This window comes from Enterobacter sp. Ap-867 (assembly GCF_011752855.1).
Taxonomy (GTDB): Bacteria; Pseudomonadota; Gammaproteobacteria; order Enterobacterales; family Enterobacteriaceae; genus Cedecea.
Map to the genome: position 1 here is coordinate 169629 of NZ_VWWS01000003.1, position 55937 is coordinate 225565.

Annotated in this window: 64 protein-coding genes (2 of these 64 cut by a window edge); 43 read left to right on the top strand and 21 right to left on the bottom strand. The window is 52.1% G+C overall.

Going from position 1 to position 55937, the window contains the following annotated elements; translation table 11 throughout:
• A protein-coding gene (locus F3J26_RS11230; RefSeq protein WP_008453376.1) for an Evf family palmitoylated virulence factor crosses the window boundary here: on the bottom strand, positions 1-718 show its 5' portion. 134 nt of this gene lie to the left of the window's left edge; 718 of the gene's 852 nt are visible here — the first part of the coding sequence; it begins with the start codon at positions 716-718; the stop codon falls past the left edge of the window.
• A gap of 504 nt (positions 719-1222) precedes the next feature.
• On the opposite strand from F3J26_RS11230, the gene F3J26_RS11235 reads away from it, so the two are divergent.
• From F3J26_RS11235 to F3J26_RS11245, 3 genes are read left to right on the top strand one after another with little or no spacing between them, the layout of a single operon-like run.
• A complete protein-coding gene (locus F3J26_RS11235; RefSeq protein ID WP_166993814.1) occupies positions 1223-2200 on the top strand; it encodes an ABC transporter substrate-binding protein in 978 nt (325 codons plus the stop codon).
• A gap of 3 nt (positions 2201-2203) precedes the next feature.
• Positions 2204-3916, top strand: a complete 1713-nt coding sequence (locus F3J26_RS11240) for an ABC transporter permease subunit (RefSeq protein ID WP_166993816.1) — start codon at positions 2204-2206, stop codon at positions 3914-3916.
• Positions 3904-4932 (top strand): ABC transporter ATP-binding protein, encoded by a 1029-nt coding sequence (locus tag F3J26_RS11245; RefSeq protein ID WP_166993818.1) that lies wholly within the window; start codon positions 3904-3906, stop codon positions 4930-4932. The genes F3J26_RS11240 and F3J26_RS11245 overlap by 13 nt, the downstream gene beginning before the upstream one ends.
• Positions 4933-4998: 66 nt before the next feature.
• Here F3J26_RS11245 and F3J26_RS11250 read toward each other — a convergent pair whose 3' ends face one another.
• The 9 genes from F3J26_RS11250 to rluE form a co-directional block, all read right to left on the bottom strand.
• Positions 4999-6120, bottom strand: a complete 1122-nt coding sequence (locus F3J26_RS11250) for a ribosomal protein uL16 3-hydroxylase (RefSeq protein WP_166993820.1) — start codon at positions 6118-6120, stop codon at positions 4999-5001.
• A gap of 73 nt (positions 6121-6193) precedes the next feature.
• A complete protein-coding gene (gene phoQ / locus F3J26_RS11255) occupies positions 6194-7663 on the bottom strand; it encodes a two-component system sensor histidine kinase PhoQ (RefSeq protein WP_166993822.1) in 1470 nt (489 codons plus the stop codon).
• Positions 7664-8335, bottom strand: a complete 672-nt coding sequence (gene phoP, locus F3J26_RS11260; protein ID WP_008453365.1) for a two-component system response regulator PhoP — start codon at positions 8333-8335, stop codon at positions 7664-7666.
• A gap of 272 nt (positions 8336-8607) precedes the next feature.
• Positions 8608-9978, bottom strand: coding sequence for an adenylosuccinate lyase (gene purB, locus F3J26_RS11265; protein WP_008453363.1), 1371 nt, complete (start codon positions 9976-9978; stop codon positions 8608-8610).
• A 16-nt stretch (positions 9979-9994) separates the two neighbouring features.
• Complete coding sequence (gene hflD / locus F3J26_RS11270) at positions 9995-10624, bottom strand: high frequency lysogenization protein HflD (RefSeq protein ID WP_008453361.1); 630 nt, start codon at positions 10622-10624, stop codon at positions 9995-9997.
• A 22-nt stretch (positions 10625-10646) separates the two neighbouring features.
• Entirely contained in the window at positions 10647-11756 is a 1110-nt protein-coding gene (gene mnmA, locus F3J26_RS11275; RefSeq protein ID WP_008453359.1) for a tRNA 2-thiouridine(34) synthase MnmA, read from the bottom strand.
• A 53-nt stretch (positions 11757-11809) separates the two neighbouring features.
• Positions 11810-12271: an NUDIX hydrolase gene (locus F3J26_RS11280; protein ID WP_166993824.1), complete on the bottom strand. Its 462-nt coding sequence runs from the start codon at positions 12269-12271 to the stop codon at positions 11810-11812.
• A 13-nt stretch (positions 12272-12284) separates the two neighbouring features.
• Positions 12285-12614 (bottom strand): lysozyme inhibitor LprI family protein, encoded by a 330-nt coding sequence (locus tag F3J26_RS11285; protein WP_166993826.1) that lies wholly within the window; start codon positions 12612-12614, stop codon positions 12285-12287.
• Entirely contained in the window at positions 12611-13276 is a 666-nt protein-coding gene (gene rluE / locus F3J26_RS11290) for a 23S rRNA pseudouridine(2457) synthase RluE (RefSeq protein WP_166993828.1), read from the bottom strand. The genes F3J26_RS11285 and rluE overlap by 4 nt, the downstream gene beginning before the upstream one ends.
• Before the next feature lie 107 nt (positions 13277-13383).
• Here rluE and icd point away from each other — a divergent pair, with 107 nt between their 5' ends.
• Together icd and F3J26_RS11300 are read left to right on the top strand one after the other, a co-directional pair.
• Positions 13384-14634: an NADP-dependent isocitrate dehydrogenase gene (gene icd / locus F3J26_RS11295; RefSeq protein WP_039292075.1), complete on the top strand. Its 1251-nt coding sequence runs from the start codon at positions 13384-13386 to the stop codon at positions 14632-14634.
• A 182-nt stretch (positions 14635-14816) separates the two neighbouring features.
• On the top strand, positions 14817-15833 hold the full coding sequence (locus tag F3J26_RS11300; RefSeq protein WP_166993830.1) for a hypothetical protein: 1017 nt from the start codon (positions 14817-14819) through the stop codon (positions 15831-15833).
• Between the two features lie 94 nt (positions 15834-15927).
• On the opposite strand, the gene F3J26_RS11305 is transcribed toward F3J26_RS11300, so the two are convergent.
• The 7 genes from F3J26_RS11305 to F3J26_RS11335 form a co-directional block, all read right to left on the bottom strand.
• The gene (locus F3J26_RS11305; protein WP_166993832.1) at positions 15928-17055 is read right to left on the bottom strand and encodes a site-specific integrase; all 1128 of its coding nucleotides are present in this window, start codon (positions 17053-17055) and stop codon (positions 15928-15930) included.
• Positions 17036-17281, bottom strand: coding sequence for an excisionase (locus F3J26_RS11310; protein WP_166993833.1), 246 nt, complete (start codon positions 17279-17281; stop codon positions 17036-17038). The genes F3J26_RS11305 and F3J26_RS11310 overlap by 20 nt, the downstream gene beginning before the upstream one ends.
• A gap of 54 nt (positions 17282-17335) precedes the next feature.
• Positions 17336-19366: a 3'-5' exonuclease gene (locus F3J26_RS11315; protein ID WP_166993835.1), complete on the bottom strand. Its 2031-nt coding sequence runs from the start codon at positions 19364-19366 to the stop codon at positions 17336-17338.
• A gap of 141 nt (positions 19367-19507) precedes the next feature.
• Positions 19508-19852, bottom strand: a complete 345-nt coding sequence (locus F3J26_RS11320; protein WP_353621174.1) for an RrF2 family transcriptional regulator — start codon at positions 19850-19852, stop codon at positions 19508-19510.
• Between the two features lie 45 nt (positions 19853-19897).
• Positions 19898-20035: a hypothetical protein gene (locus F3J26_RS11325; protein ID WP_164716872.1), complete on the bottom strand. Its 138-nt coding sequence runs from the start codon at positions 20033-20035 to the stop codon at positions 19898-19900.
• A gap of 10 nt (positions 20036-20045) precedes the next feature.
• Positions 20046-20234 (bottom strand): hypothetical protein, encoded by a 189-nt coding sequence (locus tag F3J26_RS11330; RefSeq protein WP_166993837.1) that lies wholly within the window; start codon positions 20232-20234, stop codon positions 20046-20048.
• A gap of 245 nt (positions 20235-20479) precedes the next feature.
• Positions 20480-20866: a helix-turn-helix domain-containing protein gene (locus tag F3J26_RS11335; protein WP_166993839.1), complete on the bottom strand. Its 387-nt coding sequence runs from the start codon at positions 20864-20866 to the stop codon at positions 20480-20482.
• A 107-nt stretch (positions 20867-20973) separates the two neighbouring features.
• Here F3J26_RS11335 and F3J26_RS11340 point away from each other — a divergent pair, with 107 nt between their 5' ends.
• The 5 genes from F3J26_RS11340 to F3J26_RS11360 are packed head-to-tail and all read left to right on the top strand — an operon-like array spanning position 20974 to position 23590.
• A complete protein-coding gene (locus F3J26_RS11340) occupies positions 20974-21198 on the top strand; it encodes a helix-turn-helix transcriptional regulator (RefSeq protein ID WP_166994056.1) in 225 nt (74 codons plus the stop codon).
• Between the two features lies 1 nt (position 21199).
• The gene (locus tag F3J26_RS11345; RefSeq protein ID WP_166993841.1) at positions 21200-21754 is read left to right on the top strand and encodes a toxin YdaT family protein; all 555 of its coding nucleotides are present in this window, start codon (positions 21200-21202) and stop codon (positions 21752-21754) included.
• A gap of 55 nt (positions 21755-21809) precedes the next feature.
• On the top strand, positions 21810-22778 hold the full coding sequence (locus F3J26_RS11350) for a YdaU family protein (protein ID WP_166993843.1): 969 nt from the start codon (positions 21810-21812) through the stop codon (positions 22776-22778).
• Entirely contained in the window at positions 22768-23229 is a 462-nt protein-coding gene (locus F3J26_RS11355) for a replication protein P (RefSeq protein ID WP_166993845.1), read from the top strand. Before F3J26_RS11350 ends, F3J26_RS11355 begins: the two co-directional genes overlap by 11 nt.
• Positions 23230-23266: 37 nt before the next feature.
• Positions 23267-23590 (top strand): winged helix-turn-helix domain-containing protein, encoded by a 324-nt coding sequence (locus F3J26_RS11360; protein WP_166993847.1) that lies wholly within the window; start codon positions 23267-23269, stop codon positions 23588-23590.
• Positions 23591-23700: 110 nt separating this feature from the next.
• Here F3J26_RS11360 and F3J26_RS11365 read toward each other — a convergent pair whose 3' ends face one another.
• Together F3J26_RS11365 and F3J26_RS11370 are read right to left on the bottom strand one after the other, a co-directional pair.
• The gene (locus F3J26_RS11365) at positions 23701-24510 is read right to left on the bottom strand and encodes a hypothetical protein (protein WP_166993849.1); all 810 of its coding nucleotides are present in this window, start codon (positions 24508-24510) and stop codon (positions 23701-23703) included.
• A gap of 11 nt (positions 24511-24521) precedes the next feature.
• Positions 24522-25070 (bottom strand): RNase A-like domain-containing protein, encoded by a 549-nt coding sequence (locus F3J26_RS11370; RefSeq protein WP_166993851.1) that lies wholly within the window; start codon positions 25068-25070, stop codon positions 24522-24524.
• 768 nt (positions 25071-25838) lie between these two features.
• Here F3J26_RS11370 and F3J26_RS11375 point away from each other — a divergent pair.
• From F3J26_RS11375 to F3J26_RS11410, 8 genes are all read left to right on the top strand, one after another.
• Entirely contained in the window at positions 25839-26246 is a 408-nt protein-coding gene (locus tag F3J26_RS11375) for a LexA family protein (RefSeq protein WP_166993853.1), read from the top strand.
• The gene (locus F3J26_RS11380; RefSeq protein WP_166993855.1) at positions 26243-26446 is read left to right on the top strand and encodes an SH2 domain-containing protein; all 204 of its coding nucleotides are present in this window, start codon (positions 26243-26245) and stop codon (positions 26444-26446) included. The genes F3J26_RS11375 and F3J26_RS11380 overlap by 4 nt, the downstream gene beginning before the upstream one ends.
• Positions 26446-26817, top strand: coding sequence for a RusA family crossover junction endodeoxyribonuclease (locus F3J26_RS11385; protein ID WP_166993857.1), 372 nt, complete (start codon positions 26446-26448; stop codon positions 26815-26817). The genes F3J26_RS11380 and F3J26_RS11385 overlap by 1 nt, the downstream gene beginning before the upstream one ends.
• Positions 26802-27836 carry a DUF968 domain-containing protein gene (locus F3J26_RS11390; protein ID WP_166993859.1) on the top strand — a complete coding sequence of 345 codons (1035 nt, stop codon included), beginning with the start codon at positions 26802-26804 and terminating at the stop codon, positions 27834-27836. Before F3J26_RS11385 ends, F3J26_RS11390 begins: the two co-directional genes overlap by 16 nt.
• A gap of 13 nt (positions 27837-27849) precedes the next feature.
• Positions 27850-28251, top strand: a complete 402-nt coding sequence (locus tag F3J26_RS11395) for an antiterminator Q family protein (RefSeq protein WP_166993861.1) — start codon at positions 27850-27852, stop codon at positions 28249-28251.
• Between the two features lie 126 nt (positions 28252-28377).
• Positions 28378-28959, top strand: coding sequence for a hypothetical protein (locus tag F3J26_RS11400; protein WP_166993863.1), 582 nt, complete (start codon positions 28378-28380; stop codon positions 28957-28959).
• Positions 28960-29152: 193 nt separating this feature from the next.
• The gene (locus F3J26_RS11405) at positions 29153-29467 is read left to right on the top strand and encodes a hypothetical protein (protein WP_166993866.1); all 315 of its coding nucleotides are present in this window, start codon (positions 29153-29155) and stop codon (positions 29465-29467) included.
• Complete coding sequence (locus tag F3J26_RS11410; RefSeq protein WP_166993868.1) at positions 29457-29972, top strand: lysozyme; 516 nt, start codon at positions 29457-29459, stop codon at positions 29970-29972. The genes F3J26_RS11405 and F3J26_RS11410 overlap by 11 nt, the downstream gene beginning before the upstream one ends.
• A gap of 160 nt (positions 29973-30132) precedes the next feature.
• Here the strand turns inward: F3J26_RS11410 and F3J26_RS11415 are convergent, their stop codons facing one another.
• Positions 30133-30741, bottom strand: coding sequence for a hypothetical protein (locus tag F3J26_RS11415; RefSeq protein WP_166993870.1), 609 nt, complete (start codon positions 30739-30741; stop codon positions 30133-30135).
• A 118-nt stretch (positions 30742-30859) separates the two neighbouring features.
• Between F3J26_RS11415 and F3J26_RS22860 the strand changes: the two genes are divergently transcribed.
• Positions 30860-31321 carry a lysis protein gene (locus F3J26_RS22860; protein WP_502706584.1) on the top strand — a complete coding sequence of 154 codons (462 nt, stop codon included), beginning with the start codon at positions 30860-30862 and terminating at the stop codon, positions 31319-31321.
• Positions 31322-31523: 202 nt separating this feature from the next.
• Positions 31524-31907, top strand: coding sequence for a hypothetical protein (locus tag F3J26_RS11425; RefSeq protein ID WP_286180181.1), 384 nt, complete (start codon positions 31524-31526; stop codon positions 31905-31907).
• Positions 31908-32819: 912 nt separating this feature from the next.
• Here the strand turns inward: F3J26_RS11425 and F3J26_RS11430 are convergent.
• The gene (locus F3J26_RS11430) at positions 32820-33065 is read right to left on the bottom strand and encodes a hypothetical protein (protein ID WP_166993874.1); all 246 of its coding nucleotides are present in this window, start codon (positions 33063-33065) and stop codon (positions 32820-32822) included.
• Positions 33066-33485: 420 nt separating this feature from the next.
• Between F3J26_RS11430 and F3J26_RS11435 the strand changes: the two genes are divergently transcribed.
• From F3J26_RS11435 to F3J26_RS11545, 23 genes are all read left to right on the top strand, one after another.
• Entirely contained in the window at positions 33486-33941 is a 456-nt protein-coding gene (locus F3J26_RS11435; RefSeq protein WP_166993876.1) for a hypothetical protein, read from the top strand.
• 270 nt (positions 33942-34211) lie between these two features.
• Complete coding sequence (locus F3J26_RS11440) at positions 34212-34700, top strand: DUF1441 family protein (RefSeq protein WP_166993878.1); 489 nt, start codon at positions 34212-34214, stop codon at positions 34698-34700.
• Positions 34700-36805 carry a phage terminase large subunit family protein gene (locus tag F3J26_RS11445; protein ID WP_166993880.1) on the top strand — a complete coding sequence of 702 codons (2106 nt, stop codon included), beginning with the start codon at positions 34700-34702 and terminating at the stop codon, positions 36803-36805. Before F3J26_RS11440 ends, F3J26_RS11445 begins: the two co-directional genes overlap by 1 nt.
• Entirely contained in the window at positions 36802-37017 is a 216-nt protein-coding gene (locus tag F3J26_RS11450; protein WP_166993882.1) for a DUF6148 family protein, read from the top strand. The genes F3J26_RS11445 and F3J26_RS11450 overlap by 4 nt, the downstream gene beginning before the upstream one ends.
• Positions 37014-38516, top strand: coding sequence for a phage portal protein (locus tag F3J26_RS11455; RefSeq protein WP_166993884.1), 1503 nt, complete (start codon positions 37014-37016; stop codon positions 38514-38516). Before F3J26_RS11450 ends, F3J26_RS11455 begins: the two co-directional genes overlap by 4 nt.
• Positions 38461-40470, top strand: coding sequence for a ClpP-like prohead protease/major capsid protein fusion protein (locus tag F3J26_RS11460; protein WP_166993886.1), 2010 nt, complete (start codon positions 38461-38463; stop codon positions 40468-40470). Before F3J26_RS11455 ends, F3J26_RS11460 begins: the two co-directional genes overlap by 56 nt.
• Before the next feature lie 82 nt (positions 40471-40552).
• Entirely contained in the window at positions 40553-40879 is a 327-nt protein-coding gene (locus F3J26_RS11465; protein ID WP_166993888.1) for a DUF2190 family protein, read from the top strand.
• Positions 40872-41147 carry a DNA breaking-rejoining protein gene (locus F3J26_RS11470; protein WP_166993890.1) on the top strand — a complete coding sequence of 92 codons (276 nt, stop codon included), beginning with the start codon at positions 40872-40874 and terminating at the stop codon, positions 41145-41147. Before F3J26_RS11465 ends, F3J26_RS11470 begins: the two co-directional genes overlap by 8 nt.
• Positions 41148-41156: 9 nt before the next feature.
• Entirely contained in the window at positions 41157-41735 is a 579-nt protein-coding gene (locus F3J26_RS11475; RefSeq protein WP_166993892.1) for a phage tail protein, read from the top strand.
• Complete coding sequence (locus F3J26_RS11480; RefSeq protein WP_166993894.1) at positions 41732-42133, top strand: phage minor tail U family protein; 402 nt, start codon at positions 41732-41734, stop codon at positions 42131-42133. The genes F3J26_RS11475 and F3J26_RS11480 overlap by 4 nt, the downstream gene beginning before the upstream one ends.
• A 10-nt stretch (positions 42134-42143) precedes the next feature.
• Positions 42144-42881 carry a phage tail protein gene (locus F3J26_RS11485; protein ID WP_166993897.1) on the top strand — a complete coding sequence of 246 codons (738 nt, stop codon included), beginning with the start codon at positions 42144-42146 and terminating at the stop codon, positions 42879-42881.
• Positions 42882-42930: 49 nt separating this feature from the next.
• On the top strand, positions 42931-43359 hold the full coding sequence (gene gpG, locus F3J26_RS11490; RefSeq protein ID WP_166993899.1) for a phage tail assembly chaperone G: 429 nt from the start codon (positions 42931-42933) through the stop codon (positions 43357-43359).
• Between the two features lie 65 nt (positions 43360-43424).
• Positions 43425-43694 (top strand): phage tail assembly protein T, encoded by a 270-nt coding sequence (locus F3J26_RS11495; RefSeq protein ID WP_255483440.1) that lies wholly within the window; start codon positions 43425-43427, stop codon positions 43692-43694.
• The gene (locus tag F3J26_RS11500) at positions 43678-46788 is read left to right on the top strand and encodes a phage tail tape measure protein (RefSeq protein WP_166993901.1); all 3111 of its coding nucleotides are present in this window, start codon (positions 43678-43680) and stop codon (positions 46786-46788) included. Before F3J26_RS11495 ends, F3J26_RS11500 begins: the two co-directional genes overlap by 17 nt.
• Positions 46789-46797: 9 nt before the next feature.
• Positions 46798-47154 (top strand): phage tail protein, encoded by a 357-nt coding sequence (locus F3J26_RS11505; protein WP_166993903.1) that lies wholly within the window; start codon positions 46798-46800, stop codon positions 47152-47154.
• Positions 47154-47909, top strand: coding sequence for a phage minor tail protein L (locus F3J26_RS11510; protein ID WP_166993905.1), 756 nt, complete (start codon positions 47154-47156; stop codon positions 47907-47909). The genes F3J26_RS11505 and F3J26_RS11510 overlap by 1 nt, the downstream gene beginning before the upstream one ends.
• A gap of 1 nt (position 47910) precedes the next feature.
• Complete coding sequence (locus F3J26_RS11515) at positions 47911-48621, top strand: C40 family peptidase (RefSeq protein ID WP_166993907.1); 711 nt, start codon at positions 47911-47913, stop codon at positions 48619-48621.
• 156 nt (positions 48622-48777) lie between these two features.
• On the top strand, positions 48778-49059 hold the full coding sequence (locus tag F3J26_RS11520; RefSeq protein WP_166993909.1) for a hypothetical protein: 282 nt from the start codon (positions 48778-48780) through the stop codon (positions 49057-49059).
• An 89-nt stretch (positions 49060-49148) separates the two neighbouring features.
• The gene (locus F3J26_RS11525; RefSeq protein ID WP_166993911.1) at positions 49149-49739 is read left to right on the top strand and encodes a tail assembly protein; all 591 of its coding nucleotides are present in this window, start codon (positions 49149-49151) and stop codon (positions 49737-49739) included.
• A gap of 54 nt (positions 49740-49793) precedes the next feature.
• Entirely contained in the window at positions 49794-53453 is a 3660-nt protein-coding gene (locus F3J26_RS11530; protein ID WP_166993913.1) for a TipJ family phage tail tip protein, read from the top strand.
• A gap of 43 nt (positions 53454-53496) precedes the next feature.
• On the top strand, positions 53497-54990 hold the full coding sequence (locus F3J26_RS11535; RefSeq protein WP_166993915.1) for a tail fiber domain-containing protein: 1494 nt from the start codon (positions 53497-53499) through the stop codon (positions 54988-54990).
• Positions 54991-55095: 105 nt separating this feature from the next.
• Positions 55096-55473: a HumD family translesion DNA polymerase gene (locus tag F3J26_RS11540; protein WP_166993917.1), complete on the top strand. Its 378-nt coding sequence runs from the start codon at positions 55096-55098 to the stop codon at positions 55471-55473.
• Between the two features lie 7 nt (positions 55474-55480).
• On the top strand, positions 55481-55937 hold the beginning of the coding sequence (locus F3J26_RS11545) for a Y-family DNA polymerase (RefSeq protein ID WP_166993919.1). 812 nt of this gene lie beyond the right edge of the window; only the first 457 of its 1269 coding nucleotides appear in the window; its start codon is at positions 55481-55483; the stop codon falls past the right edge of the window.

Sequence of the window (55937 nt, forward strand, 5' to 3'; positions counted from 1 at the left end):
TGAAGGTGGGGTTGCTAAAGTACTCTTCAATTTTGAAGGTACCGCCTACGGTATTGACCCCGAACTTGAGGTTCACCTCATTGTAAGAGCCGCATGAAGTGGCTATTTTCTTTTGCGCCTGGCTGAAATAAGTGCCGTAGACCAGGAAACTGGGCTTATAGAAAATATTGCCACTGTTGTCTTTGAATAAATCGTGAGTGGAATAAGCATACAGGTAATTGTAGTCGGCGGTGGTCTTATTCATTTCTGCGCTAAGCCCGTCGCCAAAGCCTTTAAGGAAGGCAGCAAAAGCAGAAACATTCCCCGCGATAACGCTGCAGGCAAACTCAATCACCGTTTTGGCTATTTCAATTCCTTTGACCGACGTGTCCAGGCTTTTATCGCCTGAGACCGGATCGGTAAAGAAGGCGTTGAGCAGCTGCTGGGTGACTTCTTTCCACTCTTTATAATTATATTTATCGGCACTGTTAGGGGCTTTTTTATTTACCGCTGCGCTGGCAACGCCGACGAAGCGTTCCATTAATACGCGGCCAGCCTCCACCTGTTTTTTTAAATTAGCGGGGGCATCATTGAATTGATACGTTTGATATTGAACGGCGCCATCCTGAGACAGGCCGGGAACGAGCGGGGGTTTGTCACTCAGGAGTTCAGCCCCTTTCAAACCGTGGATTTGACTAAAGTACGCTTCTGCCGCGTCGATCGCTTTTTCATTGAACATAACAATGTTCTCCACAATGGATATTTATGCTGTGTGTCAAATAAAAACGGAGTATGCCATATAATATATTTATTTGACGTTGGGTAAATAAACAAAATATATGCAATATTTTTCCTGCCGCGTTTAACTTTTGTTTCGCCAAACGTTCGATGATTATAGCAACCGAATAAACTCGCGCGATTTTTATATGTGCCTGGTGCAGTCTTTGGCTTATTTGTTATTTGGTTGATATAAAACATCATGCTTGCGCAATATATAATGTGTTGATTTTTTATTTTTTAAAATAACAAGGTTGATGCTGTTAATTTAATTTAAGGCAATATGTGACCAATCAAAAACAGTCCATTATTTACCGGGATTAATAATGTTTTCCTCCTGTTAGGGCTATTAAGCGCTACGCTTAACGTGCCTCAGGCCAGCCAGCTGCGGTGCCAGTCCGGCTTCGGTCATACTCTTGTCAGATTCGGCTGGTTTAATCGTCGCAACGGAAAAAAGGGACATAAAATGATGAAAAAACATGTGTTGTTGACGGTGATGCTGGCGGCAATGAGCGCTTCTGCTCTGGCAAAATCCACCTTAACGCTTTACACCAGCCAGCCCAATGAAGATGCGCAGACCACCGTCAGCGCCTTCGAAAAAGCGAACCCGGACATCGAAGTGAAATGGATCCGCGACGGCACCAGCAAGCTGACCGCCCGTTTACAGGCGGAAATGGCCGCCGGGGGCGCAGCGCCGGACGTGTTGCTGATTGCCGACAGCGTGACCATGGAATCCCTCAAGCAGCAAAACCTGCTGGCGGCCTACAAATCGCCGGAAGCGGCGCGCTTCGATGTCCAGCTCTATGACAAAGACGGCTATTACTACGGTACCAAGTTGATTACCACCGGCATTGCGTACCACAGCAAAGCCCCGGTCAAACCCACTTCGTGGCTCGATTTGCTCAAACCTGAGCTTAAGAACATGACTACGCTGCCAAGCCCGCTATACTCCGGTGCGGCGCAGATCCACCAGGCCGCGATTATGGGCGCGCCGACGCTGGGCTGGCAGTACTACGAAAAACTGAAGGCCAACGGGGCGATGCCGCAGAGCGGCAACGGCGCGGTGATGAACGCCATTGCTTCCGGCAGCAAGGCTTACGGCGTGCTGGTCGATTACATGGCGATCCGTGAGAAAGCCAAAGGCGCGCCGATTGAGTTTGCCTTCCCGACCGAGGGCGTGAGCATTGTCACCGAGCCGGTGGCGATGATGAAGGGCGCTAAAAATCCTGAAGCGGCAAAAGCGTTTATCGACTTTGTGCTCTCCAAAGCGGGGCAGGAGCTGGTGCTGAAACAGGGCTATCTGCCTGCCGATGCCAGCCTGCCGGTGCCGCAGGGTTTCCCGCCGCGCGACAGCATCAAAATCATGCCGTTTGATGCCGCCAAAGCGCTGGTGGACACCGACGCCAACAAAAAGCGCTTTGCCGACCTGTTCGGTAGCCGCTAATCGATGCTTAGCCCGGCATTGTCCCGCCCTAACGACGGCAGCCTGATGAAAGGGCTGCTGCGCCTGCTTGTCGTCGTCATTGCGCTCTTAAGCCTGCTCCCCAGCCTGCAGCTGCTGGTCTCCGCGTTGGTGGACTGGCGGCTGGGCGGCCAAAGTAGTCTGGGCCGCGTGCTCAGCAACCCGAATACCTGGGTCGCACTATGGAATAGTGTCTATACCAGCGGCCTGGGGGCGCTGCTTTCCCTCCTGCTGGGCAGCCTGTTTGCCTTTTGCCTCGGCCTGATGAACATCCGGGGCCGCCAGGCCTGGGCGTTTCTCTTTATGCTGCCGATGATGATCCCGCCGCAGGTCACGGCCCTGAGCTGGCTGCAGCTTTTCGGCCCCGGCAGCGTGCTGCTCAACAGCCTCGGCCTGGCGCCGGGGTTTGGCAGCCCCAATCCGCTTTATTCGGCGGAGGGGATCGCCTTCCTGCTCGGCATCCAGCACGCGCCGCTGGTGTTCCTGACGCTGCGCACGCAACTGCAAAGTTTGCCGCAGGAACAGATTGAGGCGGCGAGGCTGAACGGCGCTTCTCCTGGGCGCGTTTTCATCGACATTATTCTGCCGCTGTGTCGACCCGCGCTGTGGGCCGGGGCGGCGCTGGCCTTTGTGTCCGCCCTCGGCAACTTCGGCATCCCGGCGATGCTCGGTATCCCCATCTCTTATTTCGTGTTGCCCGTGTACATCTACCAGACGCTCTCCAGCTTTGGCCCGTCGATGCTGAACGAGGTGGCCTCGCTCTCGGTGCTGATGGGCGTGCTGGCCGTCGCTATTGTCACGCTTCAGGGCATCATGCAGCGGCGTTACGCTTTGCCGCTGATCGGCATGGCCGGGCGGGCGGCAAGTATTGCGACAGGGAAAGGGCGGCTGGCGGTGGAGATCCTGCTCGCGCTCGTGCTGGGCGGGATGCTGGTGGCCCCGCTGCTGGCGCTGATCGCCACCTCGCTGGTGCCAACCCTGGGCGTGCCGCTCAACGGCGATACGCTGACGTTTGCCGCCTGGGCTGGCATTTTTGATGAGCAAAGCGCCACCTGGCGGGCGCTGACCAACAGTCTGCTGCTCTCCGTCAGTGCCGCCGCGCTGCTGATGGCGCTGAGCCTGCCGCTGGCCTGGCTGCTGGTGCGTCGCCCCAGTCGGCCTTTGCGCTGGCTGCACAGCCTGATCGACATTCCCTATACGCTTCCCGGCGTGGTGCTGGCCATCGCCTGCATTCTGCTGTTTGCGCGCCCGCTGCCGCTGCTGAACGTCAGTCTCAGCGGCACGTTGACGATTATCTTCTTCGCCTACCTGGCCCGGTTTCTTACCGTCTGCCTGAAGCCGGTTCACACCAGCATGCTGCAGCTGGATCCGGCGATGGAAGAAGCCGCGAGCCTGGCAGGAGCGGACGCCTCCCAACGGTTACGCCACATCGTGCTGCCGCTGCTGGCCCCGGCGGCCTTTGCCGGTGCGCTGCTGGTATTTCTCACGGCAGTGAACGAGCTGACTGTCTCCGCACTGCTCTGGAGCGCCGGGAAAGAGACCCTCGGCGTGGTGGTGTTTAACCTCGACGAAAGCGGCGACAAGGTGATGGCCTCGGCGATTTCGGTGCTGGTGGTGGGGCTGGTTGCCGTGGTGATGCTGTTACTCGGCGCGCTGGGCCGTTATTTACCGAAAGGAGTTATTCCATGGCAGAGCTAAGGCTGGACAAGCTCAGCAAATTCTTTGGCGAGCAGGCCGTGGTGAAGGATCTCAGCCTGACGATCCCGTCCGGGGCGTTTACCGCCTTGCTGGGGCCGAGTGGCTGCGGCAAAACCACCACGCTGCGGATTGTGGCCGGGCTGGAGTCGCTGAGCGGCGGCCGCCTGTGGCTGGGCGAGAGGCTGCTGGCCGACAGCGGCACCCACGTTCCGCCGGAACAGCGTGACATGGGCATGGTGTTTCAGTCCTACGCCCTGTGGCCGCACATGACCGTGGGCGAGAACGTTGGCTATCCGCTGAAGCTGCGCCAGGTAAACGGCGCGGCAAGGCAGAAACGCGTGATGGAGGCGCTGGAAGTCGTGGAGCTTGGGGCCTATTTCGGGCGCTCACCCCAGGAACTCAGCGGCGGGCAGCGGCAGCGGGTGGCGCTGGCACGTTGCCTGGTCTCAGAGCCGCGAGTGGTTCTGCTCGATGAACCGCTGGCGAACCTCGACCGCCATCTTCGCGCCACCATGGAGCAGACTTTTCGCGAGTTTCACCGCCGCACGGGGGCAACGTTTGTCTACGTCACGCACGATCAGGCGGAGGCGATGGCGCTCGCCAGCCATATCGCGGTGATGCACCAGGGCGAACTGATGCAGTGGGGCACCCCGCAGCAGCTTTATCAGCAGCCGCAGAATAGCTGGGTGGCCGGGTTTATCGGCCAGGGCAGCGTGCTGTCCCTCGCCGTTTCGCCGGGCTTACAAAGTCTGGATCTCGCGGCATTGCATGGCGGCCTGGATCAGCCGGGGCGCGATAAAACCGTGCCGGTTCTGGTGCGCCCGGAGCATGTGCAGATCTCAGGCAGCGGGCCGGTGGCCAGCGTCGAAAGCTGTATTTATCAGGGAGAACGCTATCTGCTGGAGCTGCGTTTGCAGGACGGGCAGGCGCTGAGCGCGTTTCATTCTGCGCCGCTGGCGGTGCGGCAGAGCGTGAATGTGCAGCTGTTGCAGGGCTGGCGGCTGGATGCGGCGTGACAATTACGTTGTTGGCAGGAATATCCCGCCTTCACCAGGATAAAACGGCGAAGGCGGGGCAGGGTTTTAGTCTTCGAAGAACCAGTAGCCGCTGTTCACCAGGGCGGCTAACGTGGCGAGGAAGGAAGGATCTTCCAGCGCATCGCCAAACTTCTCCGCGTCCAGCTTAATGTGGCTGGCCAGCGCTTCCACCGCCGGGCGGTGCGGGCTGTCGAGCTTCTCGCCGTTCACATACACCTCTCCGGCCACGCGGAGCACGCGCAGGCCACCCAGGCGCACCAGCTTGTCACCCTGCTGCAGTGCGTCGTAGATCTCATCCGGCTGATAAGGTGGCTCCGGTGGCGTAACGTCCAGCTCGTGGCGGGACTGGGTAATAAACTCGCCAAACCAGCTGTGGAAGGTCTCCGGCTGGTTAACGATGTCCAGCATCATCTCGCGCAGCTTGTCGATTTCCTGCGGCAGAATATCTGCCGGGTGCTGGCGCTCAGGCACGTCCGGGTCGGTATAGCGTAACCCGCCCAGCTCGCGCTGCAGCACGTAGTCGGCAAAGCCGCTGATCAGCTCGCGGCCGCTTGGGGCGCGGAAGCCGACGGAGTAGTTCAGCGCGTTTTCCAGCGAGTAACCTTCGTGCGGGAAGCCCGGCGGAATATACAGAATGTCGCCCGGCTCCATCTCTTCGTCGATGATGGCGTCGAACGGCTCAACCTGGAGCAGGTCCGGGTGCGGGCAGTGCTGTTTCATGGCGACTTTTTCGCCCACGCGCCAGCGGCGGCGGCCCACGCCCTGAATAATAAACACGTCGTACTGATCCAGGTGCGGGCCTACGCCGCCGCCTGGCACAGAGAAGGAGATCATCAGGTCGTCAATGCGCCAGTCGGGCAGAGCGCGGAAGGGGCGCATCAGGGCGCTGGAAGGTTCATGCCAGTTGTTCACGGCCTGCACCAGCAGCGACCAGTTGTTCTCGCCGAGGTGATCGTAGCTCTGGAACGGGCCATGGCTGACCTGCCATTTGCCGCCCTGGTGGCTCACGAGGCGGCTGTCCACCTCGCTTTCCATGGCCAGACCGGCCAGCTCATCCGGTGAAATAGGGTCGATGAAGTTTTTAAAGCCGCACTTCAGCACCACAGGGCGTTTTTGCCAGTAGCGTGCAATAAAGTCGGGCCAGTTTAAATCCAGGTGATAATCCATATTATTGTCTTCCTGCAGATGGAGGAGCCTGACACGGATTATAACGGATGGCGAGCCGGGTTACGGGACTATTTCACCCTTCATTCTGTTCCGGCTGCTGGCGGGCAAAAATCACTTCCATGCGCGCGCCGCCCAGAATGCTGGCACTGGTCTGGATCTCGCCGTTGTACTGCTCGACAATTTCTCGGGCAACCGACAGCCCGACGCCCTGGCCAGGCCTCAGCGTATCGGCCCGCTGGCCGCGATCGAAGACCATTGCACGTTTGCTTTCCGGAATACCGGGACCGTCGTCTTCCACGATCAGGTGCAGCGCATCTTCGGTCTGGCGGGCGGTCACTTCCACAAACTCCAGGCAGTATTTGCAGGCGTTATCCAGCAGGTTGCCCATCACTTCCATAAAGTCATTTTGCTCGCCGATAAAGGTGATTTCCGGCGAAACGTCCAGCGTGATGTTCACCCCTTTGCGCTGGTAAACCTTGTTCAGCGCCGAGCACAGGTTGTCCAGCAGCGGGGCAACGGAATGCAGTTCCCGACTAAGCAGGGCGCTGTTGCCGCGCATGCTGGCGCGATGCAGGTAGTAGCCGATCTGCTGAGAGATGCGGCTGATCTGCTCCAGCATCACCGGTTCGGCCTGCTCGACGTTCATCTTGTCGGTGCGCAGCGACCGTAGGGTCGACTGCAGCACGGCGAGCGGCGTTTTCAGGCTGTGCGTTAAGTCCGTCAGCGTGGTGCGGTACTTGTCGTGGCGATCGCGCTCGGTGCGCAGCAGCTGGTTAAGGTTACGCACCAGGCTTGTCAGCTCGCGGGTTGTTTCCGGGTTGAGGCTGTCGCGGTCGTGTTTTTCCAGCTCGCGCACTTCCTGAGCGAGTTCCTGAATCGGGCGCAGGCTCCACCACGCGGCAAGCCACAGCAGCGGCACTACCAGCAGCAGGTTGGCCAGCAGGACGTAAATAAACCAGCTCCACACCATGTACGAACGCTTCAGCTCGATAGGAATGGTGTCCACCACGACCACGGTCAACGCCGGCATGCGCGCCGTCGCCGGGTAGAGGTTGACCGCCACCGAGTGGGTCATCTCGTAGCCGTCGTCGCTTTCGTCATCGTGCATGTCTTTCAACTGGGCCAGGCGATCTTTGTCGTTGTCCAGCAGGGCGCTACTCGTTGCGTAGTCGGCCTCCAGCTCGTGGAAGCCGTTGCCGGTCAGCCACTCTTTCTGGATCTGTTGCACCACGTCCGGGACGTTGCGCTGCATCCACAGCAGTTTGCCGTGCTCGTCGTAAATCAGCGCCATAGTCGGGCTTTGGATACTGATGTTGTCGGGCAAGTCCACCTGCAGCTTGCCGTCCTTCCAGCTGGACAGCGTATAGAACAGGTTACTTTCCCCGCGCAGCAGGCGGAAGGTGGTTTTATCAAAGCTAACGCTGTAGCCCACCAGCGCCACCAGGCCGTAAGCCAGGGACAGCACCATCACAACCGCGGCGGTAGCCAGTAAGAAACGAACCCGCAGCGACAGCGGCAGGATATGGCGAAAAATGTTCAGCATTTAGTGGAGATCGAACCTGTAGCCCTGCCCGCGCACGGTGGTGATCACTTCCTGCGGGTATTCAGCCTGAATTTTTTTACGTAAACGGCCCATCAGCACGTCAATAGTGTGGCTTTCGCGCAGCTCGGCGTCCGGGTAGAGTTGCAGCATCAGCGAGTCTTTGCTGACCACCTTCCCGGCGTTGCGGATGATGGTTTCCATGATGGTGTATTCAAACGCGGTGAGCTTGATCAGGTTGTCGTTAATCGACAGCTCGCGGCGGGACAAATCGACCTGGAACGGCGGCAGGGAAATCACCTGCGAAGCCAGACCGCTGTTACGGCGCATCAGCGCCTGCATACGGGCGACCACTTCTTCCAGATGGAAAGGTTTAGTGACGTAGTCATCGGCCCCGGCGCCCAGAACTTCAACTTTGTCCTGCCAGCCTTCACGGGCGGTTAATACCATGATGGGAATGGTTACGTCATGGCTGCGCCAGCGGCGGATCAGGCTCATGCCGTCTTCATCCGGCAGGCCTAAGTCAACAATTGCGATATCCGGGGTATGTTCATTCAGGAAATAGTCTGCCTCTTTGGCATCCTCGGCCGCATCCACCTGGTGGCCTGCTTCACGCAGCTGCACCTTAAGGTGATGACGCAGCAGGGCATTATCTTCCACGACCAGTACGCGCATTGTATTTCCTCAATCCATTCATAGTATTGATAGTTTAGCGCTAATTATTAATGACAGGAAATAAACCTCGTATAAACAATGCCCTTATGGAGATTAACGCTGAGTCAACAATCCCATTCGGCTGGAGGCCCTCACCCTAACCCTCTCCCAGAGGGAGAGGGGATCAAAATAAACTTTGTCATTTGTTTTCCCACTCGCCCCTCTGGGGAGAGGGCCGGGGTGAGGGGCAAACTGCAGGCAACAAAAAAGCCCTCCGAAGAGGGCCTTTTTCATTACTTCAGCTCGTCAACCATGGTAATGGCTCGGCCAATATAGTTGGCAGGCGTCATGGCTTTCAGGCGAGTTTTCTCTTCTTCCGGCAGCTCGAGGCTGTCGATGAACTGCTTCATGCCTTCGGCATCAACGCGTTTGCCGCGGGTCAGCTCTTTCAGCTTCTCGTACGGCTTTTCGATGCCGTAGCGGCGCATCACGGTCTGAATTGGCTCAGCCAGCACTTCCCAGTTGTGATCCAGCTCGTCCAGCAGGCGGTCGCGGTTCACTTCCAGCTTGCTCACGCCCTTCAGGGTGGACTGATAGGCGATCAACGCATAGCCGATACCCACGCCCAGGTTACGCAGCACGGTGGAGTCGGTCAGGTCACGCTGCCAGCGGGACACCGGCAGTTTGCTTGCCAGGTGCTGCAGCATAGCGTTGGACAGGCCGAGGTTGCCTTCGGAGTTTTCGAAGTCAATCGGGTTCACCTTGTGCGGCATGGTGGAGGAGCCAATTTCACCGGCGATAGTTTTCTGCTTGAAGTGGTTCAGGGCGATGTAGCCCCACACGTCGCGGTCGAAGTCGATCAGGATGGTGTTGAAGCGCGCGATGCAGTCAAACAGCTCGGCGATATAGTCATGCGGTTCGATCTGGGTGGTGTACGGGTTCCACTGAATGCCCAGAGAAGTCACGAACTCTTCGCTGAACTGGTGCCAGTCCACTTCCGGGTAAGCGGCGATGTGGGCGTTGTAGTTGCCGACCGCGCCGTTGATTTTGCCGAGGATTTCAACGTTGCCGAGCTGGCGGAACTGGCGCTCCATGCGGTAAGCGACGTTTGCCATCTCTTTCCCCATGGTGGATGGGGTCGCCGGCTGGCCGTGGGTACGGGACAGCAGCGGGATGTCGCGGTACTGCACCGCCAGATCTTTCACCGCATCGATGATTTTACGCCAGTACGGCAGGACCACGTCTTTACGCGCGGTGTCGAGCATCAGCGCGTGGGACAGGTTGTTGATGTCTTCGGAAGTACAGGCGAAGTGAATAAATTCGGACACCGCGTGCAGGGCAGGGATCGCTTCCACTTTCTCTTTCAGGAAGTATTCCACCGCTTTCACGTCGTGGTTGGTGGTGCGCTCGATGGTTTTGATGCGTGCGGCGTCAGCCTCGCTGAACTCGGCGACGATTTTATCGAGGTAACCGTTTGCGTCCGCATCAAAAGCAGGAACTTCCTTGATCGCTGCGTGCGCGGCCAGCTTTTGCAGCCAACGTACTTCGACCTGTACGCGGAATTTCAGCAGACCGAATTCGCTGAAAATAGCGCGCAGAGCGCTGACTTTGTCGCCGTAGCGCCCGTCAACGGGGGAAACGGCGGTCAGTGAGGATAATTCCATAACAACTCCTGAGAGGTTAACAATGAGCAAGAATTTGTTTGGCCTGATCGGTCAGGCGACGACGAGAAAACATTAACTGCAGGCGGCCACCGCCAACCTGATGCCACAGCACGGCGGCACGGATCCCGGCCAGCAGCGCCGCGCGTACTTTACTTTGCACCTGCGGGCTTTGCAGCACGGCAGGGGAACCCGTGACCTGAATACGCGGGCCAAGCGGGCTGATGACATCCACGTAGATCCCGGCCATGGCGCTCAGTAGCGTGTCAGACTCGAGATCAAAGTGTTCCAGCTGGCGCTGCAGGCCATTAATTTTGCTGCCGAGCGTGTCCATCGCGCCTTTGGCGGCGTGGAGTTTACGCTCCAGCACCATCAGGCTGAGCGTATAGCGCGTCAACTCGGCGTTCAGCCCCTGGCGGCTGCTGGCATTTAGCACGCCAAGCAGGGTTTCAAGCCCGAGCTTAAGGTTAGCTTCGCTGCCGCCAAAAACATCCAGGGTTGAGCCTGGGTTCTGGTCAATCACGCTGTTGAGCGAGACGTGGAGCGCGTCGCTGTCGCAATGACCCTGATGTGCCAACTGCTGAACCAGACGGGCTGACTGGCAAATGCCGGCCAGCGCGAGAGTAATGTCGTAGTAGTTTTTAGCCACCAGGCTGCGTCCTTGTGTGTAATTAACTGACGAGCGGCAAACGCTGCTCGATAATGCCGCCGCCCAGGCACACTTCGCCGAGGTAGAACACCGCGGACTGGCCTGGGGTGACGGCAGCCACCGGCTCTTCAAAACGCACTTCTATGCGCTCAGCGTCCAGCGGCGTAATCGTGCAGGGGATATCCGTCTGGCGGTAGCGAGTTTTCACCGTGCAGCTCAGCGGCGCGGTCAGCGGCTCGCGATCCACCCAGTGAAGCTGCTGGGCAATCAGCCCGACCGACATCAGACGCGGGTGATCGTGACCCTGCGCGACGATAAGAATATTGTTGGCGACGTCTTTATCAACCACGTACCAGGGATCTTCAGATCCTTCTTTGGTGCCGCCGATGCCGAGGCCTTTACGCTGACCGAGGGTGTGATACATCAGCCCCTGGTGCTCGCCGACGGTTTCGCCGTCCACGGTAATAATTTTACCCGGCTGGGCTGGCAGGTAGCGGCCCAGGAAGTCGCGGAACTTGCGCTCGCCGATGAAACAGATGCCGGTGGAATCTTTTTTCTTCGCGGTGACCAGATCCAGCTCTTCAGCAATGCGGCGCACTTCCGGCTTTTCCAGCTCGCCGACCGGGAACAGGCTTTGGGCAATCTGTTCGTGGCTCAGCGTATAGAGGAAGTAGCTCTGGTCTTTGTTGCCGTCCAGGCCGCGCAGCAGTTGGCTTTTACCGTTCACGTCAGCGCGGCGCACGTAGTGGCCGGTAGCAATGTAGTCGGCACCTAAATCTTCGGCGGCAAATTCCAGGAAGGCTTTAAATTTGATCTCTTTGTTGCAGAGGATATCCGGGTTTGGCGTGCGCCCGGCTTTGTACTCTTCGAGGAACAGTTCGAACACGTTGTCCCAGTACTCTGCGGCAAAGTTAACGGTGTGCAGTTCAATGCCCAGCTTGTCGCAAACGGCCTGCGCATCGGCTAAATCTTCCGCTGCGGTGCAGTACTCCTCGCCATCGTCTTCTTCCCAGTTCTTCATGAACAGGCCTTCCACCTTATAGCCCTGCTGCATCAGCAGGTAAGCGGAAACGGAGGAATCGACGCCGCCGGACATCCCGACGATCACTTTTTTCTGGCTGTTATCAGACATGGAGAGACTCACGACATTGAACTTCAAAGCGGCGTATTCTATCACGCAGGCCGCTACTTGACACCCTCTGTAAACGGCCAGTTAAAAGCCCCCAGCACCGACAGGGGATAACGCGGCCCCTGCTGGTAACAGCGGATGCTTTCCGCCACCAGCGGCGAGCGCAGATTTGCCGCATTGAGAATGGCTTCGGCATCGAGCCACAGGCAGCGGTCAATGTCGCTGTCGTGCGGGGTGGTCGGCAGCTGCTTATCGAGATCGATAGCAAACAGGAAGCGCAGGAAAGGCGTGTTGTCCGGGGCGATCCACTGGTGCATGCGGATAAAGCTCTGCGGCTCGGCGGTAATCCCTGTTTCTTCCCACAGCTCGCGCTTCGCGGCTTCAAGCAGCGTTTCGTCGGCTTCGAGGTGCCCGGCGGGCTGGTTCCACAGTGCTTTGCCGTGAATGGTTTCTTCGACGACTAAAAACTGACCTTCGGCCTGAACAACGCAGGCCACGGTGATGTGCGGCTTAAACATCGCTTCTCCTGGGTTAAAGCGGTTTGTCGATTTTGGCGTAAATGGCATCCAGCGCGCTGAGGCGTTTATTGTACTGTGCGGTCAGACATGTGGTGTCAGACCCGCAGCTCTGGCGCTCTTTGAGCCACGCTTGCTGCTGATCCTGCATAGCGCCCTGGCCACCCATGGCAAACAGCCCTTTTAAGAACTGATATTTGGTGGCCATTTCGACGTCTTTATCATTCAGCGCCCGATGGGCACAAATCGCTTTTTCATCTGGCGCATTGGCTTTGGCGCAGTCAAAACTTGCCGCGCCTGCGGTGGCGGAGCCGATAAGTAAGCTCAGCAGCAGTATCTTTTTCATTTTGGTTGCTCCGGAGGGACTTCGCGCCACTCGCCGTTGGCCAGGCCTTCCAGCGTGTAGTCGCCCATGGCGTAGCGAATCAGGCGCAGGGTAGGGTGGCCCACGTGCGCCGTCATGCGGCGAACCTGGCGGTTACGGCCTTCATAAAGCGTGATCTTTAGCCAACGGGTGGGGATCGCCTTACGTTCGCGAATCGGCGGGTTACGCGGCCACAGCCATTCTGGCTCGGCAACCAGTTCGGCGCCTGCCGGCAATGTGGGGCCGTCGTTCAACTCGACGCCGTTGCGCAGGGCGCTAAGCGCTTCCTCCGTTGGCTCGCCTTCCACCTGCACGTAATAGATTTTGCCGGTGCGTTTACCTGGCTGGGTCAGTTTGGCCTGCAGCGCCCCGTCATTGGTGAGCACCAGCAGCCCTTCGCTGTCGCGATCTAATCGGCCCGCGGCATAGATGCCTTGTAAAGGAATGTAATCCTTTAGCGTGCTGCGCCCGGCTTCGTCGGTGAACTGCGGCAGCACATCGTAGGGCTTATTGAAGATAACCAGCTTCTTTGGACCGTCAGGCTTCTTGCGGCTGGCGGGTTGTGGGCTGCTGAATCGTTTAACTTGGTGATTCCTAAAAGAAGTTTTGTTCATAGTGTTTTCAGCGCGGGTGGATTGACGCATTATAACGGAAAACATGAGTGATTGGCGCGAGCCCGATATTGCAGTAGTATGAGCCCGCAAATTACAAATCATTAACAAAAAACCAGAAGCGCTCGAAGGAGAGGTGAATGGAAAGCAAAGTAGTCGTTCCGGCGGAAGGTAAAAAGATCACCCTGCAAAATGGCAAAATCAACGTTCCTAACAACCCAGTGATCCCGTTCATTGAAGGGGACGGTATTGGTGTGGACGTAACTCCTGCCATGATTAAAGTGGTGGATGCTGCCGTGGCAAAAGCCTACAACGGCGAGCGGAAAATTTCCTGGATGGAAATCTACACCGGCGAAAAATCTACCCAAGTTTATGGCCAGGACGTCTGGCTGCCAGAAGAAACTCTGGACCTGATTCGTGACTACCGCGTGGCCATCAAAGGCCCACTGACTACCCCAGTCGGCGGCGGTATTCGCTCCCTGAACGTTGCCCTGCGTCAGCAGCTGGACCTGTACGTTTGCCTGCGCCCGGTACGCTACTACCAGGGTACCCCAAGCCCGGTGAAACAGCCTGAGCTGACCGACATGGTTATCTTCCGTGAGAACTCCGAAGATATCTATGCGGGTATCGAGTGGAAAGCGGACAGCGCTGAAGCGGACAAAGTTATCAAGTTCCTGCGTGACGAAATGGGCGTGAAGAAAATTCGCTTCCCTGAGCACTGCGGGATCGGCATCAAGCCTTGCTCCGAAGAAGGCACCAAACGCCTGGTACGTGCAGCCATCGAATACGCGATCACCAACGACCGTGATTCCGTGACCCTGGTGCACAAAGGCAACATCATGAAGTTCACCGAAGGCGCGTTCAAAGACTGGGGCTACCAGCTGGCTCGCGAAGAGTTCGGCGGCGAGCTGATCGACGGCGGCCCGTGGGTGAAAATCAAGAACCCGAACACCGGCAAAGAGATCGTTGTAAAAGACGTGATCGCCGATGCGTTCCTGCAGCAGATCCTGCTGCGTCCTGCGGAATACGACGTGATCGCCTGTATGAACCTGAACGGCGACTACATTTCTGATGCCCTGGCGGCACAGGTTGGCGGCATCGGTATCGCCCCGGGCGCAAACATCGGCGACGACTGCGCGCTGTTCGAAGCGACCCACGGTACTGCGCCTAAGTACGCAGGCCAGGACAAAGTGAACCCAGGCTCCATCATTCTGTCCGCAGAAATGATGCTGCGTCATATGGAATGGTTCGAAGCGGCTGACCTGATCGTCAAAGGTATGGAAGGTGCTATCGAAGCTAAGACCGTAACCTATGACTTCGAGCGTCTGATGGATGGCGCTAAGCTGCTGAAATGTTCAGAGTTTGGCGACGCTATCATTAAACACATGTAATCAGCACTGCTGGTGATGTGATAACGGGAACCTGATGGTTCCCGTTTTTTATTATTAGCTTTCGAACGGTTATCAAAATTTTATCAAAATAAGTTATCAAAACAAGAAGCATTTGGAGTTATAGTGGTCTCCAATGTAACTTTCTAATACGCATCAAAATCTTCATTAAGGTATCATTTTCAATGAACATTAATAAAAAAACTTTTAAAAGTTTTATTGAATTAAAATCATTTTTTTCATACAGGTCACGTGCTTATAATTTGATTGTTATCATCGTATTTGCTTTTGTATTTATTCGAGGTGTTGGTGTTGTTTTTGATATTGAGCAAATAGATAGATCAAAGTTGATCGCTCTTTTTAACGATAACATTGGAGTGGTTGTTGCTTTAAGTTTTGGAATTGTTACGGCTGGTTTTTTAATTTCCTACGTAAATAAAGGAATAGGTGGCTCTAAAGATGGTAATAAAGAATCATTGGCCTTTGTTAAATTAAAAGAAGAGTTGAGCGCCTTAAAAATAAGTGTTGAACAGTTATCTCAACTCGGGGCAAATGAATCAAATAGTGTTGATTTAGAACCTGCTGAAAAAGCTAAGTTGATAGAAGCTGCAAAGAAAAGAATTGTTGGCAATACACTTTTAGCAGCAGATGTTAGTTTAAAGAATGATATAAAAACACTTAAGCATCAAATTGACATAAATAGGCATTATTCTGATATAGTCTATCGGCTTGAAAGTGAAATTGACAGGCTTAACCGCCGTGGTGGAGTCAATTTAGTGATTGGGGCTGTAATTGCACTGATTGGTATTTCGTATCTTGGTTTTACTGTAACTAATCAACTTGTTAATACAGATAAGGTTGACTATATAATCCATATGGCCCCAAGGTTGTCATTTGTAATAGTCATAGAGCTTTTTGCTTATTTTTTTCTTAAATTATATAAAAATGGATTTGATGAAGTTAAATATTTTCAAAATGAACTGACGAATATTGATTCTAAGGTTTTGGGTATTAAATTTTTAAAAGATATAAAAAACGAAGAATTAATGGGCGAGGTGATTAAGAGTTTAATGGCTACAGAGAGGAATTTTATTTTAGAAAAAGGGCAGTCGACTGTGTCATTAGAACAGCAAAAAATAAAAAATGAAGAGGATAGAAAAACCACTGAGATCATAAAGGAGTTATTTAAATTACGAAAGTGAATGTGCAATTTATCCAAGCTTGAAAGCATATGCCTTTATATGCTTTCTTGAATGGGCTTCATATAATATTTGTTTAAGACTTGAAATGACATATTTATACAATGAGTTTTATCCAGTCTTTTCCCCTGTCATCATGGTAACTGTCGGTCTGTGTCTGCGTCTTATGTCCCAATAACTTTTGAGTGTTGATGCCCTGTTCCTTGTATAGCCTTTCAGATAAAGAACGCTGCTCATGAAAAGTTGCCGGTGTCCCTTCTCCCCAGTCAATCTCTGTTTTGTCTCGAGCTTTACTGAAGTTCATGGTGATCGTGTTAGATTTCACCTGAGCGCCTCGTTCAGCTTGAGACGTTGCCCGGAAGAAATGAACCATAAAAGGACTCACCGCATAATCACGGCAGCGCACAACCACCTCACGCAGACACCAATCAATAGCGTCACATCGAAGAGACAGTGGAATTGCAATCTTGCTGCCTGTTTTCTCCTGGATTACATGAAGGTGATCATCCCAGATGTCGCTAAACTTCATTTTGGAAATGTCGCCCAGGCGTTGGCCGGTGACGATGGCCAGCAGCATTGCATTGCCTAAATAGCGGTGATGTGCATCAGCGATTGCAAAAATCTTCTTCCATTCTTCAAGGTTTAACCGCTGACGAGTAATCTTCCGCCGCGGCTGCTTGGTAGCGAGAGCTGGGTTGTAGCCAGGAGGAACCTCTCCAGCGTGTTGAGCTTCTTTGAACACATCAATCAGCACAGAACGTATGACCTGAGCCATACGGGCCTGACCATCAGAAATATACTCGTCGAGGATTTGAGCTATGTCTCTCACGTCTACTGCTGAGATAGTTTTCATACCCACACGAGCTCTTAGCAACGCGATGGGTTTGGCCTTTTGCTTATGGGTATTCGGCCTTATGTCTCCGCTCTTAAGTCTTTCATCCTGAATACTGCAGTAACGGTCGAGCCAGGTATTGGCGGTGATTGCTTTACCTTTGCTGGTGGCGATTCTGTCACTGACAGCCAGTATTTGCCGCGTTCTTTGTTCTGCAATCCTTGCATTTGCCTCAGTGGCAATAGCTATTGCCTCTTGTTCGTTATCGCCCAGCGCATGGAATTTACCCGTTACAGGGTGCTTATACCGCCAGTAGACTTTATTCACCTTACGGCTGTAGAGAGGGTAAAGGTTCGGCACTTTTACCTGATTTTTACGCGGTCTGGCAGCCATCCGATAAAATCCTTTGTAGTAAGGGCGAGTCCGTCTTTCTAATTACGGGTTTTGCCAGTTCACCAACAATCTCTGCATCTTCCCTGACGCGCCACAGACGCCCCTGTTTGGTCGCTGGCGGAGAGAACATATTTTGTTTAGCGTAGCGGCGCAGTGTATTCATCGCCGGAGGGTTGCTCCGATATTTTTCTGCGGCCCATTCTTCGAGAGTCAGCATTTGAAGCATATGTGTACCTCTGAATCATGGCCCAGAGATGGGCCATGTTGTGAAAACGCAGAATCAGTTTTTAATCAGCTGCTGCCAGATGGCAGAAACGTACTTAACCTGGTGTCGGGCATCACTCAGGGCGTTATGCTGATCGCCTTCAAAAGGGATTTCATAGCGAGGATTAATGCCAATGGCCTTGCCCAGTTCGACGATTGTTCTCACGTCTCGATCGTTCCAAAACTCCCAGAGAGCAGGGATCCCAGTACGCTTGTAAGAGCTGCGCAGCAAAACATTGTCGTATGTAGCGCCATTCCCCCATAGCTGAACGCTGGCAGGGCCATTTGCGGCGTTTTCGCAGATAAACTCGTTCAACTGGAGCAGGGCATCATCAAGAGGGATGGCATCAACCTGAATTGCAGAGCGGGCCTCAGCGGACTGTTTCATCCACCATAGAATGGTGTCAGCGTCTGGCAGGCCACCAGATTCCATGGAAGATGTCAGGCTGATGACCTTGTAAAACTCACCTCCCATCTCGCTGGTTTTAGGATTGAAAAACACGGCGCCAATGGACACGATTGGAGCGTCGGGGGTTGAACCGAATGCCTCCAGGTCAACCATGAGATGAGTAAACAGCTGCTCTTCAGTTTCATCTTTACGGTGACCGGTATCGTTATTCAGAGTATCTGCTTCCTGATTAACAACAGCATGGCTTTCAGTTGAGTTAATTGCTGCTTCGCCTGGTAGTACTTCAGTGCCAGCTTTGGTTTCATGGTTGATAGTTTCTTCCACCGGCACATAGTCAGTATTTTCCGCAGCAGTATCTTTCGAGGGGGCATTAAAGAGAGCTGTCGCATCGAAAACACCGGCCCCGACTTTTACCAGCTGTGCTGGTGGTTGTTTGTTTTCTGCATGCTGCGGTTCAACATTTTCGTTGCTCTCTTCCACGGCTGCGGGTGCCTTAAAATAGTGCTGAATAGCATTCCAGCGCGCTTCGCTATTTGGTGTCCCGTCATCTGGCATGAATTTTATCTCAAGCAGATTTTTAACAACGTAACTTGTAAGAGCCGGGATGGAATGCAGAGCTTCATCAGGTGCGTTGCGAACCAGGACAAAAATTGCGCCTCGGGAAAAATCCAGAATGCCGGACGATTTGCGAAGAACGGCACTCCATGTTTTCCATGGTTCTTCTTTGTTGGTGATTATTTCCTTCGCCCGGCGAACAACGCCTGCCGGAAATTCGTAGATATTAAAATCCATCGGGAGGGTGGCCGCTGCGATTTCAATATCAAGAACATCCAGGGAAAGAGCCAGATCCGGGTTGCGGTCAGTTTTTATCTGTCCACCTGTATTGGTTCCGGCATCAGTCCTGATCATGGACTCCGGTGCGCTTTCAATGGAATGAACGGCAGCAGGCTGTGGTGCTGACTTTGCCTTCCATTTTTCAATGACGTCCGCCCGGTGGTTGCCACGGCCGGCTGAATTATCATTCAGGGCTTCGATCCATTCTGTTGAGAATGCCAAAACGTGAGACAGCTCAGGAGTCTTTCCATCCAATGGCCAGATGAGCTTGATGGCCTCAAGGAGAGTATGGCGTATGTGGTTGTGGCACTGCTTTAGAGGCTCAACGGAGTTAACCGCCAGAATGACATTCTGGAGATAGTTATTGTCCATATCCATTTGGGCCTTGATTGCGGCCGCTCGCTCTTCTGGCGTTGCTGTAAACATGCCTCCGATCCAGAAATGAGCGAGTTCGACGCTGAGACCCATTTTGTAACTTTCAATGGCGTCACCTAGCTCCTCTGCTTCTTCGTCGTCAACTGCAGCCGTTTGAATCAACTGCCAGGTTCTGCCGTCTTCCGCCAGCTCGTAACGTTTACACCATTCAAAATCGACAGTGCCTTCCTCCGGAAGATCATCAAAAACAGGGAAATCAGTCCTGACTGGCTTGTTGTAATCGTGGCCACGGCCGGTTTCTATACCGGCATCTTCCAGGGCCACATCAAGCATCAGGTTTGCGCGGGCTTCGGTTTTTGCTGTCTGCCAGTGGATGGCATCAGGCTTACCTGATTTTTGAGTTGCTTTGATTAAATTAAAGAATTCCATATCGGGGCCTCTTTTTTGGATGTAAGATACCCGCAGCCAGTGATTGCCGCTTTTGGGTAGTGGTCATTGGTCAAAACTCGATTCCGGAAAGCTTTGGTCGGCTGACCGGGTACTTAACCCGCCTTGCGCGGGTTTTGTGCTTTATGGGGCTGCTGATTGACTCTTTGCCAGCTCAGACAGCAGCACACCATCTAGAGCTGTCAAAACGGGTTTAAAGGTATCGCTATTGGGGATCTTGCTGACTGCGCGGATGACTTCTGAAACTGAAATATCACCAGCGCGGGGCGCATAACCACCGCCTGGGCCTCGTTGAGAAACAACGAGCTTTCCGGCGCGCAGCTTATTGAAAATCTGCTCGAGGTAAGAGGTGGAAAGATTCGCCTCTTTGCTAAGTGTGGTCAGGGCCACGAACGAACCGTTTGAGATGCGTTGTAGTGCCGCCATTGCGTGAACAGATGCCATCACGCGCTTCATGCCAAATTCCACAATCACATTCCTCGGCCAGGCAGGCCATTGGTCAAAACTCGATGCTTAACGTACTGCAGGCTGTTGGTCGGCAGCCGGGTTACCCTTCTGGGCCAGGATGTAACAGAGTTTACGGAGCATCACCTCAAAAACATTCAGACGGGTAGCCTGGTGTGCTGCTGGTTTACGTGCGAAATCAATCATGCTTTTCTCCTTACCAAACCTCCGGCCAGCCTCTTATGACGGCGGCCACCCCAATCTCCGATGATTTATCGTCAGGATTTAATCTGCGATGCTGTCCATCTGCGATCCTGTCTGCGTCCTTCCAGTCCTCCGCCATAACGCGATAAGTGCGATAACCACCACCGCCGCTAATGACTACGGTGAATTGTTTCTTAGCCATGAATCCTCTCTCTTTGCCCTTATCGCCAGGCTGGCGGAACGGTACTGTCTGCTGCGCATTTCAATGTGTCATCTCATCCGGTGTTTCGTATGCCGCCGGCAGCTACTTCGTGGGCTCCCTGCCTGGATGACTGTGTATTTGATGGGATAATTATAGACACATCTTGTGTCTGATAGTCAATACACGAAATGTGTTTGTTTAAGGTAAAAGAAAACCAGCAGGAAGCCGGTTTGCTAGGAGAGGGGTTAGGAAGCCGGTTTAAAACGGCCTTTTAGATACTTTTCAACGTACTCATCAATCTCTTTCAAACGAACCTCGAAGAGATCAATCATCTTATCTTGTTCTGACTCAGGCAGTTGCGAGAAAAGTTTTAGAATTTTCCTTTGCTTATCAGGTAGCTCTTGCCCGCGATTCTCCTCATCGCCAAATAAGATGTAGCTTGGTGTTGTATCTAATACTCTTGCCAAAATAACCGCGTCATCAACCCCGATGTTTCTCACACCCAGTTCGTAATTACCGACACGTGAAGCAGTAGCCCACCCGCACAGCTTGGAAAGTTGCGCTTGGCTTAAGTTCTTGCTGTCGCGAAGAGTCTTGAGTCTCTCGCCGATGATTTCGGACATAGTTTTCATAATGAAATTTTACCACGCTTTGTGGTATATGGTTGATCACGTTTTGAGGTTGACTATGGACACATTTCGTGTCTAAATTGGTCTATCAATTACTAGGGAGAACACCTGTGAATAACATTTCTTCGGAACGCCAAAAGTTGGGGATATCGCAAACACAGCTTGCGGAGGCTCTCGGCTGGGGGCGCTCCCGTCTATCAAATTATGAAGCAAACCTGCGCGAGCCTGGCCTCTCCGAATGTAGAGCAATTGTCGATACGCTCAACTTCCTTGGAGCAAGTTGCACACTTGATAGGGTTTTCCCTCTTGAAGCATCAACTCAAAGCGAGGAGTGACATGCAATTCACAACCTACAAACATCCTAACCAACAACCCCGGTTTTCGTTGAAAACTCAAAATCAGAATATTGGCCATCGTCGTGACGGCATTAAACATCGGGCTATCCGTGATGCTGTGCATGAGTGGGAGCTGAGTTTGCCCGGCCAGGCTCAGGAAAAGATTGCTCGGCTGGTGGCGGAGCAGTGGGAAAAGCTGGGGGGCAGGGGGATAACGATCAACAAACAGAACCTTTTTCGTTATCTGAAAAATGAAGCTAACTCCGACAAATACACCGCTTACGTAATACAGCTTGCCACGGCGATCAGTGAATCCATGCCCCTGGAAATTGCCAGAAAGCACGGGCTGCGTTCTGGAATGACTGAGACTGAGCTGGTGGCCCGGGCTATTAAAGAATGCGGTGAGGCGCACCAGGCCAAATTGTTAGGCGCGCCGCTGCAGAAGCTTGAGAAAGAGATCAGAGAGGCAGCTATTGCGCTTTTCAACATGTTGCCCTCAGACGTAGCAGGACCGCTGCTTGCCAGCATAGGCGCAGTGACGCCGCAGTTTTTCTAATCGAGTTTCGACCAATGACCATTAAGCCCGGTTCTTTCGGGCATCAGGAGTAACCATGGCCGCGCTGCCTTACATGCAACTCTACATTGCTGACTACCTGGCGGACACCATGCATCTGTCAACAGAAGAGCACGGTGCATACCTGCTGCTTATGTTCAATTACTGGCAAACAGGGAGAGCTATACCGAAGAGCCGTTTGCCCAAAATTGCACGGCTGAGCAACGACCGTTGGATTTCCGTTGAAAGCTCGTTGAAGGAGTTTTTCAGCGATAACGGTAGCGAATGGAAACATGATCGTATTGAGCGCGATCTCGATGGCGTCCGTAATTCGCTCGAGCAGAAGTCGGCTGCAGGTCGTGCCTCTGCTAAGGCGAGAAAAGCCAAAAAAGGAACGGAATCAGAACGGCAAAGCAACGACCGTTCAACGGGTGTTCATTCGCCGTTAGAACAGGATGGCAACGGAAATCCAACTAATAAAGATCCAGATACAGATAAAGATATAAAACATAAAAACAATATGCCCGACGCTGAAAGTGATCAGCGCCGTGCTCCCCCGGAAATTTCCCCTGAAGAAATTTTTATATCGCTGCCGCTAATCAGTGGTTTGTTGCATGACGTAACGCTGGATTACCTCGAAAGCCGAAGGGAGCTTTACCCGGCGGTGGATGTTCCTCAGGAGCTGCGGAACATGTGCGGCTGGCTCGAAAGCAACCCGAAGAAACGCAAGACGCCGAACGGCATCAAGAAATTCATCACGACCTGGCTGCAGCGTTGCCAGGACAATCCCAAAACCAGGCAGGTGACCCATGGGCAGAACCCAGCTGGAAACACAGAGTCCATCGCAGAACGGCAGTTACGTGAGGGACGCGAGCAGTACATTCGGGAACGACAGCACCACGGTGGACACACCGGCATGGCGGTTGTGGGACCTCATGACAAAAATCTACAGCAACCGCTGGATTGCGAAGAATGGCAATCGTCCATCGGACCTCTGGGAGCAGCAGATTGGCGCAATGAGCACTGAGCAACTTACCAGGGTTTGCAATGCCTGTGTTGAGCGTTGCGCCGCGGGCAGTACATGGCCACCGGATTTTGCAGAGTTCGTGGCGCTGGTCGCCGAAGCTGGCGGTGGGGCGATCGGATTCACGACCGCAGATGTACTTGCAGAGCTTACTCGCTGGCGCAACGAGTCATACAAGTACGGGAGTTCAGAACAGTTTCCGTGGCGACACCCGGTTATGTATCACATCTGCATCGATATCCGCCGGGCTGGTGTTGAGCGGCGTTTAACGGTCCCGGAACAGGAAAAGCTGGCAGGTACTTTGCTGCAAAAGTGGGAGAAGAAAGTCGCCGCTGGTTATTCGGTACCGCCGGTTCGTCGACAGCTTGCAACGCCGCGCGCACCAGCCGGACCAACACCTGCTCAGGAAATGCATGCTGAATTTTTACGGCGTAAAGCAGCCGGAATGCTTTGAATAAATCGAGTTTTGACCAATGACCAAAGGATTAAACATGAACAGCGAAAACCATCGGAAAGTGATCGGCTTTCTCAAGGAGAACAAGAGGGCCACTGCCCGGCAGCTCGCTAAGGTTCTGGAGCGCGACAGCACCGGGGCATGGAACATCCTGATGCACCTTCTGCGAAAGGGAATCATCAAGCGCTGCGGCACAGCCGCATTTCCCGAAATGAGACTTGCCCAGGGCTGGGAAAGCAAGATATGCCGCCGGAAAACGGCGCCGCGCCACCAGCGGGCCAGGCAGGCAATGGCTGAGGTATGCCGGAAGAACTGGCAGGGCTATGGGGTTCACAAGATTTTCGGGAGTGCAGGCAAATGAGTAATAACACGTAAACGGAAATTCGCATGGAAGCTTAGTGACTGAAGTATAGTTCGCGCAGAAATAGCCACAAAGGATTGACCGCGCGAACTAAAACGTAGTTTTGCGAACTAGCGTGTTAACTTTCTCTCATGCCTTTGTAAGTAACAGTCAATCAAGTTATTTGGCTCTTTTGAAACAGAATCAAGCTCAGTCTTTTTCAATTTGACCCCCTTGATCTCAAGAAGTATTTCAAGCAGGGCGACATATTCTTTGGTTAAACGCATATGAACCGGGGTTTCCTGCGCTTTATGTAGTAAATTCAACTCATAAATCTGCAAAAAACCGTCGAACATTGGTAACGGTGCCCTCGGAGCGCTGTGAAAAGCTCTCTGTGGAATAAAAGTAGTCTTATCGTCCTCAATTATTAGTGAGGTTTTGTGGTGAAGAAAATTGTCCCAGAATATTGGCGGGGTATTATCTGACCGTTTTCTTGAAAGCTCTGCTTTTACACTATCAATGAAAACTGCTATCTCCGTCTCGGTAGGTTCTTTAACCCAGTGATAACTCCGTTCTGAAGCTTTTAAAGGCCAAGAATCTAAAAGGTCATCATTGGGTTTTGGGTGAACTAGAGTCTCGGTTTTGCTGCTTTCACCTAACGCGTTATCAACTTCACGGCGCACTAAGTCGAAAAAGGCTTGCGCGTCAGGAATGTTCGCGCCGTAATCAAATTCGTCTTCAAAGCTATCCGTTAGGTTTTTGCAATGCTCCCGTTCATATTGATCCAGCTCCAGTAAAAGTGCGCGCAAGGCCTTGGGTGAAACGCGAGTTGTATAGTAAGCAACCTGATCATTAAGGTTTGGCGAGCCGGCAATTTCGCAGGCGTCCATATTGATATAGCCCGCCATCATTTTTTCGATGCGTGGATATGTCGTGTTCATATGAACTCCTTCTATACTGGGTAGGCAGTTAGGATGAAATCCGAACGACCGTTTATCGGCGCAGTGCCATCATCGATTTTTCGTAACAGAATCACCAGCTTATCAACGGTAACCGCTGGAGTGCTCATCGTTTTTCGTTTGAACTTCCGGCCGACGTCAAAATTGTTTTTATAAATGATGTGCAAGTCTTTATCGTCCTCCACATCATCAGCCAGATCTGCGATTGCTCGCTTATCTCCTGTATACCAAGTATACACCTTGTCCAAGTTGGATAGCAGCGCTTTAGCTATTAATGTTTCTGCGTAGCTAATGCCATGATTAAATCCACTGCTCGCATGACAGTTCGGATCCCATCCAAATCTACCTAACAACTCATCGTCACTTTTACCAGCGTGTTTTTTTAACGTATGCCCACCAACGGGGCGCGGTGCTCCAGGGGCTATTGGGCCGTTGATTTCGATTTCTTCATGTTGTGGCAGCGAAATTTTCATGATGTCTGCCATCAACTCCACCAGCTTTTTTTCAATGCCCTGCGGTAGTGGGCCATTCCACAAATCCATGTAAGTACCAAGTGACTAAAAAATATTACTTTACGTCAAAAATTGTAAAATTTGTAGTATATAGAATGAGTGAATGCTCAACGAACATCTACCAGCTAATGCCTTTGAGGTAGAGATTGATAACGTCTCTTTTTTTGATATTGAAACGTTTTAAAAATTTCAAGAAGCTCAAGGTTCTGATAAGCAGAATAACCCGCCTGACGAGTAACCCGCTTTAACATCACCGTGCTTTTCACTTGCTGTTAACCTTATGAAATTATGATAAATCGAACTGGAAGGCTCTTCGGAGCCTTTTTAATTGCAATCCAAAATAAACGGGTTAATAATACCTGTACATTCATACAGTATTTTTAAATGGGGGGAATTTTTGAGCAAAGAAATCATCCTCCGTTATACCCCGAAAGACGTGCTTCGGAGTCTCCCGCCTGGCGGGGGCTGAAGCCATGGTCAGGTCGTTCGGGGCAGCCAGAGGGGAACGAAGTGATAAAAAATAATGAAGAGTTGCCGGACACAGGCTACGCGCTTATTCGGTGCGAGGATTATGCCGTGGTCGCTAGATTTAGTTCATTCCCGGATGGCGGCAGAGCATTGTTATACAGGCGTGGTGATGAGGTATCGTTCGTTCCCCTTCAGCCTAACGAGATAATTGGCACACCGACACTTTTTACAGAGATGCTTGAGAAAGCGGGCTACCGAATTACAAGTTGCTTTGATACACTTCACTCGTAGGACTGAACACCCTGCACCTGCTGCGCCACGGAGACTACCATGGCGCATAACACATCAAAGAAACCTGAAACAAATCAACCCGACAGCCATAATAGCTCAGCCGGGAATTTTACACGTCCAGCAACAGCCCACACCCTGACGCCTCGTCAACAAGAAGTATTCGATCTTCTGGTTTTTTTCATACAGAAAAATGGCTATCCACCTTCCACAACCGAGCTTGCTGACTTACTCGGCTTCAGCTCACCAAACGCTGCAGCGGAACACCTTAAAGCCCTCGAGCGAAAAGGCATTATCACTATCACCCGCGGCGTTTCCCGCGGCATAGCGATTGCTGGAGATAAGGAACCGCTTCTTGCTATGCAACTCTTGCAGGAAATGATTGATGATCAGCCTGGCGCGCGTGAGAGGGCAGCCGCGTTACTGAAACTTCACGGAGCGCAGCTATGAAAAAGGGCTGGTTCCAACATGACAACCTGACCGCAGCGCAAGCCGAAGAGTTAGTGAAGCGATACAAGGCCAATGGCGTCGTTACGGAAAAGAGCCTTGCTCCGGATTACACCAGTTGGATTGTCAGCGCGCTCCTTCCTGAAGGTAAAACACCGCCGCGAATCGACCGTACTTACCAACAGCCGTGCTGGAGGCAGTAATGAAAGCCTACAGCATAACCCCTATGGGCAAACCGCGAATGACACGCGCTGATAAGTGGAAGAAGCGCCCCGAGGTTTTACGGTACCGGGCGTTTTGCGATGAAGTGCGCCTGAACCGAATAGAGCTGCCTGAGTGTGGTTACCACGTTATTTTCGTTCTTCCAATGCCGCCGAGCTGGAGCAAAAAGAAACAGGTGGAGTATGACGGCAAGCCACACCAGTCGCGACCAGACAAAGACAATCTTGAGAAAGCGTTACTTGATGCCTTATTTGGTGAGGATAGCCATATCTGGGATGGGCGCGTGTCAAAAATATGGGGAACAACCGGCAAAATCATTATCCGGGAGGCCGAACCATGCGCGCTATTTTGACCGTGGAGATTGCACATAATATGGGCGTGGTCTTGCTCAAGCCGGGCCGGGAACTGATGCAGCTTTTTGGTTATGGCAGGGTGCTTATCGAAATGCCCCCAAAGGCGATGGCACACCTTCCCTCGGGAAAGATACCGGATACGCGGCAGTCATTGGTTGAAGATACAGCACTCGATACCTTCTTCTCTGATGGGCGAGTGATTCAGGCTGCTGGTGGCATGACTTCGCTCGAGTCATGGCTATTTCGCAGCGTCCATCATTGCCAGTGGCCACACACGGATTATCACCATAATGAAAAGGTAACAATGCGGCATAGCCCCGGCGCCATGCTTCTTTGCTGGTCGTGTGATAACAAACTACGGGATCAGAGTACAGAGCAACTGGAAGCAATAGCGTTGCAGAACGTGAAAGCCTGGGTGATCGATGCGGTTCTTTCAAAGCTCGGATTCAATAGTGACAGAGAGCTTTCACTGGCGGAGCTTTGCTGGTGGGCTGTTTATATGGGCGTTTCCGAAGCGATAGGGGAGACCATGGCCCGGCGCGCGCTCAACTTCAAGCCTGACCCCATCCTCTCTGTTTATCGTGAAACCGATCTTGAACCATCTGTACAGGCCACCAGCGAACTGGCGAAGAGAACTGCATATTTCCAGCAACAGAAGGAGAAGGAGCAAGTCAGAGGAAAGCCCGTGGTGGCGCTGGTAGTCGATCCTGAGTCTCCCCAAACGTTTTTTTCCAGACCAAAACGAATTCGCTGGGAAGATCCAGGCTATCTGCAATGGGTTAAGACGCAACCGTGCGAGGGCTGTGGTTCTTCTGCGGATGATCCCCATCACCTCATCGGGCATGGACAGGGAGGGATGGGTACAAAATCGCACGACAGTTTTGCTATTCCGCTGTGTCGGAAATGCCATGACGAACTTCACCGAGACCAAAGGGAATTCGAGCGTAAGCACGGTTCTCAGTTGGTCATGCTCAAAAACACTTTGGACCGAGCCTTTGCTCTTGGTGTACTGGCTTAATTAGGAGAACACTATGCGTGATATTCAACTGGTATTAGAACGCTGGGGCGGTTGGGCGTCGCAGGAAGGGAGTCAGGTGGACTGGTCACCAATCGCCGGAGGCTTTAAAGGGCTGCTCCCGTCGGAAGGCAAATCCCGTCCATCCTGCTGCGATAACGATGGAATGATAGTGGACACCGCCATTGGCATGCTGAAAAAAGCAGGTCGCGCCGATGAGCTGGACATGGTGATGCTTCACTACATGTATGACGTTTCGAAGTCTACCCTGGCGCGTTGGGAGAAATGCTCCGAAGGTAAGATACGCAGCCGCCTGATGATTGCCGAGACGTTCATTGATGCATGCATCATCATGAGTGGTGCGATCCTTGAAATGGATGAGTGGACGCACAAGAGCAAAATAAAAAAAGTTGCTTAGGGGCTATTCGTTACGAATTTGACCAGTTAGTGTGATAAGAATCGTCACAAAGACACAACGCTTATCAAGTCATAAATCCTCGCATTTGCGGGGTTTTGGGTATAATGCCTAAAAAAAGGAGGTATTATGACTTGGCAAGGCGTCCCTTTTCCTTTCAATCACACCAGCGATATTTGGTCATTGATTATTGAGAAAATACCGCCGATTGAGATAACTACAGGCTTCGCATGGGATTCGGTTATCAGCTCCATTGTTGCGGGAGCTATCCCGGCATATATTGCTTGGAAGGCGATAGAAAATAATCATCGACTGGCGGAGTTACAATCAAGGCAATCAATGAAAAAGGAGCTTGCAGAGAAATTAAGAATTGCGGCATTGGATTACATATGTTCAGTCGAAATTTTAGGTTTAAAATCTTATCAGCTTCTTAATGACAAAAGTGTCAATAGAAAAGATTTAGAAAAAGGACTTTTTCCTCAATATTATCAGTCCTTACTCCATAAAGTGCAGAGAGAGGAACGCAATCTATGCCTCTTGATTGAACCGACGGAAAAGGGAATAGTTCTTCTTGAGAAATTACCTTATTTCCAAGATACGCTGCAAAACTTCTTTACAGACAGTGACTCGTTCGACAAGGGTTTCGATGAGCTGAAGAAAGTATCTGATAACTTTGTTTTAGAATTTCACAAATACATGAGCTCTTTCTGATTATTTAAAAAAGAATATTATTAATGTTATGCCGCTTAATGCGGCATTTTTTTAATAATCGGGCGGCAGAGAGTCAGTATTGAGCTTGAAGAAGAGCGCTTCAACCAAACGGTTGAAGAGATAAAACATTGGTCGCCATAGGGCGGCCTTTTTTATTTCACACACAGCACCCGCATAAGCGAGGTGAGAGACCATGAGAATGAATGATCAGACGCCTAATGCGGTTACACAGCTTTTTGCATGGATAGCGGCGTTTGCCTCGGCGGTAGGCTTCACTACCCAGGACATGATTTACATCCTTTTTGGGCTGGTGGGGGTCATCGTCTCGTTGGCTTCATTCTTATCAGGTCGACTAGATGCAAGGCGATTCAGGCTCCAGGACGAGAAGCGCACAGCGCTACTTGAGAAATATCTTGAAGAAATCCATCACCTCCCGCCGGAACAGCGTCCAACGAGCGTGCAAGTCGTGGCAGAAACCATTAACAGGATAAGCGCCAATGCAAAATAAAAAGATTGGGGCGGCCGGTGCGGTCTGCTCAGTGGGTGCCATTATCGCAATAGTACTGGGTAGCGGTAATGTCAGGACGAATCAGCGCGGTCTGGAATTAATCGGCAACGCCGAATCCTGTCGACGTGATCCGTATGTCTGTCCGGCGGGTGTGATTACTGATGGCATCGGCAACACTCACGACGTGAAGCCTGGAACGCGAAAGACTGACCAGCAGATTGCCGCCAACTGGGAAAAGAACATCCTAAGCGCCGAGCGCTGCGTTAACAGCTACAGCAACGGGAAAAAGCTTTCAGATAACACGTTCTCTGCGGTCACTTCGATCACGTTTAACGTTGGTTGCGGAGCAATGCAGAAATCGACACTGTTTCAGCAGCTGCGCAGCGGGCAGATTACCCAAGCCTGCGAACAATTCCCACGCTGGGTATACGGCGGCGGTGTCATATTACCCGGCTTAGTTACTCGCCGTGGTGCAGAGAGGCAGCTCTGTCTGGATGGGGTATGAAAAAAGTTGAGGTTATGAAAAAATTCATATACTGTTTTTATATACAGTGATTTGGTGTTGAATCATGAGATCTGGAGGCGGAATTGAAATCCATAAGACTGAATGTGCTGAAAGATTTACTCGGCCTTAGAGGTCATTGGCCGAGCATAAGAAAATGACTTTAATTTTTTTGCTTCTTTCCGTCTATATGATCTGGATTGGATCTCAATATTGGTGGTTGTTCGTGCTCATCGCCATGCTCTTCTTCTGAATCCATATTCTTAAGCCCAGGGAAAGCAATTTTAGATTTTTTAATCAGCATTGACTCTTTAGGGAATGCAAGACCAGCATCATCTAAAGCTTCAACAATAAGAGCGTCTCCTTTCAATGTGAGCAAAAAGCGTCCAAATGAAACTCTTTTGCCACCAATAAAATCGAACGCCTCTGCATCAATAGTGTCTCTGAAAGCTCTTTTTTTTCCCTCAAGAAGAACGTATTCAAAAGGAATCACCTTTTTTAAGGCATCAGACGTAATTGTGCCGTCCATGCGTGAATTTTCGATTGTGATACGAACTTCAACAAAGTCCTTTTGGCTTACTAACCAAGAGGGTGGGTCTAAATCGTACTCGGTTGAATTATTCCATCGGCCTTCTAGCGCTGCCGATGAACCATGCCATGATTTAAATTTGTCAATATTATCAATGACTTTGTCGGCATTTATAAGTACCCATGCTACACATACGACAATGACTGTGATGCAGGGCCAAATAATATTCTTTATAACACTCATTATCTTATATCTCTCCATGGGGGATCTGATTCGAGGAAATCCAACACTGCTTTCTCACTATGTTTTTTTGATTATAAAGCTTATGAAAAACAGTTATGTAATTTTTATAGTAATTTTGATGATTGCAATAGCTGGTGGCCTTATCTGGTCCGCTAATCACTATTACGGCAAGTATCTGATAGAGCAAAAACGTGCTGATGATGCGGAACTGTTGGCAAAGCAGCGCCAGCAAACAATCAACGATATGCAGACCCGCCAGCGCGATGTTGCCGCTCTGGACTCGAAATACACTCAGGAGCTGGCCGATGCCAAACAGACTATTGAGCAGCTGCAGCGCGACGTTGCTGCTGGTGATAAGCGGCTGCACCTCAACGCCACCTGCCCAGTGCGTTCCCCCACCAGCGCCCCCGGCATGGATGATGCAGCCAGCCCCGGACTTACTGACGCCGCTGAACGGGATTATTTTCGTCTCAGGGAGCGAATCGAAACCAGCAACAAGCAAATAACAGGGCTACAGGAATATATCCGGCAGCAGTGTGCGAACCAGGCAGCATCAATGAAGGCATTACTTAATCACTAAGGAATCTACATATGAGATATAAATTTTTTCTTTTGGCTATCCTGTGCACCAATCTGGCAGGCTGCACGACACTTTATTACCGCTAACTATTATGAGAAAGCTAATACCTGCTGTTGTGCTGCTACTCAGTGGCTGCATAAATGTCTATGGGCCAGTAAAGCCAGGCGCTCAGGGAGACTCTACTCAAACAAAAGCTCCGGGTATGGATGATGCGGCATCGATCGTTAAAATTGGTAACCGTAAACCGCAAGAACTTTTCAATGCAGTAACAGCTTACTATCAGCAAAAAAGGCTTAACCCGTCGGTGCAGGACAACACCACCGGTATAGTAGCGGCTGTTAGTAGTGATGAGGGAGTAGTAAGTACCTATCTGGACTGTTCCGCGCTTCCGCAAACACAAAATATACAGGAGCAATCAAGAATTGTGACCCAGATATGGAGTGCAGGAGAAGGTAGCAATGTGAGCGTGGTTGTTACAGGAGTTGTGGGTTTAGTCACTTCGGATGGAAACGATAAGGTCAAGCCCGTTGAGTGTAAAAGCACAGGTTTGTTTGAAAAGGATTTGCTTGAAATCTTACGAAAGTGATTTTTTGCTTTCTTTTTAAAAAAAACTCTCAGGAGCAGGAAATCCTTCTATTCCTGAGAGGATGCAAACAGCATCATCGTTACAAAGTCGCGCCACTGTACGGGGTTTCCTGAACTAATCAACTTGTTTTAAAGGTTTTTAGGAAGAAATAAATTATTTTTGAAATGTCCTATCTAAAGTGAAATTACCTTCTAAGCTTGGTTAGCGGTTTCCGCGTATTGCTCTCTTATGCCTTGTTTTAGACCGCTCTGTCCGAGCGGTTTTTTTTCATGCTGTTTATGATTTGAAATGCTCTTTAGTCTTGAGGCAAAGGTGGCATATCTTCGTTAGCAAATTGAAACCCGTTTAGTTGGACAAATTATTTACTCGTGAACGAGTGATATTAATCCTGGTTGGAGCAAGCAAAGAGCTAAAAAACAGCAATAAGTATTCCGATCCGGTTTCAGCTTGACTTGAATAACTGGAGTTTTTTGGTGTGTATTTGGAAAAAAATAAGCGGGAGGTGACATCACTTATCCCGCTGAAGATTAAGATTTTACTCATCCATTTACCGTAAAAACTCCTGCGAGACTTTAGTGAAAATTTGAGATAAGTCAAATTAAATGTGACTTGCATCACATTAATGAGCGATTAGTATCAGCCGTTAGTGCTGCGTGACAGTATCCGGGCTTACTGATGTCGTTAAACGGGATTATTTCCGTCTCCGGGAGTGAGTCGAAACCAGCAGCAAGAAAATAGCAGGGCTGCAGGAGTACATCAGGCAGCAGTGTTTGAGATAAGCCGAAAGGCGGGAGATAGTTATGGATTTTGAAGAACGGACGAGAACAGTGGAAAAAGATGAACACTGCCGAGATAAAGCGGTCCAGAAGAGGACCGCTGAAAACGCAGTATTACTTAAAGTTAAACAGAAAATTATTTCGTCGAAATTATTTTCTCAACTCTTTTAAAAGCCTCCTCCACTTTTGGAGCAGAAGACAGATGAGCCGGAGTTACCTCTTTCAGCACATCCAACATGACTTCCCTGACGTTATGTTTTGGTGATAGTTGATTTATTGACTGAATGATTAATGTGAAAACTAGTTCATTTGTATGTTTTTGAACTTCAATTTCGCGTTTAATATCTTCAACAGTTTTCTCAAGTTCTAACATGGAACCCATTTTTCTTTCCTTATTCAGAGGTAATCAGCCATCCCTCATTGCTGTGTGCGTCCATACCCTAACATGGACGGGCTGAGATCATACCTTAGCGGTGAGTTACTGAAATTGACATGATGAGAGTCAACGATTTAGATCCCAATTATTGGTAGGTACTTGTGATGTCTGTTACTGATATTCTATGATAAGTTATCAAAAAAATATGCCGGGGAAATGAATGGGTTGGCTTAACACTAATGCAACAGGCTAAATTGCAGCAGGAGCAGCATTGTTAGTTATTATTGTGACTGTGGAACTTTCATTCATTAATAATTCATAGAATATCAAGGGAGCTAGGCGTATAAGGTGTCAGTGAAAACTATTTAAATATTATTTTTGATAAGCGATGTGGTTTATTTGAATGTTTTATTTAAGGTGTTTAACATGAATTTAATTATCTGTATTATTTTTATTTTGCAAGTGGTGTTGTTTTTTCTTGTTATATTTTCAAAGTCCTTTGTTAAAGGCTGGGTTGAGGGTTCTATCAAAGAGCATTTTGAAAAGGCATCAGAAAAGAGAAGCTATGAGCAGCAGACGAGATTAAAGGCAGAATTAGTTGCGGAATTACTGGCCGAATGGCTTACAGCTGGGGCTGACAGAAAGAAATTGAGGGAGCTAAATAATAAAGCTTTTTTATGGCTTCCGAAAGATATAGCTATGCAGCTTTCTGAGTTGCTTACACCTCCATCTAACATTTCAGTAGAAAAAGTTTTAACAGAAGTGAGAGCTCATTTATTAGGTGAGCAAGGAGAGGATAAATTCGATCCAGATGAAATTGTCAGCTTTCCACTAACCCAACATGAACGAAATATACGTCGTGAAAATGATGTTAATAATTAAACTTATATCATAATCTTACACCCCCATCTAAACGCCACCTTCAGGTGGCTTTTTTATGCCTGTTAGTAATAATTCCCTTCATATATCGTTAATGATGATCAATATCACTTGTGGGTCCTCCCGGCAGGATGGCCTGCCACGGGGCGGCTTGCTCGCGGGAATCGGCTAGTTTTTCGGATCCATGGTCATCATCATCATGTGGGTAGGTTCTTGTTTTTTATGAGGGCCATTTTTCAAAGATGTCGAATCGTTTAAAAAGTGTTCACCATCATGGACCAGGAAATTGCCTCTCTCAAACTCAATATCAACCAACTGGCGGCCATCACCGATGTTCACCGGCAGACGGTTGCCGCCCGGCTTAAAAATGTAGAGCCCGCAGCGGGCAGTAACAGCAAATTAAAGCTCTACCTCATCGCGGATATTCTGACCGAACTGATGATCCCGACGGTATCAACCAATCTGGAGGATATGCCGCCGGCCGACCGCCTGGCTCACTGGAAAGCAGAAAATGAAAGGCTCAAGTTTGAGCAAGACACTGGCCAGCTTATTCCTGCGGATGAGGTTGCCAGAGAGTTTTCACTGATGGCAAAAGCCGTCGTCATGGTGCTCGAAACCCTTCCCGATATTCTTGAACGCGACTGCGCGCTGCCGCCGGTGGCGGTTTCTCGCGTCCAGAGCGTGATTGATGATTTACGTGACCAGCTGGCTCAAAAAGTCCTGGATGCAAAAGAAGAGGAGGCCGAAACAGAGGAGGACTGATGGCTAAGCGGGCATCAGCAAGTGGTATCCGCCGCGACGTTTCCGGCATCCTTCGCGCGCCGCGCAGAATGGAGGTCGCCGAGGCGGTCAGTTCTTATATGCGTGTCCCTATGGGGGCAGGTAACTCCGTTCCATGGGATCCTGATCTGGCTCCCTATGTTATCGAACCGATGAACTGCCTGGCGTCACGAGAATACGATGCGGTTGTTTTCGTAGGCCCGGCGCGAACGGGCAAAACGATTGGCCTGATTGATGGCTGGATCGTCTACAACATTGTGTGCGACCCGGCAGATATGCTGGTGATTCAGGTTTCAGAGGAAAAGGCCCGCGAGCATTCGAAGAAGCGCCTGGACCGCACATTCCGCAGTAGCCCGGAAGTGAAAACTCGGTTAAGCCCGCGCAGAAACGATAACAACGTGTATGACCGCACCTTCCGCGCCGGGAACTACCTGAAGCTGGGTTGGCCGTCGGTCAATATCATGTCTTCCTCTGATTATAAAAGTGTGGCGCTCACTGATTACGACCGCTTTCCGGAAGATATTGACGGCGAGGGGGATGCGTTTTCCCTGGCCTCAAAGCGAACCACCACTTTTATGTCGTCGGGTATGACGCTGGTGGAAAGCTCCCCAGGGCGTGACGTGCGTGATACGAAATGGCGCCGTAGTTCGCCACATGAAGCACCACCCACCACGGGTATTCTTTCGTTATACAACCGCGGTGATCGCCGCCGGCTTTACTGGCCATGCCCGCATTGCGGGGAATATTTCCAGCCGGAAATGGACAACATGACCAGCTACCGTGAAATAGCCGATCCTGTTGCTGCCAGCGAGGCGGCGGTGCTCCAGTGCCCGGCCTGTAAGGGCAAAATCACACCTGGTATGAAACGCTCCCTGAATATGAAATGCGTGTGGCTCCGCGACGGGCAGCGTATTGATGCTGATGGAGGCATATCGGGGGAAGGGCGGCGGTCCCGTATTGCTTCCTTCTGGATGGAGGGGCCGGCCGCCGCTTACCAGACCTGGGCGCAGCTGATTTATAAGTTTCTTACCGCCGAGCAGGAGTACGAGGCCACGCGTAGCGAAGAAACGTTAAAAACTGTGGTAAACACCGACTTTGGTCGGCCATACCTCCCGCGCTCCAGCATGGAGCAACGCAAAAGCGAGCTGCTGGAACAGCGCGCCGAAGATGTACCCAAGCGTAGCGTTCCCGATGGCGTCTGCTTCCTGACCGCGACGGTGGACGTTCAGGCCGGACGAAACCGCCGGTTTGTGGTCCAGATTACCGGCTACGGTGCCATGGGGGAGCGCTGGCTGGTGGACCGGTACAACATCAAGCAGTCGTTACGCTGTGATAGCAATGGTGAAAGCCTGCAAATTGATCCGGCAAGTTATCCCGAGGACTGGGATCTGCTGCTGACCGACGTTTTCAATAAAACTTGGCCACTGGCCTCCGACCCGACAAAGGGCATGCGGTTAATGGCGATGGGCGTCGATTCCGGCGGCGAAGATGGGGTGACCGATAACGCTTATAAATTCTGGCGGAAATGCCGCCGCGATGGACTGGGTAAAAAGGTCTACCTCTTCAAAGGCGACAGTACCACCCGCGCTCAACTCATTAAACGCACGATGCCTGATAACACTAACCGAACCGGCCGCCGCGCGCTGGCTGCCGGTGACGTTCCCCTCTACCTCCTGCAGACCAATGCCCTAAAAGACCGGGTGAACAATGCGCTATGGCGTGAATCACCTGGGCCAGGGTATGTGCATTTCCCGTCATGGCTGGGTACCTGGTTCTATGAAGAACTGACTTATGAGGAACGGGCAGTTGACGGCAAGTGGAGTAAGCCTGGCAGGGGGGCGAACGAAGCATTTGACCTGCTGGTTTACGCGGATGCCCTGGTGATCCTGCACGGCTACGAAAAAATCAAATGGCCAGATGCGCCTGAATGGGCGCAGCGGGAAACATGGATTGAATCTTTACCTGGGGAAGATGCCGCTATTCCACTCCAGGCAACGAACGCTAATCCAGCCAGTAAAAAAGAACGGCGCAAGCGCGCTAAAACTGAACAAGCTAACCCATGGAAAACCTCAGGAGGCTGGGTATGAACCAAAGCGATATTGAAGCCATGATCCAGCGCTACAGCCAGGCAGAAATGGCGGTGCTGGACGGAAAGTCAATCCGGTTCAATGGTCAGGAAATGACGATGGAGAACCTCACCGAGATTCGAAAAGGGCGGCAGGAATGGGAGCGTCGCCTCTCTTTGATGAACCAAAAGAGGCAGGGGCGGCCTGGTTACCGACTGGCGAGGTTTAAATGACAATTCTGGATGACGTAATTGGCGCATTTTCTCCTGGCTGGAAAGTCTCCCGGCTTCGCGCCAGGGCGATGATCAAGGCCTATGAAGCGGTAACACCGAGCAGGACGCATAAAGCTCGCCGGGAAAACCGGACGGCTGACCAGCTAAGCCAGATGGGTGCCGCATCACTCCGCGAGCAGGCCCGATGGCTCGACAACAACCACGACCTGGTGATTGGTGTTTTCGATAAGCTGGAAGAACGTGTTGTGGGCTCAAAAGGGATTGTTGTTGAACCCCACCCAAAGCTGGCGAACGGAACGGTCGCTAAAAAACTGGCAAAGGAGATTCGTAAGAAATGGGGGGAGTGGTCTGTCAGGCCAGAGGTTACCGGGCAGTTTACCCGCCCCATGCTGGAGCGTCTGATGCTGAGGACCTGGCTCCGCGACGGGGAAGTTTTTGCTCAACTGGTGCAGGGTAGCGCCCCAGGGCTGGTGCCCGTGGCCGGGGTGCCTTTCTGGCTTGAAGCTCTGGAGCCTGATTTTGTCCCAATGACCAGTGATGCCGCAAAAAAGCTGAATCAGGGCATCACTGTCGACGACTGGGGAAGGCCTAAGGCGTATCAGGTTTATAAAAGCCTCCCGGTGGCTGGCCGGCAGTTCGATACGAAAGAAATCGACGCGGCCAATATGCTGCATCTCAAATTTACCCGGCGTTTACACCAGACCCGAGGCGCGTCGCTGCTCTCGGGCGTGTTAATGCGCCTGAGCGCGCTCAAGGAGTATGAAGATTCCGAACTGACCGCGGCGCGCATTGCGGCAGCGCTCGGGATGTACATCAAAAAGGGGGATGGGCAAACCTTTGATACGGACAGTTCAGGACCTGAGGACCGCGAACTGAATATCCAGCCGGGTATGCTTTACGACGATCTCCAGCCTGGTGAAGAAATCGGCATGATTAAATCCGACCGGCCAAACCCCAATCTTGAGCCCTTCCGCAACGGCCAGCTCCGCGCTGTCGCCGCTGGGATCAGGCTCAGCTTTTCCAGCACGTCCCGGAACTATAACGGCACTTACAGTGCCCAGCGGCAGGAGCTGGTTGAGTCGACCGACGGCTATCTGATCCTTCAGGACTGGTTCATCGGTGCCGTTACCCGTCCTATGTACCGGGCATGGCTCAAAATGGCGATTCTCAGCGGTGAGATTAAAGTTCCTCGCGGCGTTGATATGGACTCACTTTACAGCGCGGTTTATTCAGGGCCGGTCATGCCGTGGATTGATCCTGTCAAAGAGGCCAATGCCTGGAAAATCCAAATCCGGGGCGGCGCCGCGACCGAATCTGACTGGGTGCGCGCCGGCGGGCGTAACCCGGATGAAGTGAAGAGCCGGCGAAAAGCTGAAATTGACGAAAACAAAGAACTGGGACTGGTGTATGACACCGACCCCGCCAACGACAAAGGAGGCACCAGTGCCGAAGCTAAACCACAGGACGGCCCGCCGTCCGAAAGCCAGCGTAAAAAATAGCTGGTTTCGCATGCAAGCCGGCACCACAGGGGATGCCGATATTTTTATCTATGACGAGATTGGTTATTGGGGGGTAACGGCAAAACAGTTTGTCAGCGATCTGAAAGCACTCGGTGAAGTCAGCCACATCAATCTTCACATTAACTCGCCCGGTGGCGATGTTTTTGATGGCATCGCCATTTTTAATGCGCTGAAGCACCACGGCGCGGCGATCACGGTGCATATCGATGGATTTGCTGCGTCTATGGCGTCGGTCATTGCCATGGTGGGTAACCCGGTCATCATGCCGGAAAACACGATGATGATGATCCACAAGCCCTGGGGCTTTGCCGGTGGGGATGCCAACGACATGCGCGACTACGCCGATCTGCTGGACAAGGTTGAAAGTGTGCTGATCCCTGCCTACGCGCAAAAGACCGGTAAAACCACCGAAGAGATTGCCGCGATGCTGGACGATGAAACCTGGATGGATGGCGCTGAATGCCTCGCCCTGGGTTTCGCTGACCAGACCACCCCCGCTCTGCAGGCAATGGCCTGTATCCATTCAAAACGTATTGAGGAATTTGAAAAAATGCCAAACAGCATTCGTAACATGGTCACCCCACCACGTAACACCGTCCAGCGTGATCCACAGAAGCCAAATGCTCAGGCGCCAGTAAACGCACCTGATCCTGTCGACGAAACCGCAATCCGTGCGCAGGTGATGGCCGAGCAAAAAGCTCGCGTTAACGGCATTAACGACCTGTTTGCCATGTTTGGCGGTAAGCATAGCGAACTGCAGGCCAGCTGCGTGGCCGATTTGGATTGCACCGTTGAAAAGGCGAAAGACCAGCTGCTGGCCGCCCTGGGCAAATCCAGCACCCCATCCAACAAAAACAGCGCCGCGCACATTCACGCCGGGAACGGAAACTTTGTCGGCGACGGTATTCGCCAGGCGCTGATGGCTCGCGCAGGCTATGAAAAGCCGGAGAGCGATAACGTCTACAACGGCATGACCCTGCGCGAATATGCCCGTATGGCGCTGACTGAGCGCGGGATTGGCGTTTCCAGTCTTAACCCGATGCAGATGGTCGGTCAGGCACTGACGCACAGCACGTCGGACTTTGGAAACATCCTGCTGGATGTGGCGAATAAATCTCTGCTGCTGGGTTGGGAAGAAGCCGACGAAACCTTTGAACAGTGGACCAAAAAAGGCCAGCTCTCTGACTTTAAAACCGCGCATCGCGTTGGCATGGGTGGTTTCCCTTCATTGCGTCAGGTTCGTGAGGGGGCAGAGTACAAGTACATTACTACCGGCGATAAAGGCGAGACTATTGCGCTGGCCACCTATGGCGAGATCTTCTCGGTCACCCGTCAGGCAATCATCAATGACGATCTGAATCAGCTCACTGATGTTCCGATGAAGATGGGGCGCGCGGCGAAAGGCACAATCGGTGATCTGGTTTATGCCATTCTTACCACGAACGCGAAACTGTCCGACGGCAAAGCGCTGTTCCACGCTGACCATAAAAACCTGTCCAGCGGCGCCATTTCAGTCGCCAGCATCGATGAAGCCCGGAAAAGTATGCGGTTGCAGAAAGAAGGCGAACGTACACTTAACATTCGTCCGGCCTACATGCTTGTTCCGGTTGGGCTGGAAACGCTCGCAAACCAGACTATCAAGTCTGCCAGCGTGAAAGGGGCGGATATTAACGCCGGCATCAACAACCCGATCCAGAACTTTGCGGAAGTGATTGCTGAACCGCGCCTCGATGCTGCTGATGCCGCTGCCTGGTATCTGGCTGCAGCGAAGGGCAGCGACACTATTGAGGTGGCTTACCTCAATGGTATCGATATGCCGTACATCGACCAACAGGAAGGGTTTAACACTGACGGTATCGCCACGAAAGTCCGTATTGATGCGGCTGCTGCGGCGCTGGATTATCGCGGCTTGGCAAAATCTTCCGGCAAGTAATCTTCTACGTTTTACCTCCTCGCCCGTCAGGGCTTTTTTTATACCCAAAATCAGCCCCGGCAGGGGCTGAATGGAGAATGTTATGGCTAAAAACTTCGTGCAAAACGGGAACACGATCCCGGTAAACAATACCGGAAACAGTGAAATCCTGAGTGGCGATCCGGTGGTTATTGGTTCGCTTGTCGCTGTGGCAATTACGGATATTCCTGCCGGCGGTACCGGGGATGGTTTCGCTTCCGGGGTGTTCCTTCTGCCTAAACTGGCTACCGATGATATCGCCGCCGGTACGGCGGTGTTCATCAAAGCCGGAAAAATCCAGCTCGATAAAGCGGATGCTGTCGCCGCGGGCGTTGCCTGGGAAGAGGCGGGTGCTGGCGTGACCGTTGTTGAAGTAAAAATCAATGGCTAACGCCTTTGACCGGCTGGCGGCTCGCATGGATGCGGCCACCATCGTGAAGATGGGTAAGACCGCCACCATTAACGGGCATGACTTCGATGTTGTACCGGCTGAACAGCTGGAAGAAATGGGGCCTCTGTCCGGCAACGGCACCGCGCTGGTGGTTTTCTCTGCCACCTACAAACCCCGTCGTAACGATGAGGTGACCTGGGAGGGGAAAACCCTGATGGTGACGCGGTTCGATTCGTTTAATGGCAAGCCGAGGATCCACCTTGAGTAAGGGGGTTTTATGTCAGTTAAAGGCCTGGAAAGGGCTATCCAGAACCTGAACAGCCTGAGCCGCATGATTGTGCCGGATGCCACCGCGAAAGCATTAAACCGTGTGGCGGGGCGAACAATAAGCCAGGGCAGTAAGCAGGTGGCCAAAGAGGTAACGGTCGATGATAACCGTAAAAAAGGGCTCCCGGTTCGACTGGTCAGGCAGCGCTCAAGACTCAAAAAGGCCCGCCATGATCGTCTCGTCGCTTCAATAAAAATTAACCGCGGCAACCTGCCGGCAATAAAGCTCGGCGCAGCTCGCGTCAGGCTATCCCGCCGTAAAGGAGCCAAACACGGTCAGGGGAGCGTGCTGAAAGTCGGGCCTTATACCTTCCGCAATGCGTTCATCCAGCAACTGGCCAATGGCCGCTGGCAGGTGATGCGGCGTGTCGGGCGGGCCCGCTACCCCATCGATGTTGTGAAAGTTCCCCTGGAAGCGCCCTTAACGCAGGCATTTACCACCCTTTCAAAAAATCTAATCCAGAGCGATATGCCAAAGGAATTGTCAGCCGCACTTAAAAACCAACTGAGGATCCACCTGACGCGATGAGCAAACACAGTGCTATACGTGCCGCCGTCCTGGCGAAGTTGAAAGCCGATATTTCTGACTCCGTCACCTGGTTTGACGGTCGGCCGGCATTCCTGGAGGAGGGGGATCTTCCGGCGGTGGCGGTGTATTTGTCAGACGCCGAATATACCGGCGCCACGATTGATGCCGATGACTGGCAGGCGACTCTTCACATTGAAGTTTTCCTGAAAGCGTCAAATCCAGATACCGCGCTCGACACCTGGCTGGAGGAAAAGATTTATCCGGCTCTGCAAGAGATCCCCGGACTTGAAGCGCTTATCGAAATCATGACCCCGCAGGGCTATGACTATCAGCGCGACGATGAGATGGCCACCTGGGGATCTGTCGACCTGACCTATTCTCTCACCTATTCAATGTAAGGAAATCACTATGGCAACCCCAAATCCTCTCGCGCCGGTAAAAGGTGCGGGTACCACACTATGGCAGTACAACGGGGCCGGCGATCCCTACAGCAATCCGCTGAGTGATGTTGACTGGACCCGCCTCGCTAAAATCAAAGAAATCACCCCTGGGGAAATGACCGCTGAATCCTACGACGACACTTACGTCGACGATGAGGATGCGGACTGGAACTCGACCGCTCAGGGGGCAAAATCTGCCGGTGATACCAGCTTTACTCTGGCCTGGAAACCGGGTGAATCCGGCCAGCAGGGGCTGGTGGAGTGGTTCAACGAAGGCGACGTCCGTGGTTACAAGATTAAGTATCCAAACGGCGCGGTCGACGTGTTCCGGGGCTGGGTAAGCAGTCTGGGGAAAGCGATCCCGGCGAAAGAAGTTATTACCCGCTCTGTGAAAGTCACTAATACTGGCAAGCCATCCCTGGCGGAAGAGGACCGTTCCTCATTCGTTCCGGTAACAGGCCTGACTGTTGCTCCGGCGACGGTCGCGGTCGAAGCAGGCAAGACCAAAACGGCGACCTTTACGCTGCAGCCTGCTGGCGCGACGGTTAAAACTCTGCGTATTGTCACGTCCAACAAAGCGATCGCCACCGTCACTGTACTGGATAACGTGGTCACCATCACGGGGGTTGCCGCAGGAACGGCGGAAATTATCGGCATGACGCCGGATGGCAATTTCGTTGCAATTTGTGCAGTCACTGTCTCCTGATTTTCCTCTTTAAGGCCCCCGAGCGGGGCCATTCCCATTGGCAAAAATAATGGCTTATCTGAAGGTAAAAACTATGTCGTTTCTGAAAAAAGAGAATCTGTCGATTGGCGGCGAATCTGTGCTGCTTTTTGAATTATCCGCGCTGCAGCGCGCCGAATATTTTGAGTATCTCGCCACCCTTGAAGCGGATATTCCTGAGGGCGCCTCTGAAATGAAAATGGGTGCCCTGGTCGTTAAAAAGAACGTTCAGTCAAATTCCTGGCTTGTCTCCCGTTCCTTGTGGCATAGCACACCAGACCGGGATGAAGAGGAAATGCATCGCGAAGTGATGCGCACCTGGTCGTCTGAAGCGCTGAATATGGCTGTTGAAAAAGTGCTTGAGCTGAGCGACCTGATGCCAAAGCCCCAGGAAGAGGCAGAGTTTGACAATACTGCGCTCGGTGATGAATCAGCAGAGGCGCGCCCCCTGGCAAAATAGTTGCCCGTGAGCGCACCTTTATCCATCGCCTCGCGCGTGAGTTCCGGCGGGCAGACTGGCGGCGGATGCTAAGCGAAATGAGCGCCTCAGAGTTCGCCGGCTGGGTTAGCCACTTTGCAGTAACGCCGTTTAGTGACGAGTTGCTGGACGCTGAGTTCGCCACCACTAAGGGGCTCATCGTGGCGATGCTGACGGGCAACAGCGATATCTCTGATGCTGATTTCAGTCTGCTGACTGGCGAGGCGGTTGAGCCCGAACAAGAAAAGACGGATGAAGACCTGATGTTAGCGGGCGAGGGTGTTTACGGGGGAGTACGGTATGGCCCAGCAAATTAGCGATCTGGTAATTAACCTGGACGTCGACAGCGCTTCCTTCTCAGAGCAGGTAGCCCGGATCCGGGGCCAGTTGAAAGGGGTGGCGGACGAGTCTGATAAATCCCAGGGGCGAATGGCGCGAGCGGCGCAAATTCAGGCTGCCGCGCTGAAACAAATGGGCGAGGCTGGCGTAAAGGCGGTCAGCGATATTCAGGCAAAGCAATCCTCTGCAGCCGATGAAATGGCAGCAGCATGGAAAAAATCTGCCCAGGCTGTGGATGAAGCACACCGACGTGTGGCGGAATATAGCCAGAAGCTGCAGGAAACAACGACGCAAACTGCCGCGACCGCGAAACAGCAAGATGAACTGGCAGAAGCGTTTTACCGTGAAATTGACGGCGCCCGGCGACTAACCAGCGAGACGCAGACTCTGGCCGGTATGCAGGGGCGTCTGCGCACCGCTCGCGGGCAGGGGAAAATTTCTCAGCAGGATTACCTGGCGCTGATAACCCGCACGACCGAACGGCAGAAAGAGCTGCGGCTGGAAGAGGAAAAAGCCAGCGCCGCGCGCGTCAATTTCATTCAGAAACTGAAATCTCAGGTTGCCGCGCAGAATCTGTCGAACGCCGAAATGCTCCGCTACAAAGCCGCACAGCTTGGCGTCAGTGATGCAGCCGATATCTATATTCGCAAACTTGACGCAGCCAAAGTGGCCACGCATGGCCTGGGTTTGCAAAGTGCGGCGGCGCGGCGCGAAATTGGCATCCTGATTGGCGAGGCTGCGCGAGGTAACTTCGGGGCGCTGCGCGGCTCAGGTATCACGCTGGCAAACCGGGCCGGGTGGATAGATCAGCTCATGACATTGCGTGGGCTGGGGATAGCCGGGGTTGTTGGTGGGATTACGGCATCTGTTTATGCCCTGGGTAAGGCCTGGTACGAGGGCAGCCAGGAGTCCGTCGAGTTCAACAAGCAGCTGATCCTGACGGGAAGCTATGCCGGTAAAACCTCCGGGCAACTGGCTGAGCTGGCGAAATCAATTGCAGGGACTCACGGCTCGCAGGCAACCAGCGCTGCCGTGCTGGCGCAGGTCGTGGGGAGTGGCAGCTTTAAAGGCTATCAGATCGAGAGTATTACCCGCGCCGCCGTGGCGATGCAGGAGGCCACAGGGAAATCGGTTGATGAGACGATCAAGAATTTCCAGAAGCTTTACGACGCGCCAACGAAGGGCTCCGCTGAGCTGAATGCGCAGATGCATTACCTTACCGCAGCTCAGTTCCAGTACATTTCCTCGCTCGAGCGCCGCGGCGATAAAGAAGCTGCAGGGCAGGCGGCCGCAGATGCCTATAGCCGCGCGGAGCAGCAGCGCAGCCAGCAGATTCTGGATAACCTGGGGCTTGTCGAGCGCGCAGCTTTGGCGACCCGTAACGCCTTTAAGGGTATGTGGGACGAGCTGCTGAATATTGGGCGTCCGGCAGCGCCGCAGCAAATGCTTAGCCAGATGCAGCAGCAACTCTCTGATCTTGAGAAAAATCTGCTGCCTGAGCGTCAGCGAATGGGATACGGGTACAGTTACGATACCAGCTCCCAGGATCAGGAATACGATTCTCGTCGAAAGGCTCAGTTAGCTGCGATTGCTTCTTTAAAGGCGCAGATCGCCCCTCTCCAGTTGTCCATTAAGCAGCAGGAAGAAAGCAACCAGAAAAAGGCTGAGTTCAACCAGATCAATAAAGACGGTATTGATGCACAAGTATCGTTCAACAAATATCTGGATGCCGGTACTACCCAGGCCGAGAAACGCGCGCTGGCACAGAAGGACCTGAACAAAGCCATTGCGGATAATGCCAAAGCCGCTAAAGCAACGCAGACCCTGGCAGAGGATAAAAGGGTTCGACTCTGGACGCCGGAGGAAATAGCGACAGCTCGCGCCGGTATTGAGAAGCTCTATAAGGACCCCAAAACGCCGAAAGCCAAAGGGTATGTGACTCCTGCAGGGGATCGGGCGGAGGATAACAACCAGCGCGACCTGCTTGCGTTGCAGTCACAGCTTGAAGTCCTGAAACAGCACAAAAGTGTCACGGACAGCATCAGCCAGCAGCGCAAAGAACTATGGACGGCGGAAGCGCAGTTTACCGTTTTAGAAGGTAAAAAAAGCTTATCAAATCAGGAAAAGTCACTCCTTGCTAGCAAGAAGCAGGTCCTTCAGCTTGCAAACCAGAAAGCAATTCTCGGTGATCAGATTGTTGCGCAGGAGCAACTCAATAAGCGGATGGATACCGCGTCGAAATATGTTACGCAAATGGCCGAGAAACAATCTGCGTTGGCCAACAGCGCGACGATGAGCGACCGGATGGCGGGGCGTGAGTCTACCTTTGCCCAGCTTCGCAGCGGGTGGCTTAACGCTGGCGGCACTCTGCAGGATGCGGGTTATCAGCAGCAGCTCAAGGCAGCCAAAGATTACTATGCAGCAGAGGATCAGTTGCGCGGTAACTGGAAGGCCGGAGTGGAAAAAAGTTGGGCTGATTACTCTGATGCGGCTACGAACAGCTATGAGCAAATGAAGAACGTGGGTGCCGCTGTCCTGGATGGTGCCTCTTCACAATTGACGTCTTTCCTGACGAGAAGCGGAGCCAGTTTTAAGGATTTCACCAAATCTATCCTGAGCATGCTGGCAGAAATTTTAGTCAAAATGTCACTGGTGAACGGGGTTAAAGGGGCATCGAACTTCTTTGGCCTTGAGTTTAATGCCAATGGTGGCGTTTACAACTCATCTTCCCTGAGTGCATACAGCGGAAGCATTGTGGACAGGCCAACATTCTTTGCGTTTGCCAAAGGCGGCGGCGTAATGGGAGAAGCCGGCCCGGAAGCCATCTTGCCTCTACGACGTGGCGCTAACGGCAAGCTCGGCGTCGTGGCCGGGAATGCTGGTGGTGGAAGCCCGGTCTTCCATAACACAATCATTCTGCAGAGCGACGGCACAGCCACATCCCAGACTTCAGGCGGCAGCGATGCTATGAATCAGGCGATGATGAAAATGCTCGATCAGTTCTGCCAGAACAACCTCGTTAAGGCCATCCGTCCAGGAGGCTTAATCTTCAACGCAATGAAATCCCGCTAAAGGTGGCCTATGGCAATCGATACATTCACCTGGCCGACACAAATCGCCAGCCAGCCGGCGACTGAATACAACAGGACAATCCGGAAGATTCAGTTCGGCGACGGTTACAGCCAGGTTTCTGAGGATGGCATTAACTCGGAAAAAATTAAATTTCCATACTCCTACCGTGGGCCGCTGGCGACGGCGAAGGCCATCAGGGACTTTTGCCGTCAGCACTGCACCCGGTCATTTATCTGGACACCGCCGCACGGTGAGAAAGGCTTATATCGTGCGGCGCCCGACTCGATAAAACTGGTGCCGAACGGTAAAACGCAGGCAACGATATCCGTGACATTTGAGCAGAGCTTTTCTGCCGGGGGAATGTGATGTCCTTAAACAGTGATTATCAAAAACTGGAGCCGGGAAATACCGTCCGGCTTTTTGAAGTGGACGGTACCGCGTTTGGCGTGAGCGATGTTTTGCGCTTCCACGCGTACACCCTCCCTCATACTTCTGAAGAAATTGAAGCCGCCGGCGGCGATGAGTCAAAGTTAACGGCTAAAGCTATCTGGTGGCAGGGGGAGAAATACTCGGCGTGGCCATGCCAGATAGAGGGCATAGAGCTTTCAACGGATGGGACGGACGCACAGCCGAAACTTACCGTTGCAAACCTTGATGGCTCCATTACTGCACTTTGCCTGGCTTATGATGATTTATTGCAGGCAAAAGTCATGATCCATGACACGTTAGCGCAGTATCTGGATGCCGCTAACTTCCCCGCGGGAAACCCGTCAGCCGATCCTACTCAGGAAAAACTGCAGGTCTGGTACATCGACAGCAAAAGCGCGGAGAACAACCACTCTGTTGAGTTTACGCTGAGCAGCCCGATGGACCTGCAGGGGCTGATGATTCCAACGCGCCAGTTGCATTCGCTTTGTACCTGGTGCATCAGAGGCAAATACCGGTCCGGCGACGGGTGTGATTATGCCGGGACGCGCTATTTCGACGATAAAAACAACTCGGTCGGCGATCCGTCTCTTGATAAGTGCAGCGGCACATTGCGTGGCTGCAAGCTGCGATTTGGCGAAAACGAGGCTCTGCCGTTTGGCGGGTTCCCGGGAACTTCGCTAATCAGGAGCTGAGATGCGCGATAAAACGATTAATGCCATCATGGCTCATGCGGCCGCCGAATATCCGAGAGAGTGCTGTGGCGTCGTGGCACAGAAAAGCCGGGTTGAGCGTTATTTCCCGTGCCGCAATCTGGCAGCCGAACCGACTGAGCATTTTCACCTGTCGCCGGAGGATTATGCCGCTGCTGAGGATTGGGGATCGGTGATCGGCATCGTGCATAGTCACCCGGATGCTACAACGCAGCCGAGCGAACTGGACAAAGCACAGTGCGACGCCACGCTGCTGCCCTGGCATATTGTCAGCTGGCCAGAGGGTGACCTTCGAACAATACAGCCGCGCGGCGAACTTCCCTTGCTCGAACGCCCCTTTGTGCTTGGTCACTTTGACTGCTGGGGCCTGGTGATGAGTTACTTCCGGCAAACTCACGGCATTGAGCTGACTGATTACCGCGTTGATTACCCCTGGTGGGAGGATGAGTACCCGGAGAACTTCTATGAGGATTGCTGGTATGAATGTGGCTTCCGGGAGTTTACCGGGCCGCCGCAGCCTGGCGACATGCTGATCATGCAGGTGCAGGCCAATAAGTGGAACCACGCCGGGATCTTGCTTGAGGGCAATATATTGCTGCACCACCTATACGGGCATTTGAGCCAGCGTGTGCCTTATGGCGGCTACTGGCAGGAACGGACGATGAAGATACTAAGGTACAATACTTTTCTTTAGCTTTAGCCAGCCAGAACCGACTCACTATTGGTTGTATGTGAAAAGTTGATTATTTGGAATGAGTTGCAATCTCTAGACAGGGGGGAACCAAAGGAATGATCTCTAGGGCTGACAGTGCTAGGATTACTCCAAACTTATATCTATGGGGATAGAGATGTGAAGAAGTTACTGCTGGCATTTGCTGTGCTTATGTCTTTTTATGCAAATGCGGAAAATCATAATTCGATAGAAACGATGAATAAAGCCGTCGACAGTGCTTGTAAAAAGGATGCTAATTACAGCACTTGCCGGAAGGTGGTTTTACTAGCTGCTAATTTTGCAATGACAAATAGCGGATTTTATACGGAAAATTGCACTGCAAATGTTAAACCCGATAATTATGAAACTTGCGCAGATGCTAAGAGCCTTATAATTTTTCTTCAATCAGCAAATGAGTAACAATATTTAACTTCATTAAAAAATAAATAACCCGTACTTAAGGTTATCTAAGATGCCCACTTTGGTGGGCTTTTTTATTTGGAGCTTTTATGAAAGAGGTAATGACGCAAATAGAACTTGGTGGAATCCTTGGTAAAACATTTGGGAAAATCCATCAGCGCTTAATAAGTACAGTGCATGAGGCAACGCGGTCTCTCGCAGCGACCATTCCTGGATTCGAAAAATTCATGATAACCAGCAATCGTCGCGGGCTAACTTATGCGGTCTTCAAAGGGAAAAAGAATATCGGGCAGGATGATTTGGAATTCCCGGTAACATCAGAGGTTATTCGCATTGTTCCCGTCATCATAGGCAGCAAGAAAGCCGGGTTGCTTCAAACCATAATAGGTGTAGCGCTGGTTGCTGCGGCGGCATTTGCCCCGTGGGGCGCTGCCATTGGTGCCAGTGATCTTATCTTTAAAGTCGGGGCGGTTGTGGCAATTGGAGGTATTGTGCAAATGCTTTCCCCACAGCCAACCGGGCTGGCCAGTAAACAAGGCGCTGACAACAAAGCCTCCTACGCATTTGGCGGAGTGACCAATACTGCAGCTCAGGGATACCCGGTTCCGTTGGGGTACGGCAAACGCCGCATTGGCGGGGCAATTATCTCAGCAGGGATTTACGTCGAAGATCAGCAATAACTAATCTCTCTTTCCATCAGGCCACCTCAGGGTGGCTTTTTTTATGGGCGCAATATGACAACTGCAACGCTTATCAAAGGGAATAAGGGCGGTGGCTCCTCCCCGCGTACACCTGTTGAGCAACCTGATGATCTCCAGTCCGTCGCCAAAGCAAAACTATTGCTGGCGCTGGGGGAGGGTGAGTTTGCTGGTGGCCTGGACGGTAAGAGCATTTTTCTGGACGGCACACCGCTTGAAAATGCCGACGGCTCGCAAAACTTCAGTGGTGTAGCGTGGGAGTTTCGCCCGGGTAATCAGGCGCAAACGTATATCCAGGGCATGCCGGGTACCGAGAACGAGATCAGCGTCGGCACCACAGTTTCAAGCGCTACCGCGTGGACGCATACTTTCACCAACGGCCAACTTTCAGCAATTCGCCTGCGCCTGAAATGGCCGTCATTGTTTAACCAGCAGGACAACGGTGATCTGGTTGGGTACTCCATCAACTACATCATCGAGCTTCAGACCGATGGCGGGACCTGGCAGCCGGTCGTTAACACTGCGGTTACCGGCAAAACTACGTCAGGCTATGAGCGCAGCCACCGCATTGATTTTCCGCAAACTGGCAGCATCTGGACAGTACGCCTGCGTAAAATTACTGCGGATGCCAATAGCGCCAAGATCGGCGACACAATGACGCTGCAGAGCTACACCGAAGTTATTGATGCAAAGCTGCGTTACCCAAACACCGCTTTGCTGTATGTCGAGTTTGATTCCAGCCAATTCAACGGCAGTATTCCTCAGGTTTCATGCGAGCCAATGATGCGCATTGTCCGCGTACCGGATAATTATGATCCGATTGGCCGGACTTATAGTGGGACCTGGACGGGCGGTTTTAAATGGGCATGGACGAACAACCCGGCCTGGATTTTTTACGATATCGTTATTACCGATCGCTTTGGCCTGGGGCAGCGACTCACCGCAGCTAACATCGATAAATGGACGCTTTATCAGGTTGCCCAGTATTGCGACCAGATGGTACCGGATGGGAAAGGTGGCAGCGGTACCGAACCGCGCTATACCTGTGACGTTTATGTCCAGGACAGGAACGACGCATACACCGTTCTGCGTGATTTTGCAGCCATATTTCGAGGGATGACCTACTGGGGCGGAAACCAGATTGTCGCCCTGGCGGATATGCCGAGGGATATCGACTACAGCTACACTCGCGCCAACGTCCTTAATGGCGAGTTCAATTACTCGAGCAGCACGACAAAAACCCGTTATACCACGGCGCTGGTTTCGTGGTCCGATCCGGCGAATGCTTATGCTGATGCTATGGAGCCCGTGTTTGAGCAGGCGCTGGTCGCGCGCTACGGCTTTAACCAGCTCGAGCTGACAGCAATCGGCTGTACCCGGCAGAGCGAAGCGAACAGGAAAGGGCGCTGGGGCATCCTGACGAATAACAAAGACCGGGTGGTGACATTTTCCGTCGGGCTCGACGGCATGATACCGCAGCCCGGTTACATCATCGCGGTTGCTGATGAGATGCTGTCCGGGAAGGTGACCGGCGGCCGCATTAGTACCGTGAACGGTCGCGTTATTACTCTTGATCGAAAACCGGATATTGCCGCTGGCGGTCGTCTGATTCTCAACCTGCCATCCGGTGCGTCACAGGCACGGACTATTCAGGCCGTAAACGATCGGGTGGTTACGGTAACCACAGCCTACAGCGAAGTGCCGCAGGCGGAGTCTGTCTGGGTTGTTGAATCCGATGAACTCTACACACAGCAGTATCGTGTGGTCAGCCTGTCCGACAATAACGACAACACGTTTACGATCTCCGGCGCGCATTACGATCCGGATAAATATGCCCGTATTGATACCGGTGCGCTGATTGACGATCGCCCGATAAGCGTTATCCCGCCGGGCAACCAGACGGCGCCGGCCAATATCGTTATCAGCTCTTTCTCCGTCGTGCAGCAAGGCATCAGTGTTGAAACGATGCGCTGCAGCTGGGACCAGGCACCCAACGCAATTTCCTATGAGGCGCAATGGCGCCGAAACGATGGAAACTGGGTTAACGTGCCTCGTAGTTCTACCACATCGTTTGATGTGCCGGGGATTTACGCTGGCCGCTACCTGGTGCGTGTGCGCGCTATCAACGCTGCAGAAATTTCCAGTGGGTGGGGTTACTCAGAAGAAAAAACGCTGACCGGCAAAATAGGCAACCCGCCGAAGCCAGTAGGCTTCACGGCCACGCCAATTAACTGGGGTATCAGTCTGGTGTGGGGGTTCCCGGCGAATACCGGCGACACGCTGAAAACTGAAATTCAGTACACGCCACATAATGATTTTTCAGATCCAATACTGCTCACCGATGTTCCATATCCCCAGGCGACTTATACGCAAATGGGACTTCGGGCCGGACAGGTTTTCTATTACCGTGCGCAGCTGGTTGATAAAAGCGGGAATGAGTCAGGCTGGACAGACTGGATCAGGGGGATGGCGAACGATAATGCTGATGATTATCTGAAAGATATCGCTGATGGTTTCCTGACTGCTGATGACGGTAAGCAGCTCACCGATAAAATTGACTTCGGCCTGCAGGCGCAATTAGAAGAGGCACTGAAGAGCGGCGACATTGTGCGGCAGCAAAACCGGCAGCACGGTGAAGCGAGAGCCCAGATCGCGGAAATATGGACTACGCGCGCTGACGACCAAGAAGCATTTGCTCAGTACACTCGTGTTGTCGAAGCTACGTTTAAGGGCCAGTCGGCCCGGATACTGACAATAGAGCAAGCCCAGAGTAATTCCGAGCAGGCGTTCTCGCAGTATCAACAGCAGGTATCAGCGAAGTTTGCAGACCAGCAATCAGCTATTGATCAGAAATACACCGCTTATGCGAAGGCCGACCAGGCTACAGCAATTTATACGCTTAAAACTGGTGTCGAGTTTAACGGCCAGTATTACGACGCGGGTCTTTCTGTTGCGACCATAGCGAACGGGGCCGGGATTATTACCCGTGTAGCCATCAACGCTAACCAGTTCGTGATGTTATCCGGGCCCAATGGCGCTCAGTATTCACCGTTCTCGGTTGTTAACGGTCAGGTGTTTATAAATAGCGCGATGATTCAGGAAGGAACCATAAAAAATCTGATGGTCGGGGATTTATGGTCGACAACATGGGATGGAAATACGAAGGGTTGGGCAATCACAAAAAGCGGTTACGCGGTATTCAACGACGTCACAGTACGCGGGCACGTTGAAGCCAAAAGTGGTTCTTTTACGGGGACCATTAATGCTACAGATGGTGTATTTACCGGCACAGTTCAGGCACGTAGCTTCATTGGTGATGTTGCTAATATGGGCGTATTTCCACCTCAGCAACCGAATACTGCAGGCGCGTACCTCTATACAGGCATGACTTATAATGACAGCTCGTCAGCCGATGGACTACCGAAGTCGATCTGCATCGATGCCGTGATCAAAATTAATCCAGGCTCTACAACGAATTACGCCAGGGTAACACTTGTTATCGGCAGCCAGTCATACACGTACCAATTTAACAACAACACGGCAACGGCTTTACATTTCCCTGTCAGATTTGCAGTGCAGGGTGTGACAGCCAGATCTGTTGTGCTTCAAATATTGTGTTACGCCTTCGGTCTTGCACCTACGGACATCCTTGGTGCAACGGCAACAATCTCACGCGGTTCAGGTTCATTCGCATAACTAATTTAATGGGGCCACTGGCCCCTTTTTAATGGAGGAGAATATGGCTCAAGGTACACTTACGCTGACGAATGGATCTGCAGCAGTCACCGGGAGCGGCACTGCGTTTGGTACACAAAACCGGGTTGGCGATTTCATGGTTGTCGTGATTGGTGGCATGTCGTACTCAGTTACGATAGGTGCTATTCAATCACCTACGGCATTAACGCTAACCGAGATTTTCTACGGTCCAACCACTGCAAATTTGGCCTGGGATGCAGTACCGTTAAATGCCGTGACGGCTATCCCGTATCAATTAGGCGTCCAGCAACTCAAAGCGCTTCGCCTTATGAACCTTGAAAGCGACAACTGGCTTCAGCTTTATACCGGTGCTGGCAACATTACGGTAAATCTTCCAGACGGCAAACAGTACACAGGGCCATCGCTCAAATATTATCAGAACCTCGTCAATACTGGCGGCGGCGTTGATTACTCGTTCCTATACTCCCCTGGCGGTCAATACCGTATTGTCGTTGGCAATAGTGGCCTTTTCGCGATCCAGGACAGAAACGGTACTAATAAAGCGATTGATATCTACGCAGGTGGAACCGGCGCGACTACAGCTGCAGGGGCGCGAGATAATCTGGAATTGGGTAAAAATCATGCCCCAACATTTGGCGGTGTAAATCTTGACGCCTCAGACACGATCCCGAACTCTGGCATCTTGCAAATGCGAAGGGTTAATGCAAACGGCACTGTAATATCTTACGGCAGGGTTTATCACGAAATAGTCACCGGCAAATCGGTGGTTACAATTCATGCTAACAACGGGAATAAGAATCGATACCTGCAATTTAATGAGGAAGGGATGCTATCTGGTTTAGATAACATCCTACTACAAAAACAGTTAACATTTTCAAGTCTGCCAGATACCGCCAGAATAGTTATTGCTGACGTAATAACCGGCGCATCTGGTGCCATGACGACCTCAAAAGTAGAGGGTGGGCTTTGGGATGATTGGCGCAACAAGGCCGCGGGTCACATCATAGAACATCAGTCGCTTGATACTGCCTCAACGATTTTCAAAACGGTGAAATGGGGGAATGATTGGGGTTCGTGCATGTCCTCGGTGATTTCTTCCAATAACAACCACATTCTCGGTCTGTTTGTAGGTAGCGCGTCCTGGAAATTCAACATGGTTGGCGGGGCTGTTGGCCAATGGGTTAGCAGCTCAGATCTGCGCATGAAAGCCAACCTCAAGCCGATTGAGTCGGCCAGCGAGAAGATCGCCGCGCTCAAGGGTTACACTTATTTTAAGCGCGATACCCTCATTGAGAATGATCAATCATTCTACCAAGAGGAGGCCGGGTTAATCGCGCAGGACGTAAATCCGGTGTTGCCTGAGGCGGTCTATGAGTTTGGCCCCGAGAAGATGCTGGGCGTTAACTATAACGGCGTGGTGGCGCTTCTGGTTAACGGTTTCAATGAGCTTGCTGAGACCGTAAAGCGACAGGGTGCCCGGATAGAAGAACTCGAAGCCCTGTTAGCGAAAAAATAAATTCTCCCTCCTACCAGACCCTTAGCCAAACGTCACTTTTCTACTGTTGATTCCCAAAAATTCCAAAATATACTGTATGTATGAACAGTATTTTTTGGGGGTTTTATGGCGTTCCCATCTCCAGCTGCTGACTACGCCGAAAGCCGGATTTCTCTCGATCGGCAGTTGATCAGCCATCCCGCGGCGACCTACTTCATGCGGGCTATGGAAACATATTTGCAGGCAGGGATCGTGAAAGGAGCATTGCTCGTTATCGATAACTCGGTGACCGCATGCGATGGTTCAATTCTTGTCTGCGAGCTGGAGGGAGGATTCCAGCTGCGGCGCCTGCGCCTCTATCCCAGAAAATGCCTGGAGCGTATTGATACAGGTACGCGGGAGCATTACGGGGAAGATGGAGAAAGTGTGGATGTGTTCGGCGTCGTGACGTACATCATTAACGATGCGCGAACCGATGAGTTTGATGATAACCCGTGCATGTGAGCCGTAGATGTTTGCTCTAGTGGATGTTAATTCTTTTTACGCTTCGTGCGAGACAGTATTCAGGCCGGATCTGCGGGGCAAACCCGTCGTTGTGCTGTCGAATAACGACGGTTGTGTGATTGCCCGGAGCGCGGAAGCAAAGGTGCTCGGCATCAAAATGGGAGAACCGTATTTCAAGCAACGGGATTTGTTCCAGCGCTACTGTGTGGTGTGCTTCAGCAGCAACTATGAGCTATATGCTGATATGAGTAACCGCGTGATGACCACGTTAGAAGATATGTCCCCTCGCTGCGAGATTTACTCCATCGATGAGGCTTTCTGCGACCTGGCCGGCGTCAGCAACTGTCGGGATTTAACCGACTTCGGAAGGGAGATTCGTGCAGCAGTTTTGCAGCGTACACGGATGACGGTCGGCGTCGGCATAGCGCAAACCAAAACCCTCGCCAAGTTGGCTAATCATGCCG

Bases quoted from the DNA above. Each gene is read 5' to 3' on its own strand.
- F3J26_RS11235 (WP_166993814.1), top strand. From the start codon at position 1,223: ATGATGAAAAAACATGTGTTGTTGACGGTGATGCTGGCGGCAATGAGC.
- F3J26_RS11240 (WP_166993816.1), top strand. From the start codon at position 2,204: ATGCTTAGCCCGGCATTGTCCCGCCCTAACGACGGCAGCCTGATGAAA.
- F3J26_RS11245 (WP_166993818.1), top strand. From the start codon at position 3,904: ATGGCAGAGCTAAGGCTGGACAAGCTCAGCAAATTCTTTGGCGAGCAG.
- F3J26_RS11250 (WP_166993820.1), bottom strand. From the start codon at position 6,120: ATGGATTATCACCTGGATTTAAACTGGCCCGACTTTATTGCACGCTAC.
- phoQ (WP_166993822.1), bottom strand. From the start codon at position 7,663: ATGCTGAACATTTTTCGCCATATCCTGCCGCTGTCGCTGCGGGTTCGT.
- phoP (WP_008453365.1), bottom strand. From the start codon at position 8,335: ATGCGCGTACTGGTCGTGGAAGATAATGCCCTGCTGCGTCATCACCTT.
- purB (WP_008453363.1), bottom strand. From the start codon at position 9,978: ATGGAATTATCCTCACTGACCGCCGTTTCCCCCGTTGACGGGCGCTAC.
- mnmA (WP_008453359.1), bottom strand. From the start codon at position 11,756: ATGTCTGATAACAGCCAGAAAAAAGTGATCGTCGGGATGTCCGGCGGC.
- F3J26_RS11280 (WP_166993824.1), bottom strand. From the start codon at position 12,271: ATGTTTAAGCCGCACATCACCGTGGCCTGCGTTGTTCAGGCCGAAGGT.
- F3J26_RS11285 (WP_166993826.1), bottom strand. From the start codon at position 12,614: ATGAAAAAGATACTGCTGCTGAGCTTACTTATCGGCTCCGCCACCGCA.
- rluE (WP_166993828.1), bottom strand. From the start codon at position 13,276: ATGCGTCAATCCACCCGCGCTGAAAACACTATGAACAAAACTTCTTTT.
- icd (WP_039292075.1), top strand. From the start codon at position 13,384: ATGGAAAGCAAAGTAGTCGTTCCGGCGGAAGGTAAAAAGATCACCCTG.
- F3J26_RS11300 (WP_166993830.1), top strand. From the start codon at position 14,817: ATGAACATTAATAAAAAAACTTTTAAAAGTTTTATTGAATTAAAATCA.
- F3J26_RS11305 (WP_166993832.1), bottom strand. From the start codon at position 17,055: ATGGCTGCCAGACCGCGTAAAAATCAGGTAAAAGTGCCGAACCTTTAC.
- F3J26_RS11310 (WP_166993833.1), bottom strand. From the start codon at position 17,281: ATGCTTCAAATGCTGACTCTCGAAGAATGGGCCGCAGAAAAATATCGG.
- F3J26_RS11315 (WP_166993835.1), bottom strand. From the start codon at position 19,366: ATGGAATTCTTTAATTTAATCAAAGCAACTCAAAAATCAGGTAAGCCT.
- F3J26_RS11325 (WP_164716872.1), bottom strand. From the start codon at position 20,035: ATGATTGATTTCGCACGTAAACCAGCAGCACACCAGGCTACCCGTCTG.
- F3J26_RS11330 (WP_166993837.1), bottom strand. From the start codon at position 20,234: ATGGCTAAGAAACAATTCACCGTAGTCATTAGCGGCGGTGGTGGTTAT.
- F3J26_RS11335 (WP_166993839.1), bottom strand. From the start codon at position 20,866: ATGAAAACTATGTCCGAAATCATCGGCGAGAGACTCAAGACTCTTCGC.
- F3J26_RS11345 (WP_166993841.1), top strand. From the start codon at position 21,200: ATGCAATTCACAACCTACAAACATCCTAACCAACAACCCCGGTTTTCG.
- F3J26_RS11350 (WP_166993843.1), top strand. From the start codon at position 21,810: ATGGCCGCGCTGCCTTACATGCAACTCTACATTGCTGACTACCTGGCG.
- F3J26_RS11355 (WP_166993845.1), top strand. From the start codon at position 22,768: ATGAGCACTGAGCAACTTACCAGGGTTTGCAATGCCTGTGTTGAGCGT.
- F3J26_RS11360 (WP_166993847.1), top strand. From the start codon at position 23,267: ATGAACAGCGAAAACCATCGGAAAGTGATCGGCTTTCTCAAGGAGAAC.
- F3J26_RS11365 (WP_166993849.1), bottom strand. From the start codon at position 24,510: ATGAACACGACATATCCACGCATCGAAAAAATGATGGCGGGCTATATC.
- F3J26_RS11370 (WP_166993851.1), bottom strand. From the start codon at position 25,070: ATGGATTTGTGGAATGGCCCACTACCGCAGGGCATTGAAAAAAAGCTG.
- F3J26_RS11375 (WP_166993853.1), top strand. From the start codon at position 25,839: ATGGCGCATAACACATCAAAGAAACCTGAAACAAATCAACCCGACAGC.
- F3J26_RS11380 (WP_166993855.1), top strand. From the start codon at position 26,243: ATGAAAAAGGGCTGGTTCCAACATGACAACCTGACCGCAGCGCAAGCC.
- F3J26_RS11385 (WP_166993857.1), top strand. From the start codon at position 26,446: ATGAAAGCCTACAGCATAACCCCTATGGGCAAACCGCGAATGACACGC.
- F3J26_RS11390 (WP_166993859.1), top strand. From the start codon at position 26,802: ATGCGCGCTATTTTGACCGTGGAGATTGCACATAATATGGGCGTGGTC.
- F3J26_RS11395 (WP_166993861.1), top strand. From the start codon at position 27,850: ATGCGTGATATTCAACTGGTATTAGAACGCTGGGGCGGTTGGGCGTCG.
- F3J26_RS11400 (WP_166993863.1), top strand. From the start codon at position 28,378: ATGACTTGGCAAGGCGTCCCTTTTCCTTTCAATCACACCAGCGATATT.
- F3J26_RS11405 (WP_166993866.1), top strand. From the start codon at position 29,153: ATGAGAATGAATGATCAGACGCCTAATGCGGTTACACAGCTTTTTGCA.
- F3J26_RS11410 (WP_166993868.1), top strand. From the start codon at position 29,457: ATGCAAAATAAAAAGATTGGGGCGGCCGGTGCGGTCTGCTCAGTGGGT.
- F3J26_RS11415 (WP_166993870.1), bottom strand. From the start codon at position 30,741: ATGAGTGTTATAAAGAATATTATTTGGCCCTGCATCACAGTCATTGTC.
- F3J26_RS22860 (WP_502706584.1), top strand. From the start codon at position 30,860: ATGATTGCAATAGCTGGTGGCCTTATCTGGTCCGCTAATCACTATTAC.
- F3J26_RS11425 (WP_286180181.1), top strand. From the start codon at position 31,524: ATGGATGATGCGGCATCGATCGTTAAAATTGGTAACCGTAAACCGCAA.
- F3J26_RS11430 (WP_166993874.1), bottom strand. From the start codon at position 33,065: ATGGGTTCCATGTTAGAACTTGAGAAAACTGTTGAAGATATTAAACGC.
- F3J26_RS11435 (WP_166993876.1), top strand. From the start codon at position 33,486: ATGAATTTAATTATCTGTATTATTTTTATTTTGCAAGTGGTGTTGTTT.
- F3J26_RS11440 (WP_166993878.1), top strand. From the start codon at position 34,212: ATGGACCAGGAAATTGCCTCTCTCAAACTCAATATCAACCAACTGGCG.
- F3J26_RS11445 (WP_166993880.1), top strand. From the start codon at position 34,700: ATGGCTAAGCGGGCATCAGCAAGTGGTATCCGCCGCGACGTTTCCGGC.
- F3J26_RS11450 (WP_166993882.1), top strand. From the start codon at position 36,802: ATGAACCAAAGCGATATTGAAGCCATGATCCAGCGCTACAGCCAGGCA.
- F3J26_RS11455 (WP_166993884.1), top strand. From the start codon at position 37,014: ATGACAATTCTGGATGACGTAATTGGCGCATTTTCTCCTGGCTGGAAA.
- F3J26_RS11465 (WP_166993888.1), top strand. From the start codon at position 40,553: ATGGCTAAAAACTTCGTGCAAAACGGGAACACGATCCCGGTAAACAAT.
- F3J26_RS11470 (WP_166993890.1), top strand. From the start codon at position 40,872: ATGGCTAACGCCTTTGACCGGCTGGCGGCTCGCATGGATGCGGCCACC.
- F3J26_RS11475 (WP_166993892.1), top strand. From the start codon at position 41,157: ATGTCAGTTAAAGGCCTGGAAAGGGCTATCCAGAACCTGAACAGCCTG.
- F3J26_RS11480 (WP_166993894.1), top strand. From the start codon at position 41,732: ATGAGCAAACACAGTGCTATACGTGCCGCCGTCCTGGCGAAGTTGAAA.
- F3J26_RS11485 (WP_166993897.1), top strand. From the start codon at position 42,144: ATGGCAACCCCAAATCCTCTCGCGCCGGTAAAAGGTGCGGGTACCACA.
- gpG (WP_166993899.1), top strand. From the start codon at position 42,931: ATGGCTTATCTGAAGGTAAAAACTATGTCGTTTCTGAAAAAAGAGAAT.
- F3J26_RS11495 (WP_255483440.1), top strand. From the start codon at position 43,425: ATGCTAAGCGAAATGAGCGCCTCAGAGTTCGCCGGCTGGGTTAGCCAC.
- F3J26_RS11500 (WP_166993901.1), top strand. From the start codon at position 43,678: ATGGCCCAGCAAATTAGCGATCTGGTAATTAACCTGGACGTCGACAGC.
- F3J26_RS11505 (WP_166993903.1), top strand. From the start codon at position 46,798: ATGGCAATCGATACATTCACCTGGCCGACACAAATCGCCAGCCAGCCG.
- F3J26_RS11510 (WP_166993905.1), top strand. From the start codon at position 47,154: ATGTCCTTAAACAGTGATTATCAAAAACTGGAGCCGGGAAATACCGTC.
- F3J26_RS11515 (WP_166993907.1), top strand. From the start codon at position 47,911: ATGCGCGATAAAACGATTAATGCCATCATGGCTCATGCGGCCGCCGAA.
- F3J26_RS11525 (WP_166993911.1), top strand. From the start codon at position 49,149: ATGAAAGAGGTAATGACGCAAATAGAACTTGGTGGAATCCTTGGTAAA.
- F3J26_RS11530 (WP_166993913.1), top strand. From the start codon at position 49,794: ATGACAACTGCAACGCTTATCAAAGGGAATAAGGGCGGTGGCTCCTCC.
- F3J26_RS11535 (WP_166993915.1), top strand. From the start codon at position 53,497: ATGGCTCAAGGTACACTTACGCTGACGAATGGATCTGCAGCAGTCACC.
- F3J26_RS11540 (WP_166993917.1), top strand. From the start codon at position 55,096: ATGGCGTTCCCATCTCCAGCTGCTGACTACGCCGAAAGCCGGATTTCT.